Annotated in this window: 33 protein-coding genes (2 of these 33 only partly in view); 25 read left to right on the top strand and 8 right to left on the bottom strand. The window is 56.3% G+C overall.

Features of this window, described 5'->3' with window-relative positions; all coding sequences use genetic code 11:
• A protein-coding gene (locus tag H7U06_RS12275) for a patatin-like phospholipase family protein (RefSeq protein WP_175626438.1) crosses the window boundary here: on the top strand, positions 1 to 732 show its 3' portion. 1,455 nt of this gene lie to the left of the window's left edge; only the last 732 of its 2,187 coding nucleotides appear in the window; the start codon falls outside the window, past its left edge; the stop codon is at positions 730 to 732.
• 41 nt (positions 733 to 773) lie between these two features.
• Here the strand turns inward: H7U06_RS12275 and H7U06_RS12280 are convergent, their stop codons facing one another.
• The gene (locus H7U06_RS12280) at positions 774 to 3,659 is read right to left on the bottom strand and encodes an autotransporter outer membrane beta-barrel domain-containing protein (RefSeq protein ID WP_175626439.1); all 2,886 of its coding nucleotides are present in this window, start codon (positions 3,657 to 3,659) and stop codon (positions 774 to 776) included.
• Between the two features lie 671 nt (positions 3,660 to 4,330).
• Here H7U06_RS12280 and H7U06_RS12285 point away from each other — a divergent pair.
• Positions 4,331 to 5,323, top strand: a complete 993-nt coding sequence (locus H7U06_RS12285; RefSeq protein ID WP_175626440.1) for a helix-turn-helix domain-containing protein — start codon at positions 4,331 to 4,333, stop codon at positions 5,321 to 5,323.
• 123 nt (positions 5,324 to 5,446) lie between these two features.
• Here the strand turns inward: H7U06_RS12285 and H7U06_RS12290 are convergent, their stop codons facing one another.
• From H7U06_RS12290 to H7U06_RS12300, 3 genes are read right to left on the bottom strand one after another with little or no spacing between them, the layout of a single operon-like run.
• Positions 5,447 to 5,791: a ferredoxin family protein gene (locus tag H7U06_RS12290; RefSeq protein ID WP_175626441.1), complete on the bottom strand. Its 345-nt coding sequence runs from the start codon at positions 5,789 to 5,791 to the stop codon at positions 5,447 to 5,449.
• Positions 5,792 to 5,810: 19 nt separating this feature from the next.
• Positions 5,811 to 6,203, bottom strand: coding sequence for a cupin domain-containing protein (locus tag H7U06_RS12295; protein ID WP_175626442.1), 393 nt, complete (start codon positions 6,201 to 6,203; stop codon positions 5,811 to 5,813).
• Positions 6,204 to 6,245: 42 nt separating this feature from the next.
• Positions 6,246 to 7,559 (bottom strand): MFS transporter, encoded by a 1,314-nt coding sequence (locus tag H7U06_RS12300; RefSeq protein WP_175626443.1) that lies wholly within the window; start codon positions 7,557 to 7,559, stop codon positions 6,246 to 6,248.
• A 239-nt stretch (positions 7,560 to 7,798) separates the two neighbouring features.
• Between H7U06_RS12300 and H7U06_RS12305 the strand changes: the two genes are divergently transcribed.
• The 5 genes from H7U06_RS12305 (at position 7,799) to H7U06_RS12325 (ending at position 13,524) form a co-directional block, all read left to right on the top strand.
• Positions 7,799 to 8,419: a DJ-1/PfpI family protein gene (locus H7U06_RS12305; protein ID WP_175626444.1), complete on the top strand. Its 621-nt coding sequence runs from the start codon at positions 7,799 to 7,801 to the stop codon at positions 8,417 to 8,419.
• A gap of 2 nt (positions 8,420 to 8,421) precedes the next feature.
• Positions 8,422 to 9,087: a helix-turn-helix domain-containing protein gene (locus tag H7U06_RS12310; protein WP_175626445.1), complete on the top strand. Its 666-nt coding sequence runs from the start codon at positions 8,422 to 8,424 to the stop codon at positions 9,085 to 9,087.
• 247 nt (positions 9,088 to 9,334) lie between these two features.
• The gene (locus H7U06_RS12315) at positions 9,335 to 11,473 is read left to right on the top strand and encodes a TonB-dependent siderophore receptor (protein ID WP_175626446.1); all 2,139 of its coding nucleotides are present in this window, start codon (positions 9,335 to 9,337) and stop codon (positions 11,471 to 11,473) included.
• A gap of 97 nt (positions 11,474 to 11,570) precedes the next feature.
• Positions 11,571 to 12,251, top strand: coding sequence for a response regulator transcription factor (locus tag H7U06_RS12320; protein WP_175626447.1), 681 nt, complete (start codon positions 11,571 to 11,573; stop codon positions 12,249 to 12,251).
• Positions 12,244 to 13,524 (top strand): HAMP domain-containing sensor histidine kinase, encoded by a 1,281-nt coding sequence (locus H7U06_RS12325; RefSeq protein ID WP_175626448.1) that lies wholly within the window; start codon positions 12,244 to 12,246, stop codon positions 13,522 to 13,524. Before H7U06_RS12320 ends, H7U06_RS12325 begins: the two co-directional genes overlap by 8 nt.
• Here H7U06_RS12325 and H7U06_RS12330 read toward each other — a convergent pair.
• The 4 genes from H7U06_RS12330 to H7U06_RS12345 form a co-directional block, all read right to left on the bottom strand.
• Positions 13,521 to 13,925, bottom strand: a complete 405-nt coding sequence (locus tag H7U06_RS12330) for an aconitase X swivel domain-containing protein (RefSeq protein WP_124575296.1) — start codon at positions 13,923 to 13,925, stop codon at positions 13,521 to 13,523. The genes H7U06_RS12325 and H7U06_RS12330 overlap by 4 nt on opposite strands.
• Positions 13,922 to 15,157 (bottom strand): aconitase X catalytic domain-containing protein, encoded by a 1,236-nt coding sequence (locus H7U06_RS12335; RefSeq protein ID WP_175626449.1) that lies wholly within the window; start codon positions 15,155 to 15,157, stop codon positions 13,922 to 13,924. The genes H7U06_RS12330 and H7U06_RS12335 overlap by 4 nt, the downstream gene beginning before the upstream one ends.
• Positions 15,158 to 15,181: 24 nt before the next feature.
• A complete protein-coding gene (locus H7U06_RS12340; protein ID WP_175626450.1) occupies positions 15,182 to 16,201 on the bottom strand; it encodes a tripartite tricarboxylate transporter substrate binding protein in 1,020 nt (339 codons plus the stop codon).
• 607 nt (positions 16,202 to 16,808) lie between these two features.
• Positions 16,809 to 17,159 carry a hypothetical protein gene (locus tag H7U06_RS12345; RefSeq protein WP_175626451.1) on the bottom strand — a complete coding sequence of 117 codons (351 nt, stop codon included), beginning with the start codon at positions 17,157 to 17,159 and terminating at the stop codon, positions 16,809 to 16,811.
• A gap of 232 nt (positions 17,160 to 17,391) precedes the next feature.
• Here H7U06_RS12345 and H7U06_RS12350 point away from each other — a divergent pair, with 232 nt between their 5' ends.
• The 18 genes from H7U06_RS12350 to H7U06_RS12435 form a co-directional block, all read left to right on the top strand.
• Positions 17,392 to 18,096, top strand: a complete 705-nt coding sequence (locus H7U06_RS12350; protein WP_175626452.1) for a secretin and TonB N-terminal domain-containing protein — start codon at positions 17,392 to 17,394, stop codon at positions 18,094 to 18,096.
• A 2-nt stretch (positions 18,097 to 18,098) separates the two neighbouring features.
• Complete coding sequence (locus tag H7U06_RS12355; protein WP_175626453.1) at positions 18,099 to 18,656, top strand: RNA polymerase sigma factor; 558 nt, start codon at positions 18,099 to 18,101, stop codon at positions 18,654 to 18,656.
• A complete protein-coding gene (locus H7U06_RS12360; protein ID WP_254873235.1) occupies positions 18,649 to 19,644 on the top strand; it encodes a FecR domain-containing protein in 996 nt (331 codons plus the stop codon). Before H7U06_RS12355 ends, H7U06_RS12360 begins: the two co-directional genes overlap by 8 nt.
• Positions 19,645 to 19,812: 168 nt before the next feature.
• A complete protein-coding gene (locus H7U06_RS12365) occupies positions 19,813 to 32,610 on the top strand; it encodes a filamentous haemagglutinin family protein (RefSeq protein ID WP_254873236.1) in 12,798 nt (4,265 codons plus the stop codon).
• 272 nt (positions 32,611 to 32,882) lie between these two features.
• Positions 32,883 to 34,520, top strand: a complete 1,638-nt coding sequence (locus tag H7U06_RS12370) for a ShlB/FhaC/HecB family hemolysin secretion/activation protein (RefSeq protein WP_175626454.1) — start codon at positions 32,883 to 32,885, stop codon at positions 34,518 to 34,520.
• Between the two features lie 82 nt (positions 34,521 to 34,602).
• Entirely contained in the window at positions 34,603 to 36,378 is a 1,776-nt protein-coding gene (locus H7U06_RS12375; protein ID WP_175626455.1) for a DUF2341 domain-containing protein, read from the top strand.
• Positions 36,379 to 36,391: 13 nt separating this feature from the next.
• Positions 36,392 to 36,802, top strand: coding sequence for a biopolymer transporter ExbD (locus H7U06_RS12380; RefSeq protein ID WP_012080231.1), 411 nt, complete (start codon positions 36,392 to 36,394; stop codon positions 36,800 to 36,802).
• Positions 36,803 to 36,812: 10 nt separating this feature from the next.
• The gene (locus tag H7U06_RS12385) at positions 36,813 to 37,505 is read left to right on the top strand and encodes an energy transducer TonB (protein WP_175626456.1); all 693 of its coding nucleotides are present in this window, start codon (positions 36,813 to 36,815) and stop codon (positions 37,503 to 37,505) included.
• A gap of 47 nt (positions 37,506 to 37,552) precedes the next feature.
• The gene (locus tag H7U06_RS12390) at positions 37,553 to 39,340 is read left to right on the top strand and encodes a putative porin (protein WP_175626457.1); all 1,788 of its coding nucleotides are present in this window, start codon (positions 37,553 to 37,555) and stop codon (positions 39,338 to 39,340) included.
• Between the two features lie 11 nt (positions 39,341 to 39,351).
• The gene (locus tag H7U06_RS12395) at positions 39,352 to 40,029 is read left to right on the top strand and encodes a hypothetical protein (RefSeq protein ID WP_175626458.1); all 678 of its coding nucleotides are present in this window, start codon (positions 39,352 to 39,354) and stop codon (positions 40,027 to 40,029) included.
• A gap of 62 nt (positions 40,030 to 40,091) precedes the next feature.
• Positions 40,092 to 41,015: a peptidylprolyl isomerase gene (locus H7U06_RS12400; protein WP_175626459.1), complete on the top strand. Its 924-nt coding sequence runs from the start codon at positions 40,092 to 40,094 to the stop codon at positions 41,013 to 41,015.
• 73 nt (positions 41,016 to 41,088) lie between these two features.
• Positions 41,089 to 41,619, top strand: a complete 531-nt coding sequence (locus tag H7U06_RS12405) for a YbjN domain-containing protein (RefSeq protein ID WP_175626460.1) — start codon at positions 41,089 to 41,091, stop codon at positions 41,617 to 41,619.
• Positions 41,620 to 41,678: 59 nt separating this feature from the next.
• Positions 41,679 to 41,942 (top strand): hypothetical protein, encoded by a 264-nt coding sequence (locus H7U06_RS12410; RefSeq protein ID WP_175626461.1) that lies wholly within the window; start codon positions 41,679 to 41,681, stop codon positions 41,940 to 41,942.
• A gap of 141 nt (positions 41,943 to 42,083) precedes the next feature.
• Positions 42,084 to 42,770 (top strand): secretin and TonB N-terminal domain-containing protein, encoded by a 687-nt coding sequence (locus H7U06_RS12415; RefSeq protein WP_175626462.1) that lies wholly within the window; start codon positions 42,084 to 42,086, stop codon positions 42,768 to 42,770.
• Positions 42,770 to 43,300 carry an RNA polymerase sigma factor gene (locus H7U06_RS12420; RefSeq protein WP_175626463.1) on the top strand — a complete coding sequence of 177 codons (531 nt, stop codon included), beginning with the start codon at positions 42,770 to 42,772 and terminating at the stop codon, positions 43,298 to 43,300. The genes H7U06_RS12415 and H7U06_RS12420 overlap by 1 nt, the downstream gene beginning before the upstream one ends.
• A 120-nt stretch (positions 43,301 to 43,420) precedes the next feature.
• Complete coding sequence (locus tag H7U06_RS12425) at positions 43,421 to 44,419, top strand: FecR domain-containing protein (RefSeq protein ID WP_175626464.1); 999 nt, start codon at positions 43,421 to 43,423, stop codon at positions 44,417 to 44,419.
• A 220-nt stretch (positions 44,420 to 44,639) separates the two neighbouring features.
• Complete coding sequence (locus tag H7U06_RS12430; RefSeq protein WP_175626465.1) at positions 44,640 to 57,230, top strand: filamentous haemagglutinin family protein; 12,591 nt, start codon at positions 44,640 to 44,642, stop codon at positions 57,228 to 57,230.
• Positions 57,231 to 57,397: 167 nt separating this feature from the next.
• Positions 57,398 to 57,671: the beginning of a serine protease gene (locus tag H7U06_RS12435; RefSeq protein ID WP_175626466.1), read on the top strand. It continues 473 nt past the right edge of the window; only the first 274 of its 747 coding nucleotides appear in the window; the start codon lies at positions 57,398 to 57,400; the stop codon falls past the right edge of the window.

Below are 57,671 nucleotides of genomic sequence, written 5' to 3' on the forward strand. Positions count from 1 at the left end.
CAAAACACCCGACCCGTGTTCCTCGGGGAAGACCAGGTGGCGCGCTATCTGACGCAGCAGTTCCGGCTCGGTGCTGATCTCGGTATCTCTATGGGGCCGTGGGGTGATGTGCGTGTGGGGCCGGTGTACAGACGGATTAACGCTGAGGTCAACACGGGGTCACCTATCCTGCCCGACTTTAAATCCGATGGTGGTGGAGTACGTGCGCGCTTCTTCCTGGATCAGCTGGATCGTCCATTCCTTCCGCGCGAAGGTTACTCCATGGTCATGACGGCAGAGCGCTGGTTCGATAAGGAGGCGTATAACAAGCTGGAAGGACGGGCTACTTACGTCAAAAGTTTTGGCCAACACACCTTCAGCATGACCGCTTCAGGTGGCTCCAATCTTGGTACCGAGATTCCATACTTTGACTCTTACCGCCTGGGTGGTCCTTTCAGATTGTCGTCATACCGGATAGATCAGTTCGCCGGTAGCAACTACGCGCTGGGTCGCCTGATGTACTACAACCGCATCTTCAATCTGCCATCGCCGTTGGGTAACGGTGTCTACCTGGGTGGATCACTGGAAGTCGGGCGCGTTGCATCCATACTGGACAAACGCGACGGACAGGGCACGCTGAAATCGGCATCGGTATTTTTTGCGGCGGATACCTTCCTTGGACCAGGCTTCCTGGGCTTTGCCGGTGGTGGGGGCGAGACTTCCATTTATTTGATGTTTGGGGTGCCGTATTGATGAAAGAAGTATCAGGACTGCCTAAAAAAAGTGAACTGGTGTTAAAACGCCATCCTGATTCCAAACGTAGCGGTAAAGGTGTAGCTATCGCCGAAGTTCTTCAGGCTGGTATTAAGCATGCCTTGCCCGTAGACCATGTACTTGCCGTCAGCCCAGCTATACAAAGTACCCGCACCTATCCCGCCCCACAAGCGCTCATTGCGATTGGCGAAACCAACGCCTGCAACGTCGACCCGCGTGCCATCCAGGAACTCGTTGTACAGGTTGGCAATGGCGTAATGCCGCTGATGCCTGGCTTTGCCGCTGCCGTCCAGCGATGCACTTTCATGCGCTATCGATAGTCCCAGTCGTCCCAGCAGGCTCGCCCCTTTGTCGAGCGTGACTTGGGTGCCGAAGGCATCCTTGAAACTATCGAACTTGACCTTCGAGTAAATCAGCTGTGCCTGCGGTGTCAGCGTCCAGCCGGATTCCTGCTTGAGGTCCAGGCCGAGCTCGCTTGATATTGCATAGCCGCTGCCATTGTTGCCATTGACGAGAGCGGCACCGGTCAATTTTGAGTTCAGGTCGCTGTCGTAGATGTTGAACTGCAATTGGTTGTCGACATACAAGCCGTTGTTGCCAAACCAGCTCAGGGTCGCACCCACTCCGTAAGCGTTGGTATTGATTTTGCCGGCACCGAACGGTGACGACGTTGCGGTGCGGCCATTGATGTATTGTGCAAACAGGCCGCCTATCAGTTGACCGGAAACGGCATCTTCATGTAGCAGGGCGTCGGCACCTGCTTGCAGTTTGTAGATATTGCTGTCGTAGTGGGTCTGGCTATCCGAGACGGCGGGCTTGATACTGTGGCGAACGCCTTCCATACGGCCCCAGGCACCGGTACGCACTGCGTCGTTGTTTCCCGCGTTGATGCCGCTGGCATCGGTCCACACCCGGTTGCCCAGCCGTTGTTGCAATGTTGCGAGGGTATTGAGTTCCAGCAGGACTTGTGGATAGGCTTCATAGCTGGGGACCCCGGCCTGGTATAGCGCTACTTCCTTTTGTTCTATCAATTGCGAGCGTAGATACCAGTCACCATCATTCGGGCTATTGATACCGTTCTTGTGCAGAGTGTACGCATACGCACCACCGACCACGGCTTGCTGGCCCTGGATGACATAGTCGCCATTGAGGGAGAAATTGGCGTTGGAAACGCCAAGGACATCAATGATCTTGATGCCGTTGATGGTCTGTGCGCCGCTGCCACCGGCGTTTTTGATCCGGATATTCCCCGTCCCTGTAGTGTTGCCTTCGACCAGCAGCTTGTCTGTCAGCGAGTTGTCGTCGCCTAGTATGGTATTGAGCTGGATAGTGCCGTTGCTTGAGTCGAAGTTATTCTTTACCGTCAGGGTCATGGGGCTGAAATTGCCGCTATTGGTGTAGACCACAGAGGAGCCACTCAGCGATAAACTGCTCAGTGTTGAATCGCCACTCATATTCCACATCGACTTATTCTTCAACGTCATGTCGGAAGTGTTGCCGCTACCCAGTCTGGCTGCCCCGTTCAGTACCGAATTATCAGCAGTCAACTTAAGGATAGCCACATTGCCAGCGGCGCCGTCGACTTCGATGACATTGGTTTTTCCACTGACGGTCGAGTTTGTCAGCGACACTTCCAGTGTGCTTGCATCTGCCGCTGTACTGCCCACGACCCGTATGCCGGCAGCTTGCTTCGATGTGATCGTACTGTTGGTGATGGTTGCCTTGTTGGCTCCGCCAACTTGGTAGGTGCTTGCGATCAGGCCGCTTGCATTCGCGCCGTAGGTGGTGATATTGGTGCTGCCAAGTTGCAATTCGGCAGCGCTACGCATGTAAGCACCATAGGCATTGTCTCCCCTGGTCGTAATATTGATCCCGCTTGCTTCGATACGGGCGGTTACAGGTGTTGCGCCAGTCGGCCCACCTACTCCTACCACAAACAAGCCGTGAGCCTGTGAGCCTGCGGTCGTGATTGATCCGCCGTCCAGGATGACCTTGCCACCTAATTGTGCCACCGCTCCCATGCTGGAGTCGCCCAGGGTTTGTACATACACCTGGCTTGCCGTGATCCTGCCCTGGCTCAAGGCTGTCAGGCCGTAAGCATTTGCAGATTCGGTCACGATGGAGCCACCATTCATTGTTAACACTGAAGAACCGGCTGTGCCGCTGGAGGAATTGATGTCATTGATGCCGTCGACCCAAACACCATCTCCACCCGTACCCGTCGTATGAATACTGACATTTTCAAGGTGCATTTTTCCGACATTGATTTCTGCACCACGCGCATTGAGACCTGATGTTTTGATACGGGTGCCGTTTGCGGTCAGGCTAATCGAATTGGTATCTGAATTAATGACATATAAACCAGCGGAGCGTTCTCCCATGGTGGTTACCGAACCACCAGTCAGTTCAACGCTGCCTTTTGTGTTTACTTCCACGCCGTGCTTGAACCACGTACCCGTACCGGTTGCAGTGATGGCGACGTCTTTTCCTATGAATTTACCGCCAGTAAGAGCATATACACCTTTCTTTCCTGTGATGGCGCCGCCGGTCGCGCGAATCAGTCCGTTATCGACAACTCTTGCACCGATGGAGTCGGTTCCGGTCACTTCTACGTTTGCATTGTTAACAATGATCTCTGAGTCAGTCCCTGCTGCACTTAGTCCCATTGTGGTGCTTCCGGTACCACGGATAGTGGCGCCATCCGTAAGCAAAATTTTCCCGCCGGTTTCTGCATTCACAGGGTTGGCACTTGGTCCTCCGGTTTTGATGGTCACCGGACCCGTACTTTGGATCGTGCCGCCTTTCTCTGCAAACAGACCATAGCCGGACATGTAAGAAAGTATGCCGGTATCGATGGTGCCGCTGACTGATTCCGTGCTGCCATTCGCATGCACTTGCTGAGCCATCGATCGCTCCGCGTTAAGAAGTAAAAGAGTAATGGCTACACTTTTGCTTAATCCTACTGAGATGGCGATCGATTTCTTTTTCATTTTTAAACCTCTTGAGTAATGACTATCTGGCAGGCATCAGAACTAGAAGGTCATCCTGATTCCGAAGTTGGCGGTGAAGGTATGGCTATCCCCGAATTACTGCCATCGGCGCTGCAGCCAGCCGTGCTTACAGTCAGTTTGTTGAAAGTGAGGGTCGCCCTTCAGTTGATAAGCATCGAGGCGAGTGTTTGATGCACTGAAGGGAGTGCTAGGACGGATTGTCGAAGTTGTGCAGAAAAACGTATTTGACGTTCGTTCGAAATCGGCACTTTCGTCCGCCAACTTTCTAAACAATCGTTAACGGATGAGCTTTAATGAAAAACCAGGGAGTACAAGTTTTTTATAGCAATAGCTGTAAGCAAGATATGCATCTGTATGGTGAGAAATAAATGCATATTTCCATGTGGAAATTAAAAAGTGATGAAGACGATCCGCGTTACGTATCAGACGATGGCTTTGCATGCGTTGAATTGATAACGATTGTTACCTGTATTTACAGCGAGAAAATTGCTGATAAGATAGAAACGCAAGACAAGATAAAAGCGAATATTTTTGCGAAAAATCACCCTAGATAGTCGGGCGGCAGAATGGGCCAATTATTTTCAACTGAAAATACGCAACTCCCTTCTTCGTCGTCCATACCTTTGCCCGACGAATCCCCTGATATCCTTTCCTCCACCAAGAAAATAATTCGCCCGCAATTCCTGCTCAGGGAAACACCGATGGTGTTCGACGCGAGCCGCGAAATCATACGTGCCAGCGATGGATTGGGTTGGTCGAATATGGCTGCCGTGCTGGCGCGTACGGATCCCTTCGAAGAAGTTGTTCCGCCCATCTCTTCCCTGTTCATCGCAGTGCCCCAGCAAAAAATTAAAATCGTGCTGGAAAAAGACGGCAAGACTTTCCAGGGGGAGATGGCGGCCAATAGCCACAATATTATTGCGCCGGGAAATGGCTATGCCGTGCAAGGTTTCGACTTGATTAACGCTTTTTATGTCTACATCAAGAATGAGATATTGCGCGAGCTGGCAGATGAAATTTACGGTCGGCGACTGGATGAAATCGATTTGCTCGCGCCGACTGAAACCGCCGATCCGAGCCTGACTTACCTGCTGGATACTTGCAAGCATATGCTGAGTGAGCCTGCCGGTACCAACCTGAGTAGCGACTATCTGGCGCAGGCGATTGTGGCTTGTGTCTTTTCACGGCATTCGCAATTACGGGATGTGCCTCGCAGCGCGGATAGCAGGGTTCCACTCTCCCAGGCACAGATGCAGCGCGTCAATGATTATTTGCAAGCCAATCTGGATGGCAGTTTCCAGGTCGCCGACCTGGCCGCCGTCATTGGCCTGAGCAGGACCATATTTTTTGAGCGCTTTACCGTGACGACCAAGGCAACGCCCAATCAGTATTTGCAGGTACTACGGATCAATCGGGCCAAGCAACTGCTACGTGATGGGAAGTTATCGCTGGTGGACATAGCGTTTGCTTGCGGCTATGCCGATCAGTCGCACCTTGCGCGCTTTTTCAAACGCTTTGTCGGGGTGGCGCCGGGCCGCTACCGCAAGGATACGCACTGAGTTGCGGAGCTGGCCGGCGGTATTGCTGCCGACCTGAGTTCACATCTTGTCACAGAAGGAAAAATGCGTTCCGGAAGAAATCAATCTTTCGGAACGCATGCATAACATCCAATAATGACCGTCTTACTTTGCCGCCGGATCCGGCGCGTAGAGCAGGTATTCCTTCTTGTCTGCAACGCCTATCCAGTTTTCCGCATCCGCCGGAACCGTTCCTTTCTGTGTAATGGCCGGCCAGCTTAGCGCAAGGCTCGCATTCAACTCCACGAATATGAGTTCCCTCTCCGTTGCATCACCCCTGGCCTTGATGGCCTGGGTCGGACACACCATTTCACACAGTCCGCAGTTGACGCAGGTATCCGGATTGATCACGACGAAGTTTGCGCCGGCATGGAAGGCATAGGTCGGACAGACCTCTATGCAATCCATGAATTTGCAGCGTATGCAGGCTTCGGTAACGATGTAGGCCATGTGCAGACTCTAGTGGAGGTCAGAATCCGGCATCAACATCGAAGAAGACGTTAGGCTTGCGGTAGACGGCGAGGATGATGCAACCTTCATCCGAACGCGTTTCATGCAAGGAGCCGGGTTTGCGCCAGGTATATTCACCGGCCCGGGCAATGCCGTCGTGGTCATAGAAGGAGCCCTCGACTACATAGGTTTGTTCTATTTCCGGGTGACGGTGGAAGGGCAGGATGGTGCCTGGTTCCCATTTCAACAGGCAGGTCAATTCACCTTTGGACGGATCTTCGTACAAGACCTTGATCTGTATGCCTTTGTGTTTGGTCGGCTTCCATTCGAGGTCTGCCGGTTTGACATAGGTCGATCCATTGATGGTTGGTTCCAGCTTGCCCTTTAAGCGGGTTTCTGTGACTGTGCTCATTTCCTTCTCCTTTAAAAAACGCGGGCATCCCGCAAAAAATTCTTACAACGATTCGTGACGTGTTTCGCGTGCTGCAATGGCGGCAACGAGGGTGACGGCGGCCAGCAGGATCAACATGATGGAGACCCCGGTCGTGCCACCGAAGTAAGCCATCAGGCCGGTGGCGATGATCGGTGAGAGGCCGCCGCCGACCGCCGCTGCCACCTGGAAGCCGAGCGTGGCGCCGCTATAGCGCACGTTGGCGCCGAACAGTTCCGGGAAGTAGGTGGCTTCCGGTGCAAACATGAAACCGTGGCCTAGGCTGAGCGCGACGATCATCACACCGATAATGATGGCGCTGTCCTTGGTCTCGAGCAGGGTGAAGAGCGGGAAGGCCAGTGCCACCGTGAAGAGTGCACCCCAGATATACATCGGTCGTCGCCCGACCTTGTCCGATAGCAGGCCAAACAATGGAATCGTGATCACTTCCACCAATGCCGCATAAAGGATGCCGTCGAGGATGAGCGACTTGGGTAATTGCAGATTGTTGGTCGCATGTACCACGATGAACACGGTCAGGATGTAGACCCAGGAAACCTCGGAGATCTTCAGGCCGATGGCGGTCAGGAAGGCGCGTGGGTTTTTGAGGATGGCGTCGAGTACCGGTTGTTTGGATAACTCGTTCTTGGCCTTCATTTGCAAAAAGATCGGCGACTCTTCCACTTTGCTGCGTATCACATAGCCGACCACGACCAGCACGATGCTCAACAGGAAGGGGATGCGCCAGCCCCAGGACAGGAAGTCGGCTTCCGGCAGTTTCGATACGATGGCAAAGACGCCGGTAGCGAGCACCAGGCCCAATGGAAAACCAACCTGCACCAGGCTGCCATAGAAGCCGCGACGATGTTTCGGTGCGTGTTCCAGTACCATCAGCGCCGCGCCGCCCCATTCGCCGCCGAGTCCGACACCCTGGATGAAGCGCAGGATGATCAGCAGGACAGGGGCCCAGATGCCGATGTGTTCATAGGTCGGCAGGCAACCGATGAGGACGGTGCCTATCCCCATGATGAACATGGTCAGCAATAACATCGACTTGCGCCCGACGCGATCACCGAAGTGGCCGAAGATAGCGCCACCCAATGGTCGTGCGAAGAAGCCGACCGCGTAGGTGCCCAGGGCCGCCAGAGTACCGATGACCGGTGATACATTGGGAAAAAACAGTTTGTTGAATACCAGTGCTGCCGCCATGCCGTAAATCAGGAAGTCATACCATTCGATGATGGTGCCGATGGAACTCGCTGCCGCAATCGTTCCGATTTTTGATTTCTTCACTCCTTTGCTGGCGACGCTGACGTCGCCGCTTGTCGATATTTCCATTCCTTGTCTCCTTCGTGTGTTTTTGTGGAGTGGTTAGATATCGGACTTGGTTTCCCGGCGAAAGAAGCGAGGTTCTTAATATGAAACTATTTCTCTGCGCAATCTCGACTTGGGCAACAAATACGTATCAATATTCCACTTCTTTCCATATCAACTTATCCGTTGATGAAACAAAATATATGATAAGGTATACAAATAGTAAACTTAAACTTTAAAAGTTTCACCAAAAGGAGACGGAAATGAAATTCGGAATATTTGTATATCCAGATGTGGAACCTGTTGATTTGGCAACTTTTGGTGTGCTGTCGATGGCACGTCGGGCCTATCCCGATATCCAGATCCATACGATTGCGCCGACCAAGGGCGAAGTCTTGCTGGCCAACGGTTTACGGGTGATAGCAGAGTACGGCGTTGACGATGCGCCGGCGTTCGATGTGATCGTGGTGACGGGTGGAGCGGGGTGGAAGGAGCAGGTGAAGAACCCGGCGACGCTGGCATTTTTGCAGGCGAGATCGCGGGATACGGTAATGACCTCGGTTTGCACCGGTGGTATGATACTCGCAGCCGCAGGAGTTCTTAATGGGAAACAAGCGACAACAAAATGTGAAGTCATCCCACCGGAAATATCTCCGTTGTCCCTGATGAAGGAACAGTACCAGGATATTGCGACTGTCCATAGCAGCGTGGTGGATCAGCAGACGGTGGTGACCGGTGGTGGCGTGACACTTTGCATAGACGTGATGTTGCACCTGTTGAAAACACGCATCAGTCCCGAGGTCGCAAATGAAACCGCACGCATCATTGAATACAGTCGTGCGTGGCAGGCAAATAAAGCAGCATTACCCCCTATAGAATCGTAAATATGGCAGAAGCAATTACTACTGATTTACCTCCCGAACTGTCTGATATTGAACTTCGTCTTGGTCGCCGGGTTTCTGAATTACGTACTGCGCGCGGTTATACGCAGGACAGGCTGGCAAGCGAGACGGGGTTCACCAAAGGTTATCTTTCGAAGATAGAAAATTCGAAGATCATTCCGCCGATAGGCACGCTGATCAAGATCGCGCAAGCCTTGCACACTGATCTTGCCGAGCTGCTCGGAACGGAAACCGCCGAGCGCAGCGATGCCATTTGCATCGTGCGTTCATGGGAGCGTGAATCGGTAGTACATGGCGAAGAAGCCTTCGGCTATGACTATGTGGCCCTCGCCAACAAGCGTCGTCATAAGCACATGGAACCCTTCATCATGGTGTTCCCGAATGAAATGGCGCATGAAATGCGTTTCGATCACGAAGGCGAGGAATTCCTCTTTGTGACCGATGGCAAAGTAGAGTTCAGCTTCATGATCGACGGCCGTGAACAGCAGTGGATATTGTCGGCCGGCGACAGCCTGTACTTCGACTCCAACATCCCGCATCGCGGCCGCAGCATCAAAGGCGAATCGAAAGCCCTGGTCGTCATTTTCCGTCCGCCGGATCAAGCGGATGACGCGCCGAAGCGGCCGCCACATACCATCTTTGGCAGCTAAGCCTGCTATGTAGCTTTTCCGTAGTTGTATGTCCCTGTCGGCAAGTGAGTGATAGACTACGCTTGCCTTGCCGGCTGTTCGCCCGTCCGATGTAATTTCGCAACGTCTCCCCGCATTAAGCTCCGCCACTCACAAAAACCTCACAAGCCACTCCGTATTCTTGCGCTCATTCCGAAATAAGAACGATTGTTATTTCGTTTCAGCCAGCCATCCGCCAGCCAGCCATCAAAATCAGTGAGGAATTTGCATGTCACAAGTAAAAAAAGGCGGACAGGCCAGGAGCTGCCTGATCATTAACGCGAGTATATGTAGTGCACTCGTAGGCGTGGCCGTTACGGCAATGTCGACTGATGTACAGGCGCAAACACAGTTGCCCGCAGTCGAAGTCAAGGCAGATGTCGAGAGCTACAAGGCGCGTGAAACAGTAACCGCGACCAAGACAGATACCGCATTGCGCGATATTCCACAGTCCATCAGTGTCGTCACCAAGAAGCAGATTGACGACCAAGCGGCACAAAGTCTGGCTGAAGCATTGCTGTATGTGCCAGGCGTCGGCTTCGCACAGGGCGAAGGCAATCGTGAAACCCCGATTTTCCGTGGCGTGTCCACCACCGGTGACTTCTTCGTCGATGGTATCCGCGACGACGTGCAGTATTACCGTGACCTGTACAACATCGAACGTGTAGAAGTATTCAAAGGCCCGAATGCGATGATCTTTGGCCGCGGAGCGACTGGTGGCCTGATCAATCGCGTGACCAAGACCCCGAACCAATCCATCATCCGTGACGCATCCGTCACCCTAGGCTCGAACAGCAATCGCCGTGCGACGGTCGATATCAACCAGCCGATCTCGGAAAACCTCAGCTTCCGCCTGAATGGCATGTATGAAGATTCCGACAGCTATCGCAATGGTGTATCAATCAAGCGCAAAGGTATCAACCCGACCCTGTTGATGCGCATTGCACCCAAGACCAATGTGACTTTGGGCTATGAACACTTTGAAGATGACCGTATCGCTGATCGCGGCATTACATCGTTCAACGGTGCACCGGTCAGCGTCGATCCGTCGACTTTCTTCGGCAATGCTGCAGGCAGCCCGACCTGGACCAAGCTGGATGCATTCACTGCCTTGATCGAACATACCTTCGATAACGGCGTTGAATTGCGCAACCGTACACGCTGGGCTGATCAGGACAAGTTCTATCAGAACGTGTTTGCATCGGGACAGGCAAATGGCAACACCGCGGCGTCGACATTTACTGTTGGTGCATACAACAATATGACCACGCGTCGTAACTTCTTTAACCAGACTGATGCGATCTTCAAATTCAATACTGGTGAGGTCAAGCACACCTTCCTGGTAGGTACCGAGTTTGGTGAGCAAGAAACGACCAACTTCCGTCAAACCGGCACATTCGCTGGCTCGAACACCGCAACATTGGGTAATCCGACCAATACCACGCCAGTTACCTATGCCCAGTCTGCGACAGATGCAAACAGCCGCACCAAGGCTAAAATTGCTGCGTTGTACATTCAGGATCAGATCGAACTGACCAAGCAATTGCAAATTATTGCCGGTCTGCGTTACGACAAATTCCAGGTCGACTTTCGTAACAATCGCAACGGCGCAACGACCCGTTCCGATGACGGCCTGGTATCGCCACGCGTCGGCTTGGTGTTCAAACCGATCGCGCCATTGTCGCTGTACGCTAACTACAGCATCGCTTACCAGCCACGTGCAGGTGAACAATTGGGTTCGCTCGCGGCTGCGGATGCAGACCTGAAGCCAGAGAAATTCAAGAACTATGAGCTTGGTGCCAAATGGGACGTGACAGACAAGCTGGCTGCAACAGCTGCCTTGTATCGCCTGGAACGCAGCAATATGCGTGTCTTGCTCGATCCAAACAATCCAAACTCGGCAGTGCTGACCGATGGTCAGCGTACCGACGGTTTTGAATTGGGCCTGACCGGTTATGTTACGAATCAATGGAGCGTCAGCGGTGGTTATGCATACACAGACGCGACTTTCACTAAGGCTATCAGCGCAACTGTGCGAGCTGGTGCACGTGTGGCGATGGTGCCTAAGAACACTTTCTCGCTGTGGAATCGCTATGATTTCTCGGAACGTGTGGGTGCAGGCGTAGGTGCGATCCATCGTACCAAGTCGTTTGCAGCGAATGAGCAAACAGGTGCAGCTAACGTAACATTGCCTGCTTACACACGTTTCGATGCAGCGATGTTCGTTAAAATCGATAAAAACTGGCGTGCACAGCTGAACGTTGAAAACCTGTTCGATAAAGAATATTTCATCAACGCCCACAGCAACACCAACATCACTCCAGGCTCGCCACGTGCGTTCCGCGTGACCCTGAACGGCTCCTTCTAATAGCAGGAACCCCGGATAAACCTCCCATGCGATACACGCATGGGAGGTTTTATTGCATTATTCGTCTTGATATCTCGCTTTATCAGAAAGTAGTCCCGTGCACATCCTCATCATCGAAGATAACAAAACCATCGCCGCCAATCTCTGCGATTACCTGGAAGCGCGGTCGCATGTGACTGATGTCGCGCATGACGGTTTGATGGGATGGGAACTGGCGCGCAGCCATCCGTATGACGCCATCCTGCTGGATCTGGGCTTGCCGAAGATGGAAGGCATCAAACTTTGCCAGCGCCTGCGCGAAGAGATGTTGCTGGATACGCCCATCCTGATCCTGACCGCACGCGATACGCTGGAAGACAAGTTGCTGGGTTTTCAGACCGGAGCCGATGATTATCTGGTCAAACCGTTTGCGCTGGAAGAAGTTGCGGCGCGCCTCGATGCGCTGCATAAGCGGCATCATCGCAAGGTCGCCAGTAAACAGCTGCAATTTGGTGAGTTGTTGTACGAGCCACGTGCCAAGCGCCTGAGCTATCAGGGGAACCCGGTCAGCCTGCCACCAAAATGCTTGCAATTGATAGAACTCCTGTTGCATGACCCGGAACGGGTTTATCTGCGCAGCGAGATAGAGCGCGAGTTGTGGGGCGAGGAGCAGGATTCCAGTGACCGCTTGCGTTATCACATCCGTTTGCTGCGCTCGGCGTTGATCGCTGCAGGCTTGCCCGATCCTATCCAGACCATACACGGTGTGGGTTATAGCCTGGTGTCGCGTCATGATTAAAACCGATCTCAGGTTCCGGATCGCCGCTGCGATTACGCTGACTTGCATCGTGATGGTGACGATCACCGGCGCACTCCTGTATGCTGCTTCGGAAGAACTGGAAGAGTCGCTGGTAGAGCAGCTGGTATCCGAGGAGCTTAATTTTCTGGTTCAGCATCACCGGGAGTATCCGACTCATACGCGTGAAGTCAGTCCCAGCGTTACTCACTATGTCGTGACCGATGCGGCGCAGGAGGCTGCGTTGCCGCCATTCGTACGAGGCCTCAAGCCAGGTTTGTATGACATCGATGTAGGCGAAGGCAAGGGTGAGCGTCATGTCGCACTGCGCGATGTCGGTACTACGCGTTACATCGTGGTGTATGACCTTGGTCCCTATGAGGAGCGTGAGGAAGAGTTCAAGCTGTTGGTCGCCGGTCTGCTGTTGTTGATTATCCTGATTACGCCATTCATAGGCATATTCCTGTCTAACTTCCTGGTGCGTCAATTGACGCAACTGACACAAAAGGTAGCTGTCCTGTCGCCGGACGGGAACGACCAGCTTTTGTATCAAAAGAATTTAGGCAAGGAAGTAGGGATACTGGCGCAGACGCTGGATGCCTATCAGCAGCGTATCAAGGAGATGCTGCAACGCGAACAGGAATTCACCGCAAATGTGAGCCACGAGTTACGCACGCCGCTGACCGAGATCCGTACCAGTTGCGAATTGCTGGCAGGTGAAACCGAGTGGACCGATAAATCGCGTGCCCGTGTACGTTATATCGCCAAGGCCGAGCAGGATATGCGTGCGCATATGGAAGCGCTGTTATTCCTGGCGCGGGACCAGGCTGACGCGAGCCAGGAGACCGTCGCTCTGCGTGAGTGCATAGAGGACATAGTCGCGCCGTTGCAGGCGGACATTGCCGCCAAAGATTTGTCCATGGACATCGCGATCGATGCGCATACCAAGTTGCAGTTGAACCGTAAAGCCCTGCACCTGGTGCTGTTAAATATACTGAAGAATGCGGTCAATTTCACCGAAATAGGTGGCATTACGCTGGCGTTTGGTGGTACTTCCTTAACCGTCAGTGATACCGGTGTTGGTATCGCTGCAGATGCATTGCCCAAGATATTCGACCGGCATTATCGCGGCAGCGATGGCGGCGATGGCTTCGGGATAGGTCTCGATATCGTTAAACGGATATGTGAGCGTGAACAGTGGCTGCTGCAACTGCACAGCGATCCTGCGATAGGGACCACTGTGCAGATAGATTTCCAGCAGACCGGAGTGGCTTAAGCCAATACCTTCAGCGATTTGCGCAGAGGGTCTATTTCTACCGTCGCCCCGTTTGGTATGGTCGCAGTCACATCGACATCAAAACCAGCCAGCATGGTCAGGCCGCCAAAGGCCGCACCTTGTACCAGGATGGGATTGACGGTGTTGAAGACGATGGCCAGCGGCATTTTATTGCGTGACGCCATCTCGTGCAGCATCCAGGCGCTGGCAACGCCGCCTTTGGCGGTGTCCAGCACCAGGATCTTGCCGACATAGGACAGGCCAGCCAGCTTGTGTGCCGGACGTGAGAAGGTACCGTTGATGCGGTCCAGGTCATAGCGTGCCGAGAAGCCATCATTGGCGACCAGCGTCGCACCGCTTACTTTTTCACCGATCGCGTGACGCGCGATGAGTTCTATCATTTCAATTTCCCGGTTACTGCTGCGTCTATGCAGCGTTGCATCGAGGCGAGCATAGGCACATAGCCATAGCCGCCGAGGATGTTGACCAGCTTGGCGCTATTCGTCGCGAGACGTTTCCAGCCGTTAGCATCCGCCATTTCACGCGCGTACGACTGGTAGAAACACATGCCGGACAGGACTTGTCCACCCGCTGCTTCGATGCGTGCGGTGAAGCCCATGCGATCCGCATCCGGTTTCACTTGCGGGCTGGTGACGGCCAGCATCGGCTTGATGAATTGCTTGCCGTCGCACAGCTTGGCGATCTCACGCAATTCGTACAGGCTGAGCTGCGGTGCGGAGAATACGACAACGTCGATTTCATCTGTCACTGCATAAGCAGTTTGCAGCGCTTTAACTTCAGTTTCACCGACGCGATGCGCGACCGGCAGCTTGTCGCCGCCCACATCTTCGATGCGGTAGGCTTCCGGCGTGATGCCTACCAGATGGTAGAGCGCACTGGAGCCGAAGCTGGCCATGGCCGCGCCAAAGTGTTTGAGCTGATCCGAAGTCGGCGCACCTTCCAGTCCTTCGACGACAGGTACCGTCCAATAATTGGCCGACAAACGTCCGATCACACCGCCGAGCGCGCCCCAGTCGTTCAGGGTTTGCGGTGTCCAGTCCACGCGTATGCGCAGTGTTGCCTGGCGTTGACTATCCAGATGGAAGCCATAGCGTGGCGTGCGACCGGTCAGGCCAGCGGCGAGGGCAGACGGGCCGCCTTCGAAGTTGGAGCGTGCACCGCATACCGAGTTGGAATAAATGACCACGCCGGTATCGCCAAAGGCGACGTGTTCACCGCGTGTCGGTGCGGCGATGGTCTGGTAGTTGATGCAGGTATCCGTCATCGAGACGCCGAGTCTGACGAACGCATCGATCGCGCGTTGTTCCAGGTCCAGCATCCAGCCATCCTGTTTGAGCACCGACGACTTGGCGAAGTCGGTACCGCGTGGATCGGTGATGGTCGGTATCCGTACCTGGCGTTGACCTTCGGTGATCTCACCCAGCTGCTCCAGCCAGATCACACCGGCCTGACCGAGACTTTCGGTATCGGCCATGATGTGCGCCTGGCTGACCGGAGCGAAGTCTTCTGCGCCAAAGAAATCGCCGACAGCGATCTGGTGCTGCAAGGCTAGTTGCGGGACTCGTCCTTGCTCACCGGCGAGGATGGATTTTTCTTCTTCATTCAGCTTCATTAAATACTTTCTTTACTAAATAAATCAGTCGATCTGCGCGCCAGACTCGTGTACTGCTTTGCCCCATTTTTCCAGTTCATTGCGACCGAACTTGGCATATGGGCCAGGCGGGATGGAGACAGGTGTTACACCGAGACTGGTCAGGCGATCACGGAAGGACGCAGACGCGACGATCTCGGCGATGTTTTTACTGAGCTGGCTGGCAATCGCTGCTGGCAGATTGGCTGGTGCATAAATCGCCCACCAAGCTTCCGCTTCAAATTGCTTGTAGCCGGATTCAGCCACGGTAGGCACTTGTGGCAACACAGGTGAACGTTGTGCGCCGCTGATCGCGAGTACGCGCAGCTTGCCGGACTGGATATGCGGCAATACCGATTGCACCGGATCGAACATGACTTCGATTTGCTGACCCAGCAAGTCGGTGACGGCTGGTGCGCTACCGCGATAAGGAATGTGCGCGAATTTGATACCCGCTGCGGTCGAGAACATTTCACCGGTCAGATGGCCGGGTGTGCCGTTACCAGCCGAGCCGAAGCTGATGCTGGCTGGTTTCTTCTTCGCTGCGGCGACCAGGTCAGCCAGTGTTTGGTATGGCGATTTTGCATTGACGACGATCGCGACCGGCGCTGCCGCGACTACACCTAGTGGTGTGAAATCGACTGCAGGATCGTAAGGCAGTTTTTTATACAGAGCGGCATTGATGGCTTGCGTGCCGACAGTACCGACCAGCAGGGTGTAACCATCTGCCGGAGACTTCGCTACCGAGTCCGCTGCGATCGCACCACCGGCACCGCCCTTGTTTTCGATGACGACGGTTTGCTTCAGCTGTGCCGACAAGTCATGCGCCAGAGGACGTGCAACGATATCGGTAGGGCCGCCAGCCGGGAACGGCACGACCAGTTTGATCAGGCGATCCGGATAGGCATCGGCAGGTGCGGCCAGTGCGGTGGAGGCAACGACCAGTGCGCTGATGCCAGCGATGAGGTGCAAGAAAAAACGCTGCTGTTTAATAAGCGGTGTGGAGAATCTGGAGCTAAGAGTCATGAGCATATCCTGTGATTGATAGTTAACAGGCAGCTATTTGCCGACATGCAGATTGTGTCCGACATGTCGTCCACACAAGACGGAGGATTTTCCATCGGCGACCTGGTGCAAGGTGCCGGATAAAAACTGATCAGAACCCGACTACGGAGAGTGAGGCAGATAGCGTTAGCATGGAGCAAGCAATGTGTCTTTTGGTGGAGCTGCCATACCTTGATTCATCGTTTGCTTGTAAGCTAATGAGCGATGAACAGATAAGGAAACGCAATGATCACACTAGCTCTGCATATGCAAAACGAATCTTTTTGCATGTCGATATTTGAAAAATAAATACCAGTAAAAAAATTGCAGAGCCGCATAGCGCAAGCGATGGCAGCCATTACTGGATGCATAAGCTTATTGGAAAGAGTTCGTTGTAAAGCGAGGTGTGCGCCTGTAATCTGGCGACATTGTTTAACGGGATTGCGTCAGTGATGTCGTGAACATGTGCATGACCATACCGGAGCCGGCGGTTCGAAAATATACCGGTACCAAACACTAAAAGGTGACCATGACTGTCACCTTTCTACACTGAACCAGCTTCAGTATCAGGCAGTACTCTCTATATATCTTATGGTTTTTCAGGCGGGCGCTGCGGATAAACCGAGGTGCCGAAGGTATTGCCCATGCGATTGCTGGTCGCAGCGCGGGTGAATACACCCAGCTGATTCGGCGGACGCTGGATGATGGCTTCAGAGCCCATTTGCGGCGCGCTCGGATTACTCGGGGTCGCCTTCGGTTGCAGCTTCTGGCTCAAGCAGTTGTATGAGGGTGCACGCACGCCGTCGACTTCCACTTCGACACAGGCTGGATCGTCCTTGCCCGCTTTGCTGGCGGGAACGGCGACCGGTTCTGCTGCATGCAGCCAGCCTGCCGTCAGTAATCCGATAGCTGCCAGCGATAGTAATGGGTATGTGCGCATGGTCTTTTCTTTCTATCCTGTGCTGCGTGGATGTATGGGTGTTTGCGCATGCTAGCAAGTGCATATGTCGTGCCGGTGACATCGTCATGTATCAACTGGCAAAAAATATGATGCAGGCCACTTGTCACAGCACAGTCATATTTTGACGCTATCGTCTCGACTGTAAATTTCGGCCCGCGCTGTGTAGCGTGCGGCGATCGAAGCAGTCCTCCGCCGTTGATCCCCCATTTAAATGATACGAACGACACGAATATCCGAATCGGGCAGCGACTTCGTACTCTCCATGTGTCTGATAGTGACCCTGATGGCGATGACGCATCAGGCTATTGCCCACGCACTTATACGGTTTGATCTGCCTGCACAGCCGCTGGATACGGCGCTGGTGACGTTTGGCGGCCTGACCGGTTACTCGGTGCTGGTGGCGAGTAATCTGGCGGCCGGACGCCAGGCCGCTGCGGTGGTCGGCGACTTTGAGCCGCGTGAGGCTTTGCAAAAATTATTGGTGGATACCGGACTGGTAGCACGTTACTCAGGCAGCAATGCATTTACGCTGGCGCTGGCGAATGGCGCGTCTGACGCATCCGAGCCTGATGCAGATGCGGCTTCCGGCAAGCGCATCGCACTCGCTAAAAGCAGTTATGCGCTGGTGCTGCAAGCGTCGTTGACGCGTATTCTGTGCCGCGCGCAGCCGGATGCTTTCGGACGTTATCGGGCGGTATTCCAGCTATGGATTAATGACGATGGCGCGATACGCGATGTGCGTCTGCTGGAATCGACCGGTTTGAAAGAGCGCGATGCAGTGGTGCAAAGAGCCCTGCGCCAGGGTGCGCTGGACGCAGCACCGCCAGCCAGGCTGGCACAGCCGATCAGCATTCTGCTGACGCCACGGCCTGATCCGGCAGCGGATTGCCAGCCTTACTTAAGCAGGATGGATTAGCGATGCCGGAAGCATTGAAAGCATCGTTACGCGCACTGTTCCTGAATCGCTATGCGCAGTTCAGGCGGCATTTGCATATGCGCCTGGGGTCGGAAGACCTGGCCAATGACGCTTTGCATGAAACGTATTTGCGCGTGGAAAACATGACTCCGCCTAGCGCCATCAAATATCCATCTGCCTATCTGTACCGCATCGCGCTCAATATTGCAGAAGACCAGCGCAAGAGCAACGCGCGCATGTTGAGTGTGCCGGAGATAGAAGGTTTGTATGAATTGGCGGACGAACTGGCCGATCCAGGACGCACGCTGGAAGCAAAGAATGAAATCGAGGCACTGGAGCGCGCACTGGCAGAGTTACCCAAGCGACGCCGTCTGATCGTGATTGCCGCGCGCGTGGATGAGATGCCACATCGAGAGATCGCCGTGCGCTTTGGTGTCTCGGTGCGGACGGTGGAGAAAGAATTACGTGCCGGTCTGGAACATTGTTGTGAGCGTCTGGGGCGAGATTTCATCCAGCGCTTCGGTCCCGGCGCAGGAAAACAGTCTAAGCAATATGAATAAGAAAACCATGACAGCAGACGACATGGCCATCCAGCGCGAAGCACAGGCGTGGGTGGTGCGGTTGGATTCGCGTGCGGTGAGCGAAGACGACGCCCAGGCCTTCCGCCTGTGGTGTACGCAGAACCGTGCGCATGCGACCGCCTTCAGCGAAGCGCGCAATGTATGGTCAGCCATGCGCCCGGCCGCGATGCAGGTCAAGTATGCGGAAGCACGTCGGCAGGACGCAGTTGCTGGTGCACACAAGGGACGGCGGGCTTTCCTCGGTGGCGCGGTGGCTGCATCGGTGGCTTACCTGGCTTTCCGTCCGCCTATGGATTTGTGGCCATCGCTGGGTGAGGTGGCTGCAGGTTTTGCGGCTGATTATCAGACCGCGACCGGCGAGCAGCGCACGCTGGCGATGAATGACAGTGTATTCGTGCAGATGAATACGCAGACCCGTCTCAATGTACAGGTGAATACAAATAGTGAAACCGGGATGGAATTATTGTCCGGTGAAGCGGAAATACAAACCGATTTCAACATGCCGGGCAAGGTGACGGTGCTGGCGGGCGGTGGCGTGGTATCTGCCCTGCAGGCCAGATTCAATATCCGCTACACCGGCAACAAGGTCTGCGTGACCTGCCTGCAGGGTCGGGTGCAGGTTGGCCAGGCGATACATCGGGCCACGCTGGACGCTGGTCAGCAGCTGACATACCGCGACGGTGACTTTGGTGTGCCACAGGCTGCGAATACCAGTAGCGTGACGGCATGGCGCAAACGCATGCTGGTATTTAACCAGGTCGCCTTGTCGGAAGTCGTCACTGAGGTGAATCGCTATCGTCCGGGCAAATTGATTTTGCGTAGCGAAGAGCTGGGTCGCAGCAAAGTACAGGCCAGTTTTTCGATAGACCGGCTGGATGATGTGATTGCGCTGATACGTGATGCCTATGGTGCTGACGTCACGCAGTTGCCAGGCGGGATCGTGCTATTGCGCAAAGCGACGGCTTGATAACTCGTTTGCTTACAGATGCAAAAAACCGTTTGTGACATTTTGATGACTTGCTGCAGTCGTGCGCTTCCTTTGCGGTCATAGCCTCCGTAAGCCGCGAAATGTTCTTGTATCACCAGGGATAAATCGTGGCACCGGACAGGCAACGATATACAAAGGAATCCCTCCATGCAGCGCAATACGACGGCCACGCTCAATAAACCAATCTCCGCTATTCCCGCGTCATCCCATATGATTCCTGCGCAATCGCGGCAGGCACGTCTCAAGCCCCTGGCCCACGCCATTGCGCTGATGGTGGCAACGGGTAGCATCCTGGGCGATGCGCATGCGCAGCAGGCGTTCAGTGCCGCATGGTATGCGCAGAAGGGTGCAGTACAAGCGGCTGCGGTTGTCACCGGCAAACTGCCGAACGGCATGCCCGCCATGCCAGCCAGTTCCCCGGTACTGCAGCAACAGCAAGCCAATGCGCAGTTGCAGCGTTCACTCGCGAACCTGAATTCGGCTGCACGTGCAATCGCACTACAACAAGCACAGCAATCCGCTGCACGCCTGATCGCCAACGGCACGGTGCCGGATGGCCTGGGTGTCGGCGGTCTGGACGCAGGCAGCCTGGTCAACAGCTGGATCAATGCGAATGGCCCGACGCAAAGCACGTCGAATGGCAAGACTATCGTCGACATCAAGCAAACCGCTGACAAGGCCATCCTGAATTGGGAAACCTTCAACATCGGTAAAAACACCATCCTGCAATTCGATCAGCAAGCCGACTGGTCAGTCCTCAACCGCATCAACAATACAACCGCACCGAGCGTCATCCAGGGCCAGATCAAAGCCCCGGGTACGGTCATGATCGTCAATGCCAACGGTATCGTTTTCACCGGCAGCAGCCAGGTCAACACACGTAACCTGGTCGCAGCTGCGGTCGGTATGACGAATGACCAATTCAACAAAGGCATATACAGCGAGAAGCTGGGCAACAACGACATCCCGACCTTCGGCAATGCTGTCAATGCCGCTACTGGCGTAGCCGGTGTGGCGAATGCTTTTGGTGTCGTGGTCGAACAGGGCGCGTTAATCGAAACGCATCAGACCACCAGCGCCACCCAGGGTGGTGGTTACGTCCTCATGGTCGGTGGGCAGGTCAGCAATGCCGGTACCATCAACACCGCCAATGGCCAGACCACACTGGCCGCCGGTGACACCTTCGTCATCAAAAAAGGTGTAGGTACCGCAGGCAACCAGACATCAACTACCCGCGGCAACGAAGTCACGACAGGACTGAATGCAGGCAGCAGCAACGGCAAGGTTGTTAATACCGGCACCGTCACCGCGTCGACCGGCGACATTACCATGACCGGTCATCAGATCGAACAACGTGGCGTCCTCGTCAGCAGCACTTCGGTTGATACGCGCGGCACCATCCATCTACAAGGTAATCCGAACGACGCCACCGCCAGCATTACGTTCGGTAAAGATAGCGTCACCGCCATCGTGCTGGATGCGAGCGCCTTGACCGCACTTGATAGTCAAAAGAATGGCCTGGCCGCACCGGTCACCGACATCAGTGGCAACATCGTTCCTGCCAATGACAGGCGTGATTTGTCACGCATAGAAATCAGTGGCGGCACGGTCGACTTTGAAGGTGATTCGCTGACCCTGGCCACCGGTGGCCAGGTCATGGTTGATGCCAAATCCCGCGCCCTGATGCGCGATGGCGCACAAATCGATGTCTCTGGTGCCGTCGGTGTCCAGCTGGGCATGGATAGCAACAACCTCAAAATCAACGTACAAGGTAATGAGCAGCGTGATGCCTCGGTCAACCGCGATGGTAAAGGCCTCAACAATAGCGACATCTGGATAGACAAGCGCGATCTCATCCTGGTCAAGGCCGACTACGACGCCGTTAAAAATCCGAATGGCTACAAAACCGATCGCTGGTACACCGCAGGCGGCTTGCTCGAAGTGGCCGGTTACCTCGCCACCAGCGGTCACACCGTCGGTGAATGGATGGCGCAGGGCGGCATCGTCAACTTCACTGGCAACAGCGTGGTCACGCAATCCGGTTCCAACATCAACCTCTCCGGCGGCACGCTGGATGTACAGACCGGCCTCATCAAGCAAACCTTCTTAAAAGGCGCGGACGGCAAACTCTACAATGCGTCGACCGCTCCTGGTGACATGCTCTACACCGGCGTCTTCAAAGGCTACGAAGACACCAGTGAGCGCTGGGGCGACAAGGCGACCAAGTACTATTACAACCCACTCATCGCGCCACGCACGCGCCTGGAAAACGGGTACACAGTAGGACGCGATGCCGGTACGCTGGTCATAGGCACGGCCAACGCAGTACTGGAAGGCAAAATCAGCAGTGATGTATTCCAGGGTGAGCGTCAGACCAGAGCACCGCAAGCGAATCTGGATGGCTACTACCAGTCGCAGAATGCAGCAGCGCAACATGCGCAACTCATCGTCGGCAGCGTCAGCAACTTCTATGACAAAACCACCGGCCTGCTGTCACGCCGCGTCGATGCGGGCGGCATTAAAAATGTAGTCTTCAGCGATACCGAGAATGCCATCGCAGACGGTCTCGACCTCAGCACCGTACTGCCAGCCGATCGCGTCAACACACTCGTCTTCAATACCGAACAACTCAACAGCTTTGCACTGGGCAGCATCAAAATCGCTGCTACCGACAAGATCGACGTCAACGGCGACCTCAAGGTCAATTCGGCTGGCAACATCACGCTCTACAGCAACAACGTCAACGTCTATGCCAACCTCACCGCACATAGCGGCACGATACAGCTCGGTAATGTACTGGATCAAATCACGACCAATGGCGTGGTCGGTGGCGTCGTCAGCCCGGGTAACCTGAACGGTCAGGTTACGGTGGCGCAAGGCGTCAAGCTGGATGCCAGCGGCCTCTGGAATAACCAGCAGCTGGACCCGAACAATACCGCCAGCCTGCCTTACGTCAACGGTGGTTCGGTCAGCATACGCAGCAGTCAGAATGCGACGCTCAACACCGGCAGCAGCATCGATGTCTCCTCTGGTGCAGCCTTGTTCAGTAAAGGTAAAACACAGGACGGTAAGGGCGGCAACGTCACGCTGGAAGCGAATGCATTTGGCGGCAGCAATGGCGTGCTCGCATTGAACGGCACATTGGAAGGCTATGGCGTCGCAGGTGGCGGCACGCTCACGCTGCAAACCAATCAAATCCTCATCACAGACGGCAGTAACACTGCTGCACCCGATACATTGGTTCTTGATGGCGGTTTCTTCAACAAAGGCTTCAGCAACTACAACCTGATCGGCAACAAGGGCGTCACCGTTGCTGAAGGTACGCAGGTGGATGTGGCCATGCCGGTGTATCGCTATGCGCAGAATGCGATCGGTAGTGTCACCGGCAGCAGCATCAAGGATGCGCTGGAACTGTGGACGCCACCGGTGTATCAGGACGATATCGCCAAAGGCACGCTCACCCAGCGCAAGGGCGCGAGCATCAAACTGCAGGCGGGCTCAACATTATCGAGTGCAGCCGACATGGCGATCGCACAAGCCGTCATCGGTAAAGGCGCAGTCGTCAATGTTGATCCGGGTCAGTCGATCACGGTAGCCAGCGTTGGCCAACTGACGGTCGATGGGCGTCTGAATGCATGGGGCGGCAAGATTACGCTGGCAGGTATCAATCCCGGGCTGGCAGCAGAAGCAGTGGAGGCGGCAGGCCATACCCGTTCGATCTGGGTCGGTGAGCAGGCGATACTCGACGTCGCTGCACGTGCGGTGACAGGTGTAGACGCACGCGGCAATCGTTATGGGCAAGTGCGTAATGGCGGCAGCATCGTGATCGGTGGTGAGATCAATCACACGATTGGTAATGCGACGGCACCGAATCTGTTTGTCGTGGTGCGCGATGGTGCAGTACTCGATGCATCCGGCACACAGGCGACACTGGATATTGCAGGACTCGGTGCGACCAATGTCGCCAGCGGCGGTGGCAGTATCTCGCTGACTTCGAATATGGGCTTGTACCTCGACGGCATGATGAAGGCCGAGGCGGGTGGTGCGGGTGCCGCAGGCGGTACGCTGAGCGTGGCACTGGAAGCACCGTATTACCTGAAAACTGCAGCCAGCAATGTCCTGAATCCGCGCGAGCTGGTGATCTCGCAGCACAAGGGTGCGAGCGCATTGCAGGGCGTGCAGGATGCAGTACAGGCTGGCAGCATATTGACCTACGGTTATGGCGGCCTGGCAGTGGATCAGGTGGAAGCGGGCGGCTTCGATAATCTGTCGGTGCTGGTGTCAGGTGCGTTGACCTGGGCCGGTGACGTTACGCTGAAGACCGATCAGAGTCTGCGCTTGTATGGTGGCTATGCATTGGCCGATGGTGCGCCGACTACTTCCAAAGTCAGACTGGAATCTTCGTATATCCACCTGGCCAGCAACAAAGTGGCTTTCCGCGATCAGTATGTCAATCCACGTAGCGCGAATGCAGCGGCGCGTGGCATAGGCGCAGAGTTCAGCGCAGCAGCGGACTTGATCGACATACGTGGTGCGGTCGCGCTGAACGCTGAGCGGGTCGAGTTGACCAGTCGCGGCGATTTGCGTTTCCTGACCATCAGCGATGGCTGGGATGGTAATAATCCGACGACCAGCCTGACCAGTCCCGGCGATATCGTGCTGAAGGCGGCGCAGCTCTATCCGGAAACCGGTGGCGGTGCGTCAGTCAAAGCCGGTTACCGTGCGATAGTCGGTAATGTGCTTGGTTATGATCCGCGCTATAGCCTGACCATAGGCCGCACTACCGATTACCTGCCCGCCATGCCTTACTCCGCGTTTGGCACTTTGCAATTGCTGGCGGCGCATGTCGAGCAGGGCGGTATCGTGCGTGCACCTCTCGGTTATATCGCGCTTGGTGTCGCAGGCTACGACAACGACATCACATTAAACGTCAATTTGCTCGCTAACAGTCTGACCTCGGTCAGCGGTGCCGGCATGATCATGCCTTACGGCGGCACGGTAGACGGACAGAGCTGGACTTACGATGGCAAGGCCGTGACTTTCACCGGTGTCGGTGGTGCCAATAGTGGTGGCACGCTAAAGGTTGGTGTAAAACTGGCAGGCACACAGGTGGCGGTGCATGAAGGCGCGACTCTGGATCTGTCCGGTGGCGGTGATCTGACCGGTGCCGGTTTCATCTCGGGTCGTGGTGGTTCCACCGATGCGCGTTACAACCCACTGGTTCAAATCGGCGTCAACGGCGGCTTCAGCTTGCCGGGTCTGGCGACGAATCCTATCTATGCGATTGTGCCGGGTGCGCAAGGCTATGCGCCGACGAATGCACAAGGTGCAGTTGATCCCGTCATCGGTCGTCAGGTGACGATAGGCGCTGGCGTGCCAGGTTTGCCAGCTGGGACCTACACATTGATGCCATCCACTTACGCCTTGTTGCCAGGTGCGTTCCGCGTCGAGATCAATGGTGCAGCCGGGATGGGCGGCTTCAATGCGACGCAGGCAATGCGCAATGGTTCATGGGCAGTGTCCGGCGCCTTGTCGATTGCCGGTACCGATATACGTGACAATCTCGCCAGCCAGTTAATCATCACACCGGGCAGCGTATTGCGCAGCTATTCGCAGTACAACGAAACCAGCTATACCGCATTTGCACTGGCCGATGCAGCGCGGCGCGGTATTCCGCGTCCTATCCTGCCGCTGGATGCGAAAACCCTGCAGCTGGATTTCAGGGCGGGCGCCGGTGCTGACGCCTTCAGTTTTAAAGGTGACGGACGTTTCAACGCGGCTGAAGGTGGTTATGGCGGCACCGTATCCGTGATTATGGGCAGCGGTTCGGATGAACTCAAGAAGATAGAAATTGTGGCTGCTGGTGCGCAAGCCACGACCGGATTCGACGGCATCACTTTGCGCGACGATAGCCTCAACAACATAGGCGCAAGCCGCATGGTGATAGGTGGCATTACGTCGGTGGAGTATGGCCAAAGCGGTAACTACGTGGATTTCAGGAATATGGCGCGGGAAGTGCATCTGCGTTCCGGTGCCCAGCTGGCGGCACCCGAAGTATTCCTGACGGCGACTGATCCAAGCAATGCAGCCCTCGGCAATGGCCTCATCAATGTGGAGCAGGGCGCGAGCATCAATACGCTGGGACGTGGCAAGGTTGCGTATGACTCGAACGATGGCTTCGTCTACAAGATGAGTGGCCATATGCTGGCTGCGTCGAATGGTTTGTTGAATGTGACGCAAGGCGCGAGCACAGCCACACGCGGCGCCATCACCATCGGCGCTTGTGACACCGGTACATGCACAGGGTCGACCACGCTGTATTCGGAAGGTACGGTACTGGCGTCCACCCAAGGCAGCTTTTTCCTCGATGACGCAGTGCGTTACGGTACCCGCAACCTGACGCTGGCGGTCGGTGCCATCAATATCGGCAGCGAGCAGGTATTGGCCGATGCACAAGCCAACGGCATACGTTCTTCCGGTCTGGCCCTGAACCAGAGCGTGCTGGATAGACTATTGCGTGGTGATACCAGCACTGGCGCACCTGCGCTGGAGACCTTGGTGCTGAATGCAGCGAATAGTGTCAACTTCTACGGCGACGTGACGCTGGATACTTATGACAGCACCGGCAAATCGACGCTGGACCGACTGGTATTGACGACGCCTGCCATCTACGGTCAAGGCGATGACAATGCGGTGGCGACGATACGTACAGCCAACCTGATCTGGGGTGGCGCGGAAACTGCAGCGGGCAACGTGATTGCAAATGGCGCAGGTACCGGCAGCGGCACATTGAACCTGATCACCGAGCGTATGGAATTCGGTTTCGCGCCGTTCACACAACCGGGCACCATCAAATCCTATGATCGTCTGGCGCTGGGATTTGCCAACGTCAACCTGAGCGCGAGCGAGCGCGTCACTGCCAATCATAAAGGCAGCTTGTCGGTGTACCAGGCACAAGGTGCATACGAAAGCGGCAAGGGCTTCCAGTACAGCGGTGGCAATCTGAATATCTCGACACCGCTGTTAACAGGTGCTGCCGGTTCGGTCAACAACATCACCGCTGGCGCTAACATCAATGTAGTCGCGCCGACGACCACGACAGCAGTAGACAGCAAAGTCGCCAACGACGCACTCGGTGCCGAATTGAGCCTGCACGGCAACAATGTCAGCGTGGCGAGCAAGGTTGTGCTGCCTAGCGGCAAACTGAAACTGATCGCCGACGAAGATCTGATCCTGACCGATGCCGCGCATATTGATCTGGCTGGACGCAAGATTGTTTTCCATGATCTCGATAAATACAGCTGGGGTGGCGACGTCATCCTCGAGAGTCGCAATGGCGATATCGTGCAGGCCGCCGGTTCGACCATCGATCTGTCGGCGGCTTATAACAAGGCAGGCAGCCTGACCGCAGTAGCATTGGCCGATGCCGCCGGTATGGTCAATCTGCAAGGTCGCGTCCTGGGCAGCAGCAGTGGTTACTACGACGCGGGCGGCACCCTGGTGCCATACGTGGCGGGCAGCATAGAAGTACGTGCGCAAACACTGGGCAGCAGCGGTACGCTGGACAGTCAGTTCGCCGCTCTCAATACGCGCCTGACTGCAGGCGGTGTATTCGGCAGCCGCAACTTCCAGCTGAAACAGGGCGACCTGACGATAGGCAATGAACTGAAAGCTGGCGTCATCAATGTCTCGGTCGACAATGGCAGCCTGACTGTAGTCGGCACTATTGATGCCAGCGGCGAACGCGTCGGCAATATACGTCTGGCGGGCAAGAACGGTTTGACGATAGGCAGCAACGCGGTACTGGATGCACACAGCACTGTGCTGCGCGTCGATAGCTACGGCAAGATCATAGACAGTCCGAACCGTGCCAACGTCGAACTCAGTTCCGGCAACGGCACGCTGACGTTGGCCAGCGGTGCGCAAATCGATTTACGTCACGGCACCAATGCACCAGTCGGCAATGGCAAAGGCCAGCATGACGGCACAACACGCGGCACGCTGACCTTGAATGCACCGCGTATCGGTAGCAACGGCGCGCATGATGACGCGGATGCGGCAGTACACGGTGACATTGCCATCGATGCCAGCGGCAGCCTGAATATACGCGGCGCCAAATCGATAGCCGTCAACGGCATGCAGCGTTATGACAATGCGCAACTGGCGACAGTAAAAGATGCGAACGGTAATGAAGTACTGGGCCAGGATGGCAAGCCGGTACTCGACCTGGCGGCAAATGGTCGTACGTATCAGGTCATCAACCAGGACTATCTGGATGACTTGCATGACGACAGCACGACCTTTATGGAAAAGGCTCTGCTCAACACCAATCTGACCAATACCAAACTGGCCGGACTGAACAACGCAACGTATGCGGATGCCTTGCATCTGCGCCCGGGCGTCGAGATCGTCAGCAATGCCGTCACCAATCCGGGTGGCGACATGATCGTGCAGGGTGACCTTGATCTGTCCAAATACCGTTACGAAAGCCTGAACCACAAGCCGCAAGTTGGTGTGTATGGTTCCGGTGAAGTCGGCACGCTGACCATACGTGCCGAAGGCAACCTCGATATCTTCGGCAGCATTAACGATGGCTTCGCACCACCGCCGGAAACGCAGGACGACAAAGGCTGGGTCTTGTTGCCAGGCCGTGATTTCACTGGTGGTGATCTGGTCGTGCCTAGCCTTGGCGTGACGCTGGCCGACGGCACTGCTTTCCCGGGTGGCACCACGCTCAACTACGATTTGCCGATCAAGGGCTTTACCTACACAGGTCGCCTGCCGGTCGACGCGACCTTGAGCCAAAGCCTGACCTTGCCAGCTGGTACGGTGCTGGCAGCGGCGGTACGTGATGCTGCGGGCAATGTCTTGTTTGCAGCGGGCACCATGTTGAGCCAGGCGCTTACGCTGCAGGCGGGTTACAAAATGGACGCTGGCAGTGTATTGGCCAGCGACACGAAATTCGCTGCGGTGGTGTGGCCGAAGGGACTTGCTTTGCCTGGTGTGCTGGGTGAACGCGCCACCTTGATACTGAATGGCGATAAGGCATTGGCGGTCGGCTCTCTGATTCCTTCCGGTACCGATGTGAAGTTGTTGGCAGGTGTCACTTCGATTCAACTGCGTCCGGAGATTGCAGGCAAATCGAACAAGCTGTGGGCGGTTGCGCAGATGCTGCCTGAAGGTTCGCAATCATGGTCATTGCGCCTGGTTGCGGGTGCAGATACAGAAGCGGCGGATAGCCGTGTCGTCAGCAGCCGTCTTGCAAATGGCAGTTTGCGTCTGGCCGATAGTCATTACGGTATGTTCGGCAAGGCTTTGCCGTCCAAAGATGTCTTCGTCTGGACCCAGGCGGCGATAGACATACTGATCGGTGCAGATTTGGGGCCCTTGCCGGTTGTTGGTGAAGAGATGACAGATGAATCTGTCACGATCGCTACCGGCGGCGTATATACCAGTTTCGCGCAGATGTGCTCGGACGACCCTAGCATGTGCCTGAAAAAAGAATCGTACAAGTGGTCACAAGAGGCTGCAGATGAGTTGGGCACACCTGCGCTGGCCGGGCAGCTGATGACGATCGAGTTTGTACAAAATGAGGTCGGGTACAACACCATCGCGGAAATGTGTGCGGATCTTCCTTACTGGTGTATTTCCACGTCCAAAGCCGAATACGAAAATATCGCTGGCAGCACGCGCTTCAGCGTCATACGCACCGGTACCGGTGACCTGGAACTGCTGAGTGCGGGCAATATCCGTATGGATTCCCTGTTTGGTGTCTACACCGCAGGTACTTCATCGGCGGCGACGTATGCCAACGATCCTTATAACCAGCCGCGTGGCCGCGCCGCTATCGGTACGGTCCTAAATGACCCGGACGGCGCGCGCGAACATCTGGTCGACGGCGGGAGCAGCAGTATTTACCGTGCCTGGTATCCGGACCAGGGCGGCAATCTGTTTATCAAGGCAGGTGGTGACCTGACCGGTTCACAGCTGACGGCGGCGGCTGCGACTGTTACGCGCCCGAATCCCAAGGATGGTGGCTATAACACGGCTGATACCGGCAATTGGTTATGGCGTCAGGGTAGCGGCAATGTCGCTACCGGCACCCAGGCACAGCCAACTGCATGGTGGATCAACTTCGGCACTTATACCAGTACGGCTGGTAGTGCCGATCAGATGGTGGGCTTTACCGGTTTCGGTGCCCTGGGTGGCGGCAATGTCGATGTACAGGTGGCGGGCAGCGCCGGTGCGTTGACCAAATACTCGGCACCGGCGTTTGACTCGACTATTAATCCGCGTAGCCAGGGCATCGTGCTGGCAGTCGGCAGCACCGGACGTGTGGCTGCAGATGGCAGCATGCAATTGACTGGTGGTGGCGACCTGAATGTGAAGGTCGGTGGCCAGCTGAATCCTGCCAGCGAGGTATTGAGCGGGACCCTGAATGGCGCGCTGGTCAACTTGCGTGGACATATCGACTTGACCAGTGCGCAAGTGGGTACGCTGGGACTGATCTACGGTTTCAATGCGACCGAGCACGTACCCAAGGAAAGCCGCGCTTTCGACTCCTTCCATGCGACACGTGCCGAAGCGCTCGGTGGCCTGGCACTGGTGCCAGGTGATGCGACTATCAGTATTAATACCCGGGGCGATCAGGTGATACAGGAAGTGATCGATCCGGGCCGTATCACGATACGTAACTTCTCGCCGTTCAAGAATAGCGCAGGTGTGGACGGTCGCGGCCTGAGCTGGTTCACCTTGTGGACTGATCGCACTTCGCTCGATATGTTCTCTGCCGGTGGCAATCTGACGCCTTACACACAGGGTGCTACTGCTGGCGGCACTATCAGCGATGACGCGATCATTTACCCGGCTATCACGCGGGCAGTCGCAGCCAGCGGCAATCTGTTCTATGGCAAGGGTTCGAAGACGCGATTCTCCGATCTGGGTTACTACGAACCGATTTTGCTGGCACCGTCACTTAACGGGCAATTGCAATTCCTGGCGGCAGAATCCATCTACGCGGGCGGCTTTGCCATCAGTCAATCCGGTGCTGCAGCATCCGCACTGGCGACACCGCAAAACCCGGCTTACGCTGGCTGGATCGCCGGTACCTGGCCCGACCTGCCGGTCGCGACCAATACCTCGGTGATGGCGAATCCGGTGGTTGGCGGTTACTTCCCCTTGTTTGCATTTGGTGCCAACAGCGCTGCGACTCGCCTCGAAGGTACAAGTGAACCGGCGCGCTTCTATGCGATGACGGGCGATCTGATCGGTGTCGATAGTGGTCGCCTGCTGACATACACCGACCGCGATCATCGCGCTTTGCCAGCTTGGCGTTATGGCCAGACCTGGTATGAAGGCGCGCAGCCGGTATGGATGTTCGCCGGACGTGACATCGTCAGCAGCGGCAGCTATCAGGGACCACCACAAGCGGGGAACCGGACTTACACCACCTATGGCAATTTGTTCGTGCATCACAATGCCAGCGATGTGTCGGTGGTCTCGGCTGGTCGCGACATTCTATATAGCAGCTTCAATGTGGCAGGCCCGGGTACGCTGGAAATTACCGCCGGTCGCAACATCCTGATGGAAGACAAGGGCGCGGTCACCAGCATAGGTGCGATAGTGCCGGGTGATACACGTCCTGGCGCGAATGTGGTGTTGCAGGCTGGAGTGGGCAAAGGCCTGGATTACCTCGGATTCATCCAGCCTTATCTGGACGCGGCCAACCTGGCGCAAAGCGGCATCCCGCTGGCAGGCCAGGGCGGCAAGGTCGCCAAGGTCTATGACGCGGAATTGATCCAGTGGTTGTCGGAGCTGTATGGCTTCACTGGTGATGCAGCAGCGGCACGCGCTTATTACCTGGCCTTGCCAGAACCGCAGCAACGCGTGTTCGCACGTAATGTGTACTTCGCGGAATTGCGTGAAGGCGGTCGTGAATACAACGACGTCAACAGTTCGCGCTACGGCAGCTTCCTGCGCAGCCGCAATGCGATAGCAGGCCTGATCCCGACGCTGGATGCAGATGGCAAGGCGATTGTGTATGACGGCGACATCATCATGTATCGCGGTACTTACTCATTTACCGATCCAGGCAATGGCACCACGGTAAGCTCGCCACGCAGCGGCTTTGTGCATACCAACTTCGGCGGCAACATCCAGATGCTGACGCCGGGTGGGCAGCAAGTGTTCGGTATTGAAGGCGAAGCCCCGCCATCGACTTCCGGCGTGATCACACAAGGCAGCGGCGATATTCAGCTGTATGCACGCGACAGCATCTTGCTGGGCCAGAGTCGCATCATGACGACCTTCGGTGGCGACATCCTGGCCTGGTCGGATCGTGGCGACATCAATGCGGGTCGTGGCTCGAAGACGACGCTGGTGTATACCCCGCCTAAACGTGAATACGACCAGTGGGGTAACGTCAAGCTGGCGTCGAATGTGCCGAGCACCGGCGCAGGTATTGCGACGCTGGCACCGATCCCGGAAGTACCGGCCGGTGACATGGACTTGCTGGCACCGCTGGGCACTATCGATGCCGGTGAAGCCGGTATCCGGGTCTCGGGCAACGTCAACATCTTTGCCTTGCAGGTGGTGAATGCGGCCAATATCAAAGTCGCAGGTGACGCCAAAGGCATCCCGATGATCGCAGCTGTCAACGTCGGCGCACTGACCAATGCCAGCGCGGCGGCCAGTTCAGCGGCGGCAGCGGCGCAGGATGTGGTGCAGCGTGATCGTAACGCAGCGCGTCAGAACCTGCCGTCGATCTTCACGGTGCGCGTACTTGGCTTCGGCAATGAAGACAGTCATGACGAAGGCAGCAAAGCAAAAGCGCAGGGCGCTGCATACAACCCGCAAGGCGTGGTGCAGGTGCTGGGCGCAGGTGAGCTGAGCGAGGCAGAGATGCAGCCGTTGACACAGAACGAGCGTCGCGGTCTGAAGAAATAGTAACAAGCACGTCAGCTCAAGGGCTTCCGCAAGGAAGCCCTTTTTATTTGGGCTTCTTATATGACAGCACGATGACTGCAGATGAGGGAGGAGCGGCATGCATTTGCTTTGTCACGAAAAAGAATTATGAACATTTGATGACAAACGACAGTTGTTGCAAGCGTCAACCGTCTAGGCATCAGTACACAGACATGACGACCCTGCACAGCATGCGATGGCTAGCTACGCAGGGAAGTAAAGACAAGTTTGATTTTAGGGATTGAGTTCAACACATGTGTGACGTGAAGAAAAACCGGAATGAACAGCCGCTCCGACTGAAGGCGATTTGCCTGGCTGTGCTGGCGCTGGGTTTGCATGGCGCAGTCATGGCGCAGTCGGAGAATGCGACAGATGCAGCGGTAACTGAAGCTGATAACACACCCAGGGTAGATATCAACGAATACATCGTCCGTGGTAACAGCGTGCTGGATGCACGCACGATCGAGCTGGCAGTGACGCCTTACCTCGGCCCGAAGCGCACGATGAAGGATGTCGAAAACGCGCGTGATGCCTTGCTGTCCGCCTATAACGCCCGCGGCTACCAGTCGGTCTATGTCGATTTGCCGGAGCAACAGGTGACGGGTGGTGTGGTCTACCTGCAAGTCAATGAAACCAAGGTCGGTCGTGTGCGTGTCGTCGGTGCGCAATACAACTCGCCGCTGGAAGTACGTGAACAGGTGCCTGCGCTGCAGGAAGGCAAAGTGCCTGACTTCAATCTGGCACAAGCCCAGCTGACCACATTGAACCGCAGCGCCAAGCGTCAGGTCATGCCTTTGGTCAAGCAGGGCGCCTTGCCCGGCACCATGGACGTCGACCTAAAAGTGGATGACAGCAGCCCATGGCGCGCCAGCGCTGGCCTGAACAATGATTACAGCGCTGATACCAAAGAGTTGCGTGCGACTGCGTCTATCGGTCACGACAACCTGTGGCAGCTCGGACATAGCGCCTCGCTGAGCTTCTTCGGTACGCCGGAAGATTTGAACCAGACCAAAGTCTGGTCGGGTTCCTATACCGCACCGCTGCGTGATAGCAACTGGACGCTGGATGCCTCCGGCTATAAATCAGACAGCACGGTCTCCACCGTCGGCGGCACCACCGTGCTCGGCAAAGGTTATGCAGTCGGCTTCAAGGCGACTTACACCGTGCCGAATACCGGCAACTGGTGGCACACCATGAGCGTCGGCGTGGACTTCAAAAACAATGAAGAAGCGCTGCAACTAGGCGGTACCGGCGACAAAGTGCCATTGAAATATGCACCTATCACGCTCGGCTATATGGGCTTTGTGCAAAACGAGCGCAGCCAGTACAGCCTCGGCCTGACCATGGTAGCGGGTACCCGCAGCCTGTTCGGTTACGGCAGCGATGAAACCGCCTTCCGCTACAAACGTTACGAAGCCAAGCCCAACTTCATGGTGCTCAAGGCTGACCTGAATGGTTCGTACAGCTTTGAGAACGAAGTGCAAATCGGCTTCCGCTTCGCTGGTCAGCTGACTGATTCACCTCTGGTATCCGGTGAGCAGATCGCTGCAGGCGGCATGAATTCGGTACGCGGCTATCTGTCAGCAGAAACCACCGGTGACTATGGTGTGGTCGGCTCGCTGGAGCTGCGCAGCAAACCTTTGACTTACCTCAATCCCTGGGTCGAAAACTGGCGCGTCTATGCATTTGGCGATGCGTCCAGATTGAAGCTGCGCGATCCGCTGATCGAACAGCAAGACCTTTTCACGCTGGCATCGGTGGGTATCGGTACCAGCTTCCGCCTCGGCGAACAAGTCAGCGGACGAGTCGATGTTGGCTATCCGTTGAAAACAGGACCGCGCACCGAGAAGCACGACACGCGCGTGAACTTTAGTCTCAATGCCAGTTATTGATCGGAATTTATTCACAGCTCTTTCTTAAACAAGTAGCGCACATCCTTTTTATTTTTAGACGAGTTTTCGGAGATCCACTGTTATGCGACGCATTCTTTTACTTACGCTCACCATGCTGAGCACGCTCTTGCCCAACCTGGCACACGCCTGGTGGCAACCTGACTGGGCTTACCGCAAGCCGATCACTATCGACGCGGGTCCGCAAGGCGGCGCTTTGGGTGGTGACGCTGGTCGCACTCCAGTACTGGTGCGCCTGCATACCGGTAATTTCAGCTTTGAAGGTGTCAGCGACACCGGCGCCGATCTGCGCTTCGTGGCAGGTGATGACAAGACTGTGCTGAACCATCAGATCGAACAATTCGATCCTTTACTCGGCATCGCACTGGTGTGGGTAGATATGCCTGCATTGCCAGCGGGTGCGCCACAGCAAGTCTGGATGTACTACGGCAATCCTAAGGCTCCGGCATCCGGCAATGGTCAACGTACTTTCGATCCTGATTACACACTGGTGTATCACTTCGCAGAAGCAGCAACCCCGCCACGTGATACCACTGCCTTCGGCAACAACGCACAAACCGCAGTCGTCAGCATCGACGGTACTGTCATCGGCAAGGGCGCGAAACTGAGCGGCACCCCATTGATGCTGCCAGCTGCACCATCGCTGACGCAGGAAGCCGGTGGCGCGTTCACGTTCTCGGTATGGGTACGTCCGGAGCAATTGGGCGCACAACAACTGATCTATGCACGTCGCGACAGCGGTCGTGAATTCCTGGTCGGTATCGACCAGGGTGTCCCTTTCGTACAAGTCAATGGTCAACGCAGCAAACCTGGCCAGCCTATCCAGGCCGGACAGTGGTCGCACCTGGCCGTCACAGCGGATGGCAAGAACGTCACGCTGCACGTCGGTGGCCGTGCTACTGCTTCGCTGGAAGCCAGCATGCCTGCATTGAATACCGTGGCAGCGATCGGTGGTGACACTGCAGCGCAGTCTGCAGCGATGACTCCATTCATCGGCGCGATCGATGAAGTACGTATGTCCAAAGTAGCGCGCAGCGACACCTTGTTGCTGGCTGATGCCGTGTCGCAAGGTGCGGAATCGCGCCTCGCAGTATTCGGCAGCGATGAGCAACAGGCAGGCAAGAGTCACTTCGGCTTCATCCTGGCAGCGATGCCACTGGATGCCTGGCTGGTCGTGATTATCCTGGGCGTGATGATGGTGTTGTCGTGGGCCATCATGATCAGCAAAGGTCGCAACTACGCTGCGATCTCGCGTGCCAACGCTGTGTTCATGGATCACTTCCGTGAAACCGCAGGTGCACCGCTGGACCAATTGGCTAACAGCAGCAAACTGCCACAAGACGTGAAAGCGGATTCCTCGCTGTGGCGTCTGTACAAGGTAGCGGTGGATGAAATGCGTCGCCGCCATGACCGTGGCTACGACCTGAATGCAGTATCGAACGCAACCATCAGCGCGATCCGTGCTGCGATGGATGGCGTGATGGTGCGTGAAAACGAACGTATGTCGCATCGCATGAATTGGTTGTCGACTGCGATTGAAGGTGCACCTTACGTCGGTCTGTTCGGTACCGTGATCGGCATCATGCTGGTGTTCGTGGTGGCAGCAATGGCTGGCGCAGTGGACATCAACTCGGTGGCACCAGGTATGGCGGCTGCGCTGTTGTGTACCGCTGCTGGCCTGGGCGTCGCGATTCCTGCGCTGTTTGGCTACAACTGGCTGGCTTCGCGTTCCGATGCGATCGGCGCCGACATGGCCGTATTCGTAGACGAATTTGCTACCCGCCTGGCTGAAGAGCAGGGCGAAGGCCGTCAAGCTCGCGCCACTTTGCGCCAGGCTTGAGGAGCAGATAACTATGGCAAACGCAGCCAAATTCGGCACAAAAAAACGTGCCGGCGGCATCAACATCACGCCTTTTGTTGACGTGCTGCTGGTGGTGTTGGTGATCTTTATCCTGACCAGCAATGCCAGCATTCCGGGCATCAAGGTCGACTTGCCGAAGGCAAGTTCTTCGGTCGCGCTGGAGAAGCCGAAGACCAAGGCCATCACCATCGATAACGCGGGCCAGGTATTCCTCGATGCATTTCCGGTGACGCTGCCGGAACTCGAAGAACGCCTGCGTACCGAGAAAGCACTGACACCGGACTTCCCGGTGATCGTGCGCGGTGATGCATCGGTGCAGTACGCGAAGGTAGTGGAAGTACTCGACCTGCTACGTCGCATCGAGCTCAACCAGATCGGCCTCGTGACCGGTAAAGCGGCTTGAGGGGGCTAATGTGAATCGCCTTCATTTAAGTTCTCAGCCAAGCTCGCGGCCTGCCGATCTGTGGCGGCGCTGGGGCGGCTATGCGATAGGCGGATTCATTCTGGTCGTGCTGGTAGCGGTCGTCTGGTATCTGGTGTCGGGGACGGCGAGCACCAAGCGCGAGGTGGCTGCCACCCCGATGCTGATGTTGCCGCCACCGCCGCCACCTCCACCGGAGCCGGAAAAGCTGCCGGAACCGGAGCCGGAAAAAGTACAGCCGGAAGCACCGCCTGAACCAACTACCAACCCGCAGGAAGCACCGGCTGATTCGCCGACGCCTGCACCGGATGCCGGTGACCCGGTCACGATCGATGGTGCTGCACAAGCGGGTACCGACTCCTTCGGCATCGCTGCCGGACGTGGCGGTGGCTCGACTGGTGGTGGCGGCGGTACCGGTTCGTATTCAGGTTATGTCGCGAATGCATTGCAGCAGGCATTTGCACGTGATCCGCGCACCCGCACGCTGGCCTTCCAGGAAATACGCATCAACCTGTGGCTGGATGCCGAGGGCAAAGCGACACGTGTAGAGCTGGCACAGACCACGGGTAACGAGCAGATCGATGAAGCGGTGCTGGCTATGGCGCGTGATTTCCGCAGTGATGTGCGGCCGCCTGCGACACAACGTTTCCCGGCTCGCCTGACGATCAAGGGGCGTCGTCCATGACGAAGCCTGACAACCATTCCATTTCATTTCAATTGGTGAAAGCAAGCATGAATTATTTATCTAATCCACGGGGCCGTAGCCTCCCGGCACGTAAATCCGTGCAGAACCTGGCGATTGCTTCGGCGGTTGCCTTGCTGATGGCGACTGGCGCGGCGCAAGCACAAACCGCAGCACCGGCCGAAAGCGCGATGGTCAAATTGATCCGTGGCCTGATCCAGAGCGGCACCCTAAACAAGGACGTCGGCGAAGCACTGTTGGCACAAGCGCAAACCGAAGCGATGGCAGCACAACAGGCGCAACGTCAGGTCGCTGCAGTTGCTGCCGTCGCACCAGTGGCAGGTACTGCTGCAATGCGTCCGGAAGCGGGTGATGTACGCGTACCGTATATCTCGCAAACCGTACGTGACCAGATCCGTGATGAAGTCAAAGGCCAGGTCATGGCACAGGCCCGCACCGAAGGTTGGGCAGCACCGAATGAAACACCGGAATGGACCAAACGTATCCGCATCGAAGGTGATATGCGTTTGCGTAACGAATCACGTTATTACAGTGGCCATAACGATAATTTAAATCTGGCAGACTACGCGGCGATCAATGCGGGTAGTGGTTACGACTGGAATACGAATACCAATGGCTATTTGCCACCTATGCTGAATACGCGCCAGGATCGCAAGAATCTCTGGCGTGCTCGCGCCCGCTTTGGTGTCGTTGCAGATATCTCGGATAGCACCAGCGCCGGTATCAGGCTGGCGACGGGTAGCGATGATAATCCGGTGTCGACTACCCAGACTTTGGGCGGCGGCTTGAACAAGAAAAACATCTGGCTGGATCAGGCCTGGGTTTCGAATCGTCCGACTGACTGGCTGAAGATCACCGGCGGTCGCTTCGGCAATCCGTTTGTATCGAGCGACATGTTGTTCTCGAATGATCTGAACTTTGATGGTGTTGCCGCACAATTCGACAAGAAATTCAGTAACGACACCTTGTCGATGTTTGGTACCTTGGGTGTGATCCCGCTGGAATACTCGTCTGATAGCTTCCCTAAAGACCGGGGCGATAAAATGCGCAGCGAAACCAAGTGGTTGTTGGGTGCGCAGATCGGCGCCAACTGGAAGCTTGATTCGACCAATCGTCTGCGTGGCGCGATTGCTTACTACAGCTTCCAGAACGTGAGTGGCCAGCTGTCCGAGCCGTGCCGTCTGTACGCTGGTGAATCAACTGCATGTAGCACCGACTGGTCGCGTCCTGCCTTCATGCAAAAGGGTAATACCCTGATGCTGTTGCGTGATATTGCACTGAACCCGGCTGACCCGGCACGTACCCCATTGCCGCAGTATCTGGGTCTGGCGTCCAAGTTCCAGTTGCTGGACCTGAATGCGCGTTGGGAAACCAAAGTGCTGGGTGACTATGGCTTGCGTCTGGATGCGAACTACATCCGCAACCTTGCCTACGACGAAGACGAAATGTTCGCGCGTTCGCGTGGTGGCATTATCAATAACTACGACTCGACCGGTAACAACGGACGTGCCAACTTCCAGAGTGGCGGTAATGCCTACATGGTGCAGGCAACCCTGGGCAACCCGAATCCTAATTTACGCGGTCAATGGAATGTATCCGCCGGTTATAAATACATAGAACCGGATGCGATGCCGGACGGTTACAACGATTCGTCCTTCCATCTGGGTGGTACCAATGCACGTGGTTACACACTCGGCGGTACCTATGCTTTCGACAAAAACACGTCTCTGAGTGGTCGCTGGTTGTCGACTAAAGCCATCTATGGCTCGCCATTTGCTATCGATGTGATGCAGCTTGAGCTGAACACACGCTTCTAATCGAGGACCTTATGTCACTACACATCCTCCCTGGCCACGCACGTTTGTCCACCTTGCGACCCCTGGCTGCGGCCATCGTCGTGATGCTGGCCAGCGGTGCGGCACAGGCGCAAAACCAAAGCATGGAAGAACGCCTGCGTGCGCAACTGCGGATTACCACCACGCAGTTGCAGCAGGCACAGAACGAGCTGGCTGCATTCAAGGGTGGCGCAGCAGCGCCATCGACTCCGGCTGATATTGAAAAGGTCAAAAAAGACCTGAGCAATAGCCAGGCCGCAGAGCGCAAGGCACGTGAACAACTGAGCGGCGTCAAACAGCAGAACCAGGCAGCGTTGGATAAGGTGAATGCGCAAATCGCGCAGTATCGCAGTGCTTATGACGAGTTGCTGAAGCTGGCACGTGCATCTGAAGGCGAGCGTCAACGCCTGGCACTGGAAACCAGCACCCAGGCCAAATCCGTGTCGCAATGCGAAGCGAAGAATGCACAGCTGTACGCAGTAGGACAGGAAATCCTGCATGCATATGAAACGCAGGATATGGGTACCTTAATGAGTGCACGTCAGCCATTTGCAGCGCAAAGCCGGGTCAAACTGGATCAGATTGCACAGCAGTATGGCGACAAATTGTATGAAGGTCGTTTTGATGTACGCGGCAGTAACGCACAGGCTGAGCAGCCACGCAGTCAGTAATGTCCGTGTCATTTCGCACAGGCACACTATGTCGGTGCGAACTCACAGTAAAGGAAATGAGAATGAAATCGAATATGAATAAGGTATTGCCAGTTACACGTACTGCTATCGGTGTCTTGCTGGCGTCTGTCATGGGCATGTCGGTTGCGCAATCGGCGGCTAACGATAAAGTCGTAGCCAGCTCAGGCAGCGTCACCATCGGCCAGAATGAAATCACCCGTTTGTTGCAAGGCATGCCGGAAGCAGAACGCGCCGCCATCAAGAGCAACCGCACCGGTGTCGAGAACTGGTTGCGTCAGCGCGTGACCAGCGAAGCCTTGTTGCGTGAAGCGCAAACCAAGGGCTGGGGCGAGCGTCCTGAAGTCAAGGCCAAGGTGGATGCAGCAGTGCGTGAAGTGACAGCGCGTATCGTCAGCACCGCTTATCTGGAATCTGTCGCACAAGTACCTGCAACCTATCCATCCGATGCCGAAGTAAAAGCAGCCTATGAACAAGGTAAGGCCAACTTCAATTTGCCAGCGACTTATCGCGTTGCGCAAATCTACCTGGCCAGCAATGGCGGTGATGTAGCCGCTATCACCAAACTGCGTGATGAAGCGAAGAAGCTGGCAAGCCAGGCGCGTGGTGGTGATTTCGCCGCACTGGCGCGCAGCCGTTCGCAAGATCCGCGTAGCGCCGAACGCGGCGGTGAAGTCGGCATACTGCCACTGGAGCAGATGCTGCCGGAAGTACGTGATGCAGTAGCCAAACTGAAAACTGGCCAGGTCAGCGAGCCAGTGCAATCGGCCAGCGGCTTCCACATCGTCAAATTGCTGGAAACCCAGCCTGCACGTACCGCCACACTGGAAGAAATCAAGCCACGCCTGCAAACAGCGTTGCGCGATCAACGTCAGCAGCAATTGGTACAGGCACACATGGCCGGACTGGTTCCTGCGGGCAGTCTGAAGATAGACAGCGCCGCACTGGACGCAGCCTTGCAGAAATAAATGCGGCAAGGGGAGCTTGCATGATGCAGAGCTCCCTTGCGAACACACACACTTTTAAAGATCAGGAAATAACATGAGCAAATCCACTACCGCAGCAGCAGCGACGCCAGCAACACCAGCAACACCAGCAACTGAGTTGTTGAACACCGTCAATGCAGAACAAGTCTCCGATGCCATCAAGGCAGCCGGTTGCGCAGTCACCACTACCGAACAGGACGGTACCACCTGGTTGCATAGCGCCAGCCACGGTATCGGCTTTCAGGTTCTGTGGGGCAATGCGGTCACACCTGGCCAATATGCTGACTTCACCCTGAGCTGCCCATTGCGCGTGCAAGGTGGCGTGTTGCCGGAAGGCGTGCTGACTGAATGGCACCGTACCAAGCGTTTCGCACGCGTAGCGCTGCATGGCGATTTCGTCGTGCTGGAAATGGACGTGATGGTTGCCGGTGGTGTGGCGCCTGCACACCTGGCTGTTTCGCTGCAATTGTGGACACAGATGATGGGTCAGTTCTTCCTGCACCTGCGTAATTACAAACCGGAATCGGTTGCCGGTACGGAAGCAGAAGCCGACGCCGCAAAGGCGGATGTATCGGTCGCCGCCTGAGTTTGATCCAGGCACACCACTGGCCCCTTGCTTGGGGCCGGTATGAATAAGGAATCGCTATGCCGACACATGAAGAGTCGCATGACGTCCACCTGCAGCAATTGACGGCCGCTGACCGTCAGGTCAGGCGGACACGCCGTGCTGAAGCAGTACGCCAACGCCAGCGCGTGGCTTTGTTGAATTTGATGGCAGCGTCGATGGCGGAATTCGGTATATCCCATGCAGAACTGGTGGCGGCGCGTCGCGCCATCGGTGAACGCGGTGGGAATAAAGCGCCGGAATCCGAAGTGCAGGATCTGCACGAGGGTGAGCCGGACGACTGACGGTACAAGGTTAACAAGAGTCAATCTTCTGTCACGGCAAGGTCATATTGCTTGGGTACGATGCGCAGGCTGCTTGAGGTGCTAAAGCAGCCCTTGGTCTGGATCGCACATCTCATCCATGAAAATATTACTCACATCCCTATGGCAAGAAGAATCGTGTCCATCGCCATGTACACCGTGGTGGTGGGCATGTCTTTGCTGATGCGCGATCTCGCTGCGCAGCCGGATGTGCGTCATCTGCCCACACACACGCAAGCTGTGTCGATGGCAGGCAGCATGCAATTTGATATCCCTGCACAGTCTTTGCAGACAGCACTGGATGCCTATAGTGAACAGACCGGATACTCGGGTCTGTACAGTGCATCGTCTATCCAGGGTTTGCTCTCCGCACCAGTGTCCGGACACTACACTCCGGATGTCGCCTTGCGTCTCATGCTTGAGGGCAGTGGACTGGCCGCAACCTTTACTGCAGCCGATGCCTTCGTGCTGGAACCGCAAGCCAAAACGACAAATAGCAAGCAGGACAATACTGCGTATTCCGCCTTGTTGCAGTCCGGCGTACGGGATGCCTTTTGTCGTGATCCGATTATCGCTGCACTCGACTACCGCATCGCCCTGCGTTTCTACGTCGATGTTAAGGGCCGCATCACGCAGCCGCTGCTGCTCGATAGCAGTGGCAACAAAACGCGTGACCACGCCATCCTGCAAGCCCTCAAAAAAGTGGAGCTCGGACGCGGGCCGAGCGATACCACGCTTCCTTTCTTCATGTTGATCCTGCCACAGCAACTGGCTGCGGGTGGTGATTGTCGTGCGCTGGCGAGGCACTGATGAGTGATACCGGTATCACAGGCTTGCGTGACTTCCTGGTACGGCGCTATGACGACCTCAAGCGGCGTCTGACCCTGCATCTGGGCAGCGCCGACCTGGCTGGTGAAGCCTTGCAGGAAACCTGGTTACGGCTGGAAAACAGCAAGGGTGACGGCAAGGATGGCATTGAACCGGTGCAATATCCATTGAGTTACCTGATGCGGATGGCGACCAATGCAGCACTGGATCGCATGCGTTCAGAGAAGCGTTTCCTCAGCGGTACCGAAGTCGAGCAAGTGCTGGCCGATCTGTCCGATCCGGCCGCTGGCCCGGCGCGTACCTTTGAAGCTCGTTCCGAAGCCGAGCGGCTGGCGGCGATTATTCAGCAAATGCCATCACGCCGCCGTAATATCCTGATTCTGATACGTGTAGACGAGATGCCGCGGCAGGAAGTCGCGGACCGCCTGGGCGTATCGCTAAGCCTGGTTGATCGCGAACTCAAGCGTGCGCATGAGCATGTGATCCAGCACATGAGCGAGCCCACACCATGAAGAATAAAAACAAAGTGCAGTTTCGGCGACTGAAAAACGTCTTGGGTATATATCGTCTTTTTTCTGGAATATCCATGACCTTGTTGCCATCCGTTGGAGCCTGTCATCGTGTCTGAGCACATGCAGCCATCCCTTCGTACGCCAGATGAACTGGAGCTGCAGGCGCACGCCTGGCTGCGACGCCTGCGTTCCGGTACTGCACGTGCAGCAGATGCCCATGCCTTGCGGCACTGGTGCGCGACCAGCCCGGCGCATGCACAGGCTTTCGAAAAAGCCCAGCGCATGTGGCAGGACATGCTGCCAGCCGCAGTATTGGCGAGTGCCGGTGATGCCGAACTGGCTGCGCTGCGCAATCGCCCATCACGCAAGGCGACCCAGCAAGGCATCTCGCGTCGTGCTTTCCTTGGTGGCGCGCTGGCGACATCCTGCGCAGCAATCGCAGGTGTGGCTTTGATACATCCACCACTGGATATGTGGCCATCGGTAGCCGACGCATGGCGCGCTGATTACCGTACTGCAGCGGGTGAGCAGCGCGATATCCAATTGGCGTCCGGCGTATCGGTAGAGATGAATACACGTAGTGCGATCGCAGTGCAAACCTTGCGCGGCGAAACCGTCGGTATCCAGCTGCTGGATGGTGAGGTGGCGGTAGATGCGACGCACAGGGATCAGCCGTTTGTGGTCAGTGCGGCAGGCGGCCGTGCGTCCAGCATCGATGCGCGCTTTGAATTGCGTCACCTCGGCAATGCGGTGTGTGTGACTTGCCTGGATGGCATGGTCAAGGTCGCGTCGGGCAACGATGAAGTCGTACTGCGTGCAGCCCAACAGGTTACCTACGATAGTCAGGCGATACAGGCGATACGCAGCATCAATCCGGTGGATGCATCCGGCTGGCGCAGCGGCATTCTGAGTTTTCGCCAGACGGCATTGGCGCAAGTGGTTGAAGAGATTAATCGTTACCGTCCGGGGCGTGTCGTCTTGATGTCAAAAGCGATGGCAGACAAGCCGGTCAGTGGTCGTTTTCACATTCGCGATCTGGATAAAGCGATTGCGCAAATCCAGCGTTTGTTCAAGCTTGATGTGACCTCGTTGCCGGGCGGTCTGGTCCTGCTCAAATAGGGTAAACGGGCGGTCAGATCATGTCATCTGATTGTCATAAAAAATATCTTGTTTTCAGCAAGCCATACCAGTGCTATCGCTGCGCGTGGCTGCTCATATTTTTCAGTAAATTTTTGTATAGCTTTTGGTGTTGGCTTTCGTCTAGGGAGGCAAAGGCGGTCAGGAAATTTTCCGCCGTATTTATTCCTTCCAACATGAATCACCACTGAAAGAGTCAGCCATGCCGTCCATCCGTCCTGCCAAGATGAACCCAGCATTTTTCAACCGTACGCAAACTGCAGATGCAGGCTTGCGCCGGATGAAGCCATTAGCCCATGCCATCGCCCTGATGCTGGCAACCGGCAGCGTGATGGGGGATGCGACTGCGCAGCAGGCATTCAGTGCTGCATGGTATGCGCAAAAGGGTGCAGTGCAGGCGGCCGCAGTCACCACCGGCAAGCTGCCTAACGGTATGCCTGCGATGCCAGCCAGTTCCCCGGCGCTGCAGCAACAACAAGCCAATACACAACTGCAACGTTCGCTCGCGAACCTGAATTCCGCCGCGCGTGCAATCGCATTACAACAAGCGCGACTAGGTGCAGACCGACTGGCTGCCAGCGCAGGTGCCGGGAGTGTGCCGGATGGTCTGGGTGCCGGTGGCCTGGATGCAGGCAGTCTGGTCAACAGCTGGATCAATGCGCATGGCCCGACGCAAAGTACGTCGAATGGCAAGACCATTGTTGACATCAAACAAACCGCTGACAAGGCTATCCTGAACTGGGAAACCTTTAACATCGGCAAGAACACCATCCTGAACTTCGACCAGCAAGCGGACTGGTCAGTCCTCAACCGCATCAATAATTCAACCGCTCCTAGTGTGATCCAGGGCCAGATCAAGGCGCCGGGCACCGTGATGATCGTCAATGCCAATGGCATCATCTTCACCGGCAGCAGCCAGGTCAACACACGTAACCTGGTCGTCGCGGCAGCACACATCCTCGACTCGCAGTTCAATACCGGTATCTACAGCCCTAACCTGAACACTGCCAGCTTCACTGGTGCGAATGGCAATGTGCTGATCGAATCCGGTGCGCAGATCGCCACGCATGAACCGACATCGGTCACCTCTGGCGGCGGCTATGTGCTGGTCATGGGCAAGGAAGTACACAACGCGGGTGAAATCACGACCCGCAAGGGCCAGACCACACTGGCAGCAGGTGACAGCTTCTTCATCCGTAAAGGCGTAGGCACAGAAGGCAATACCTATAGCACCACACGCGGTAATGAAGTTGCTGCCAAGATTGATGCAGGCAGCAATGCAGGTAAGGTCACCAACACCGGTCTCATCATCGCGCGCGAAGGCGATGTCACTTTGACTGGTCGTGATGTGCAGCAAAACGGTGTAGCCGTTGCGACGACGACAGTTAACACCCGTGGCACTATCCACTTGCTCAACTCAGCCAGTGACACACAAGGTAGCGTCACATTGGGTGAGGGCAGCACCACCGCCATCCTGATTGAAGACGATGGCAAGAGCACGGCACTGGATAGCCAGCGCGATGCTCTCATCAAGGAATCGGCGGCACAGGATTTGCTGAGCGTGACCACTGCTACTTATGACAATCTGTCGACACTCAACGACCGCCGCGATCAATCACGCATAGAAATCGTCTCCGGCGGCGATGTGCATTTCGCCGCTGATTCACTGACGCTGGCTACCGGCGGCCAGATCGCGGTCAGCGCCAAGAACCGTACTTTTGTTGCAGACAAGGCGCGCCTGGATGTCTCCGGTGCAGTCGGCGTCAACGTCGCGATGGAAAGCAACAACGTCAAGGTCAACATCCAGGGTAATGAGTTGCGCGACTCGCCGGACAACCGTGACAGCGGCAGCCTGTTCAATAGCGATATCTGGCTGGACCGTCGTGACCTCATCCTGGTACCGGCCGGTACCGGTGGTTATGCCAGCGATCGCTGGTATGCCGCAGGTGGTTTGCTCGAAGTCAGCGGCTACCTCAGCAACCAGGGTCACAGCATAGGCGAATGGGCAGCACAAGGTGGCACGGTCACGCTCGGTGGCAGTGAAGTCATTACGCAACAAGGCTCGGCCATCAACCTCTCCGGTGGCAGCTACAACGTACAAACCGGCATGGTCAATCAGACCTGGCTCAAGGGCAGTGACGGCAAGTTGTATCGCATAGGCGAAGCGCCAGCCGGTGTCACCTACACCGGTGTCTATAAAGGCTATGAAGATACCAGCGAGCGCTGGGGTGCCAAAGCCACCAAGTATTACTACAACCCGCTGATCGCAGCCCGCCAGCGTATCGAGAATGGCTACACCGTAGGTCGTGATGCCGGTAACCTCGTCATCAATGCACCGACCGCAGTGCTGGAAGGTGAAATTGTCGCCAAGGTTTATCAGGGTGAGCAGCAGACACGCGGCCGTGATGCGATCAGCGATGGTTATAAACAAGCGCAAACAGCGGTTGCCAAAGGTGCGACCATCTCACTGGGGCAGTACACCGCTCCTGGTCGTACCGGCCTGTACGACAGTGACGTCAAGCTGGGTGACGTCAACGAAGTCACCATCGGCATGGCCGCACGTGATGCACTGGATCCGACACGTATCAACACGGTCTGGCTGGATAGCCAGACCATCAATGATCAGCATCTGGCTGGCCTGGACCTCGGCACGCGCGGCAACATCGTGATCGACAAAGGCATCACCCTGAACGATGGCGGCAAGCTGAACCTGATAGGCGCAAATATAGATATCGCTGCGAATGTGACAGTGCGCGGCGGCACTATCAATGCCTCGAATATGTTTCTGTCGTCGCTGCCAGGTTCGCAAGCGGGCGGATTGTCCAATAACGGTTCGGCCATCACGCTGCATACCGGCGCAACGCTGGATGTCAGTGGCCGCTGGGTGAATACGCTGCTGGCTCCGACCGAGCGTAGTGGTCTGGCTTACCTGAATGGTGGCTCGGTCAAACTGGAAAGTACGCGTGACGTCAAGATTGAACAGGGTAGTCTGATCGATGCATCGTCCGGTGCCGCGATACAGGACAAAGGCAAACTAAGCGGCGGCAAGGGTGGCAGCGTCAGCCTGCTGGCGGATGTAAGTGGCACGCAGAGCAATGACAATGGCGTCCTGACGCTGGATGGCGAAGTACGCGGCTATGGTGTTGCTGGTGGCGGCACGCTCAAACTGGAAACCGGTAATGCAGTCGTGATCGGTGCTGCCAGCCCGACCGCAGGTGCATTGAACCTGGATGCGTCACGCTTGCAAACAGGCTTTGGCAAATACGATATCAATGGTCATGCCGGTTTGCAGGTGGCGGATGGCGCGAAGCTGGATGTATTGATGCCGGTGTATCGCGTGACAGCGAATGGTGCAGGCAGCATCGATGGTCGCGATGCATTTGAAGTCTGGACGCCTGAGCAGTATCGGGATGATCCGGCCAAGCGCCAAATGGTACAGCGTGCTGGCGCAGACCTGGTCTTGCGTTCACAGCGCATGTTGCAAGAAGGTGGCGACGTCGTCATCGGTCATGGCGCAGTGGTCTCGGTTGATCCGGGACGTTCCATCAGTTTGCAGGGTGGCGGCAAGAGCAGCATCGTAGTCGACGGCACGCTGAATGCGTGGGGTGGCAATATCGCCATCGGTATCGATGCACCACTGACCTCGTCACCACAGAACACTTCGCAGCAAGCGCACAATCGCTCGATCTGGATAGGTGAAACCGGTGTGCTCGACGTCGCGGCACGTGCTGCCACAGGTGTCACCAACGATGGCCGTCGCTATGGCTCGGTCATGAACGGCGGCAGCATCACGCTGGGTGGCAGCATGGATTGGGAAAGCAAGGGTGTGACCACTGCACCTGATGTCGCCATCATTATTCGTCCGGGTGCCTTGCTCGATGCATCGGGTAGCAGTGCCAAGCTCGATATCGCTGGTACCAACGGCAGAACAACTGAAGTCAATGTCGCCAGCAATGGCGGCGATATCGTCCTTAAATCTGCGCACAGTATTTATATAGACGGCACTTTGCGTGCGCATGCCGGTGGTGCCAACGCAGCTGGCGGTACGCTGGCGGTCGCGCTGGATGCGCCTATATTTGCCAACAACTATCAACCGGTAGATGCAGTGCGCGCACAACGCGAACTGATCCTGTCGCAGCTGTATCAGGACAGTGGTTTGTCGGCAGGTTTGCAGGCCGGGCAGGCAGATCCTGCGCTGGGCTATGGCAAGGCACGCTTGAGTGTCGAGCAAGTGAACAACGGCGGCTTCGGTAACCTGTCGCTGTTCGTTGAAGGCTTGCTCAGCTTCGACGGCAGTGTAAACCTGAACATGGCGCAAAGCATGCGCTTGTACGCCGGTAGTTTCGGTCTGGCGGATACGTCAGCGAACGATGCCAGTATCAAACTGGCTTCGGCTTATGTGCGACTGGCAGGTACCACCAAGACACCGGGTGATTTCAATGTCATCTACGGCGTGACACGTCGTAACAGCGCTGGCACGACGGGTAGCGATGCCAGCTTCGCGGTAGAGGCGGATCTGGTCGAGATACGTGATCGTGTCGGCTTCGGCGCGCATGGCACCATCGCGCAACAGAACGGTACACAGGTTACGGTAGATCGTCGTGCCTTCGATGAAGTCGACATCCTCAGCCGTGGTGATTTGCGTTTGCTGGGCGGTACCACAGGTCGCGGGCTGAACGGCGACGTATCAACGGAACTGGCGTCGATGGGAAATATCACCCTGACCGCCGCGCAGATTTATCCTGCGACTGGCGTCAGCGCGCAAATCGTTGCAGGTTTCGATGACAGGCCGTGGCCGAACGGAAAGTACTACGCAGGCAGCACGTTGGAAATCAAACGTTATGGCGATGCCCTGGTCGCAGCACCACTGTCGGTATTTGGTACGCTGGCACTGGGTGCCGACATCGTGCGCCAGGGTGGTGTAGTGCGTGCGCCTATGGGTAATCTGATCCTCGGTCAGGACAGTCGCGCCACCAATACCGCACACGCCAGCGTGGTCGAATTGCTGGCGGGCAGTCTGACTTCGGTCAGCGGTGCGGGGGTTGTCATGCCGTATGGCGGCACCATAGATGGCATTGCGTACGACTATGCAGGCAAACCGATTACGCCGCGTGCATTGGGTAGCAGCGGTATCAAGCTGACCGGCAACAGCGTGATCGGAGAAAGCGGCAGTGTGCTGGATCTGTCGGGTGGCGGTGAACTGACCGGCGCCGGTTTCGTCACGGGGCGCGGTGGTTCGGTCGACATCATACGTACACCACTGGTGAATGCGAACCCGGCGTTTAACTTCAGCAAGGCAGGCAATGGCGTGTACGCCATCGTGCCGAGTTTTGCCGGTGCTTATGCACCAGTCGCACCAGACGCCGGATATGGCGATCCTATGGTGGGGCGTCAGGTCACATTTGAACATGACGTCGCGGGCTTGAAAGCGGGTACCTATACCCTGATGCCTTCTACCTATGCCTTGTTGCCAGGTGCTTTCCGCATCGAGCTGGGTGCAGCATCGCTGCCTACCAGTGTGGCCGCAGCCGGTAATGGTTCGTATGTCAGCGCCGCCTATCTCGGCGTCGCAAATACCAGCATCATGGCCAGCTTGCCGAACCAGGTCATCGTGACGCCGGGGAGCGCAGTACGCAAACATTCTTCTTTTAACGAAACCAGTTATGACGCATTTGTGCTGCTTGATGCGGCCAAGCGCGGCAGCATGCGCGGTGCGATTGCAGCGGATGCAGCTACCCTGACGCTGGACTATAAATACTCGACGCCAAATGCCGGTATGCCGATGTTGCAGTTCGAAGGTACTGCGCTCTTTAATCCGGTTGCTGCTTCGAATGGTTTTGGCGGGACGCTGGCGGTGAGCGCTTTTGGCATCGAGGTCCTGGCGGATAATAGCGGGCCTACGGCTGGTTTCAGTGGCGCGTCATTGTTGGCAAGCGACCTCAATGCATTTGGTGCTGCACGCATGATAGTGGGTGGCACGCTGGGCATGAGCTATGGCGATAACTTCGCCACCTTCGCAGGCGAAGCTAGCAATCTGATCGTGCGCAGTGGTGCGCAGTTGAGGGCCGCTGAGGTCTTTCTGGTGCAAAATTCGCCATCGACCGGGATAACAGTGGAGCAGGGCGCATCGATAAATACGATAGGACAGGGCAAGGCTGCCTACGATTCGTCGGACGGTGTCGTGTTCTCTACCAACGGCAATTCCGTGCTGGGCGTCTCCAACGGCTGGATCAACCTGCTGTCTGCCCAGGGCGGTGCTGGCAATGGCGGCACCATCAGTATCGGTAAATGCAATGCAGCGCCATGCAGTGGCGAAACTACTCTGTATGGTGAAGGCACACTGGCGATTGCCACCGATAAATCGTTCACGCTGGAAGACAACGCGCGCTATGGTGCGAAGAATCTTTTGCTCGCCTTGTCTGCATTGAACCTCGGTAGCGATGATGCATTGGCACAAGCTGAGCAGAACGGCACCTTGCCGGCTGGCCTGTCGATGAATCAGGGTGTGCTGGATCGCCTGCTGGCAGGGAACGCCGGTGTCGGTGTGCCAGCAGTTGAATCGGTAATTTTCAACGCCCGTGAATCGATCAACATCTATGGCTCGGTTGCGCTCGATACTTTTAATCCGACTACCGGTAAATCCTCGATAGAACGACTGGTATTTGGTACGCCTGCCATCTACGGTTATGGTACGGCGGGTGACAAGGCCAGCATTACGACCGGTGAATTCATCTGGACCGGTGCTGCTATCACGCCGACCAAAACTACCGGCGAGTACCTGCCGAACACACCGGGTGCGGCAATCGGTAGCTTGCTGGGTGACAGCACGCTGGATATCAATGCGCAGCGCATCCTGTTTGGTTACGGTCCGAACACGCAGCCGAATGCAGGCTTGTCAGCAGACCGCCTGGCGCTGGGCTTCGGTGCCATTAACCTGAATGCGAGCGAACGTGTGACCTCGAACGGCAAAGGCACGCTGGGTGTCTACCATCGCCAGGGTGACTACATTGCAGGCAAAGGCTATCAATACACCGGCGGCGATCTGAACATCAATGCGCCATTGTTGACTGGCGCTGCGGCTTCGGTGAACAGCATTACCGTCGGCGGCGCATTGAAGGTGCTGGCACCGAGCGGCAGTACTGCAGGCAGCAGCGATGCTTTGGGCGCTGAATTGAAATTGTCCGGTAACACCGTACATGTCGATACCGCAGTAGTCCTGCCATCCGGCAAGCTGACCTTGTCGGCGACCGAAGACCTGACGTTGGGCGAGCACGCACAGATCGATCTGTCCGGCCGTGCAGTGAAATTCTTTGAACAGACGCGCTATAGCTGGGGCGGTGATTTGTCGCTGCTCAGCAGCGTCGGTGATATCACACAAAGCGCAGGCTCCATTATTAATCTGTCCGCTCAGCGCAATCGCGGTGGTACATTGAAAGCAGTTGCTCTCGGTGATAGCGCAGGTCATATTGACCTGGCTGGCACCATACTTGGCAGCAGCAGCGGCTGGTACGACGCAGGCGGCACACTGGTGCCGTACGATGCAGCTGAGATCACCCTGCGTGCACAAAGCTTGTCCGACTTCGCGGCGCTCAATGCGCGCCTGAACGATGGTGGCGTATTCGGTGCGCGTCGCTTCCAGATCAAGCAGGGTGATCTGACCATTAATGATGAGGTCAAGGCACGCCAAGTCGAAGTCGTGGTGGATGGCGGCAATCTGACGGTCGATGGTCGTATCGATGCCAGCGGTTTCCAGGTCGGCTCGATTTACCTGGCCGCCAAAGGCAACCTGACTGTCAATGGCACACTGGATGCACACGGTACCGGTCTGCGCGTGGATAGCAAGGGCCAGATCATCGATAGCCCGAACCGTGCGATCGTCGACCTGACAACCAAGGAAGGCATGCTGACCCTGGGCAGCAATGCACATATCGATTTGCGTGCCGGTACCAATGTGACACAAGGCAATGATGGTGTCGCACGTGGCACCGTCAACCTGAGCGCGCCACGTCTCGGTGGTGTCGACGGTACAGGGAATGGTGCGAATGACGTGGCCGTTACTGTCAACGGCACACCTGTGATCGCCGGTGCCAAAACGGTAGCCGTCTATGGCTTCCGCTCCTACGACGATGCGCCTGAGATTGCGGTGCCGGATGTGAACGGCAACAAGCCACAGGAAATCACGCAGGAATATTTTGACGGTATCAAGGATGGCAATGGCGTCATCGTGCGTGGCGGTATCGATCCACACAATACTCAATTCATCGATGCGGCGTTGGCCAACACGGCACTGGGTAATCGCCTGGCTGGCCTGGGCAACTACCATCTGCGTCCGGGGGTGGAAATCGTCGGCAAGGTTAGTACCGACAATCCGAATGGTGATGTGATTATCTCGCGTGACCTGGACCTGTCCGGCTATCGCTATGGCCCGAATGCTAATCGTGCTGATCCTGCGTTACGCGGTTTTGGTGAACCGGGCATGCTGGTGATACGCGCTGCTGGCGACATTAATATTTACGGCAGCATCAACGATGGTTTTGCACCACCACCGACTACACCGGATGACAAGGGCTGGTACCTGACCGAGGCGCGTTGGGCCGGTAACGGTGTCACACCTTTCGGTAGCGACATCGTGATTCCTATCGATGGTGTGGTGCTGGAAGCGGGCACACAGTTCCCGCAAGGCGCGACCCTGAATTACGACCTGCATGCAGCAGGCCTGAATTTGCCTGGCGGGACTGTACTGCCGGTTGATGTGGAGCTGACTTCCAGCCACACGCTGCGTGCAGGCACCGTGCTGGCAGCAAATGTATACAACGCCAACGGCAGCATCGCGTGGGCGGCGGGCACCGTGATGGCGAGCGACGTGACCCTGAGCAGCGGCATGAAGCTGGGCGCCGGTACTGCCTTGCGCAGCAGCGCAGACGTGGCCGCTTTGGTATGGCCTAAGGGTTACAAGCTGCCGGTCGCGATGTCGGCCAGCATCGCCATCAAGCTGGCGCGTGGTGCATTGATACCGGCGATGACCAGGGTCGAACTGCTGGATGACAAACCGATCAACCTGCGGCCGGAAGTGAACGGCGTACAAGGCGCTAACTGGGCGCTGGCACCGATGTTGGGCAAGGGTGCAAGCAGCTGGAGTTTGCAGTTGACAGCAGGTGCGGATATGGCATCGGCTGACCGACGTGCAGTTGATCCGGCTGCCAAGGGTTCCATTATTTTGGCTGATACCCATGCGATGACGCGGGTCGAAGTGAAGCCGGGTGGTACTGGCTTTGTCTGGACTGATCAGGATCCATGGGGCATGGGTTATGTGCCTGGCACACCTGTTGGCGTTGACGATACGTGGATCTGCGATGTATTGCCGGAGATGTGCGGCATAGACCCGGCGCGCAAGTCATACACCTGGGGGCCTGATGCGGTTCCGTCCGGCTTTGAAGAAGGTACACCAGTAGATCCTTTTTATGTCGAACTGGGTATCTGTGATAGTCCGGGTATGTGTGTAGTGACCATTAATCCGGTGCGTGACATCACGGCTTACAGCTTGCTTTCACCTATGTTTAGCGTGCTGCGTACCGGTACCGGTGACATCGGAATGGCGGCAGCCGGTGATTTTCGCATGCAATCGGCATATGGCGTCTACACCGCCGGTACACCTTCGGCCACCATCCTCGACAGCAATGGAGTGGATATATTCAACCAGCCGCGCGGCCTGCATACCAACAATACTTTGCTGGGTGCACAAAGCAATGATTACAGCGCAGCGCTGGCAGCGTACCAGGCGTGGTATCCGGAGCAGGGCGGTAACCTGAGCATTTCCGCCGGCAGGAATATTACCGGCGATGTATGGGGTGCCTTCGTCTGGCCTGAACGGGTCAATATCCCGAGTGCCGGCGTCGGCAACTGGTTGTGGCGTCAGGGTACTGGCAGCGCTGCTGCTGGCAGTGATGCGGTACCGACTGCCTGGTGGATCAATTTTGGTGCTTATGCAGTACCGATGGCAAATGTATGGAACACCGAATATCACGAACCTTACCTGGTTGGTTTCACCGGACTGGGTACCCTGGGTGGCGGTAACCTGAATATTGAAGCGGGTGGTGATGCCGGTGTAACAGCGCGTCGCGGCACTGTTAACTCCATGCAGAATTATCCGCGCAGCCAGGCCCTGGTTGCGGCGGTAGGTAGCACTGGTCGCGTTGATGCTGATGGCAAGCTGATTTTGACTGGTGGCGGTGACCTCAATATACGATTGGGCGGTGTCCTCAATCCGGACTTTGATACGACACAGGTGGGCAGCGGCGGTGCCAATGCGCAGAACCATGACCTCAACGGTGCGTTGATCAACTTGCGTGGTAAGACTTCGGTAGCTGCTACTGCCATCGGCGACATCAAGCCACGTTACCGTCAGTTGCAAACGCAGTTTCGCGGTTTCGATGGCGATGCAACTGACGTCCGCACCATAGATCCGTTCACAGCTACGGTTGCCAGCAGCAGCGGCGGCATCACACTGGTGCCGGGTGACACGGCAATTTATCTGGATACGCTGGGTGACCTGGTACTGGCAACGGTCGCTGATCCGGGCCGTACGTATATAGCCAATAGCTCGCCATATACAGCGAATGGCACCAACTACCTGGGTGGTGGCCAAAGCTGGTTCTCGTTGTGGGACAAGCATACGGCGATCAATCTGTTTGCTGCCGGTGGCAACCTTACGCCGGGCACCGACATAGTGAATCGCGGCTCCAGCATGGGTAATACCAGCATAGGCGATCTCGTGATTACCTATCCGTCCATCCTGCGTGCGACTGCGGCCAACGGCAACCTGTATTACGGTTTCTCTGCGGCACCAGGTTCTTCCGGTACCGACACCAATAAGTACTTGGTGCTTGCGCCTTCGGCCAGCGGTGCGCTGGAATTCCTCGCCGGTAATTCCATCTATGGCGGTGGCTATCCGATCGCCATGTCGGGCTCCGATACAGCTTTGCCGACACCGTTCAATCCGGCATTCGTTGGTTTCAACCAGCAAGGACGCATCGTGATTTCCAACCTGAGTATGGATGGCACGATGACCAGTAATGATCAGTTCAGCGGTGCAGCCATAGATGGCAAGCAGCATTACTTCCCCTTGTTCGCATTCGGTCCGGACACACTGGGAGCGAGCGCGCTGCATGCCGGTGATACTTCTGCTGCATTGTTCTATGGCGTGAATGGTGACGTGATCGGCGTCAACAGTGGCGTGAGACAGCCGATGACAGGGCTGGGTCGCACCATCCCGACCTGGTATCGCGGCGCGACTGCCGCCCGTATCTTGGCCGGACGTGATGTGATTAGTACAAACAGTCTGTTCGTGCATAACAACGACAACGATATTTCACTGGTACAGGCCGGACGCGATATCTTGTACGCAAACGTCCAGGTAGCCGGTCCTGGTACGTTGGAAATCAGCGCCGGACGCAACCTGACGCAGGATGCAAGGGCCAGTGTCGTCAGCCTCGGCGGTCTGGTGCAAGGTGATACACGTCCGGGTGCGGATATCGCGATGATGGCCGGTGGCGGTATCAACGGGCCGGATTTCAGCGCAATCAGCAAGCTCTATCTGGATCCGGCCAACCTGGCCGATCCGGGTGTATCGCTGGCCAGCCAGCCTGGCAAGGTAGTGAAGACTTACGAGGGTGAGCTGGCGACCTGGCTGAAGGAGCGTTTCGGCTTTAGCGGTACCACAGCAGATGCGCTGGCTTACTTCAATGCGCTGGCACCTGAACAGCAACGCGTTTTCCTGCGTAATGTGTACTACGCAGAATTGCGTGAAGGTGGCCGTGAGTACAACAATCCGGACAGCCGTCGCTATAACTCCTTCCTGCGTAGCCGCGACATGATTGCGACGCTGTTCCCGGATCGCGACGCGCACGGCGACACCATAGTGCGTGCTGGTGACATCACCATGTTTGGCAATGCAGGTGTCCATACCAACTTCGGCGGCAACATCCAGATGATGGCACCGGGCGGCCAGATCGTGATTGGCGTGCAAGGTGAAGTACCGGCATCCACCGCGGGTGTGGTGACGCAAGGCAGGGGGGACATCCAGTTGTTCAGCGAACAAAGCCTGTTGCTTGGTTTGTCACGCGTCATGACGACCTTCGGTGGCGATATCTTCGCCTGGTCGGAACAAGGCGATATCAATGCCGGGCGTGGCTCCAAGACAACCGTCCTGTACACACCGCCGAAACGTGTTTATGACCAGTGGGGCAATGTGACCTTGTCGCCGCAGGTACCTAGCTCGGGTGCCGGTATCGCTACCCTGAGTCCGGTACCGGAGGCCTCAGCCGGTAACGTCGACCTGATCGCCCCGCTGGGGACCATCGATGCAGGTGAGGCGGGGATCCGTGTTTCGGGCAATGTGAACATCTTTGCATTGCAAGTGGTGAATGCGGCCAACATCAAGGTCGCCGGTGAAGCCAAAGGCATCCCGATGATCGCAGCTGTCAACGTCGGTGCACTGAGCAATGCCAGCGCGGCGGCCAGTTCGGCAGCAGCGGCGGCGCAGGATGTGATGCAGCGTGATCGCAATGAAGCACGCAAGAACCTGCCATCCATCTTTACGGTACGGGTACTGGGCTTTGGCAACGATGGCGCACCAGATGATGGCGGCGCAGGCCAGCATGCTCCGGCTTCAGGTGTACAACGCGGTGCCGCTTACGACCAGGGTAGTGCGTTCCAGGTACTGGGTCAGGGCAATCTCGATCCGGCACAACTGGCACGTTTGACGGAGGCGGAACAGCGTCGCTTGAAAAAATAAGGCAACTTTTTTATGACATTTTCGTGACAAATGTCATTTGTAGTGCGCGATTTCCGTCTTGCTTATGGTGAGCCCTGTTTGATGCCCTGTGCATAGGGCAGGGCATCAGGGAAAGAAGGATATGAGTAAGTGTTGAAGCGCAAGTTTGCTGCAGGCCGGGGCCACCCATGATGCGTCGCATCCGGGTGGCGTTGGCGTTTGTGCCATTGATATATGTACCGGTGCTGGCGCAGGCGGCACCGGATATGTCGTCCGGCAAGAGTCTGGATACCCACGCCAGCGGTGTATTCCTGAATGCGGCTGGCGACGTGTTGACGGCGCGTCATGCCGTGGCGACCTGCAGCACCATCTACGCAGTCAAGGATGGACGCGTGGTGGAAGCGAAGCTGGCGCTGGCGAACCAGGAACTGGATCTGGCGGTATTGCGCACAACGCTGAAGC

Origin of the sequence: Herminiimonas sp. Marseille-P9896 (assembly GCF_903993245.1) — a bacterium.
Classification (GTDB): domain Bacteria; phylum Pseudomonadota; class Gammaproteobacteria; order Burkholderiales; family Burkholderiaceae_D; genus Oxalicibacterium; species Oxalicibacterium contaminans.

Coding starts and splice junctions, on each gene's coding strand:
- H7U06_RS12325 (WP_175626448.1), top strand. CDS start 12,244: ATGATTAAAACCGATCTCAGGTTCCGGATCGCCGCTGCGATTACGCTG.
- H7U06_RS12350 (WP_175626452.1), top strand. CDS start 17,392: ATGATACGAACGACACGAATATCCGAATCGGGCAGCGACTTCGTACTC.
- H7U06_RS12305 (WP_175626444.1), top strand. CDS start 7,799: ATGAAATTCGGAATATTTGTATATCCAGATGTGGAACCTGTTGATTTG.
- H7U06_RS12365 (WP_254873236.1), top strand. CDS start 19,813: ATGCAGCGCAATACGACGGCCACGCTCAATAAACCAATCTCCGCTATT.
- H7U06_RS12315 (WP_175626446.1), top strand. CDS start 9,335: ATGTCACAAGTAAAAAAAGGCGGACAGGCCAGGAGCTGCCTGATCATT.
- H7U06_RS12280 (WP_175626439.1), bottom strand. CDS start 3,659: ATGGCTCAGCAAGTGCATGCGAATGGCAGCACGGAATCAGTCAGCGGC.
- H7U06_RS12395 (WP_175626458.1), top strand. CDS start 39,352: ATGTCACTACACATCCTCCCTGGCCACGCACGTTTGTCCACCTTGCGA.
- H7U06_RS12390 (WP_175626457.1), top strand. CDS start 37,553: ATGAATTATTTATCTAATCCACGGGGCCGTAGCCTCCCGGCACGTAAA.
- H7U06_RS12360 (WP_254873235.1), top strand. CDS start 18,649: ATGAATAAGAAAACCATGACAGCAGACGACATGGCCATCCAGCGCGAA.
- H7U06_RS12410 (WP_175626461.1), top strand. CDS start 41,679: ATGCCGACACATGAAGAGTCGCATGACGTCCACCTGCAGCAATTGACG.
- H7U06_RS12335 (WP_175626449.1), bottom strand. CDS start 15,157: ATGAAGCTGAATGAAGAAGAAAAATCCATCCTCGCCGGTGAGCAAGGA.
- H7U06_RS12340 (WP_175626450.1), bottom strand. CDS start 16,201: ATGACTCTTAGCTCCAGATTCTCCACACCGCTTATTAAACAGCAGCGT.
- H7U06_RS12425 (WP_175626464.1), top strand. CDS start 43,421: ATGCAGCCATCCCTTCGTACGCCAGATGAACTGGAGCTGCAGGCGCAC.
- H7U06_RS12370 (WP_175626454.1), top strand. CDS start 32,883: ATGTGTGACGTGAAGAAAAACCGGAATGAACAGCCGCTCCGACTGAAG.
- H7U06_RS12330 (WP_124575296.1), bottom strand. CDS start 13,925: ATGATAGAACTCATCGCGCGTCACGCGATCGGTGAAAAAGTAAGCGGT.
- H7U06_RS12380 (WP_012080231.1), top strand. CDS start 36,392: ATGGCAAACGCAGCCAAATTCGGCACAAAAAAACGTGCCGGCGGCATC.
- H7U06_RS12300 (WP_175626443.1), bottom strand. CDS start 7,559: ATGGAAATATCGACAAGCGGCGACGTCAGCGTCGCCAGCAAAGGAGTG.
- H7U06_RS12430 (WP_175626465.1), top strand. CDS start 44,640: ATGCCGTCCATCCGTCCTGCCAAGATGAACCCAGCATTTTTCAACCGT.
- H7U06_RS12375 (WP_175626455.1), top strand. CDS start 34,603: ATGCGACGCATTCTTTTACTTACGCTCACCATGCTGAGCACGCTCTTG.
- H7U06_RS12400 (WP_175626459.1), top strand. CDS start 40,092: ATGAAATCGAATATGAATAAGGTATTGCCAGTTACACGTACTGCTATC.
- H7U06_RS12285 (WP_175626440.1), top strand. CDS start 4,331: ATGGGCCAATTATTTTCAACTGAAAATACGCAACTCCCTTCTTCGTCG.
- H7U06_RS12405 (WP_175626460.1), top strand. CDS start 41,089: ATGAGCAAATCCACTACCGCAGCAGCAGCGACGCCAGCAACACCAGCA.
- H7U06_RS12295 (WP_175626442.1), bottom strand. CDS start 6,203: ATGAGCACAGTCACAGAAACCCGCTTAAAGGGCAAGCTGGAACCAACC.
- H7U06_RS12415 (WP_175626462.1), top strand. CDS start 42,084: ATGGCAAGAAGAATCGTGTCCATCGCCATGTACACCGTGGTGGTGGGC.
- H7U06_RS12310 (WP_175626445.1), top strand. CDS start 8,422: ATGGCAGAAGCAATTACTACTGATTTACCTCCCGAACTGTCTGATATT.
- H7U06_RS12290 (WP_175626441.1), bottom strand. CDS start 5,791: ATGGCCTACATCGTTACCGAAGCCTGCATACGCTGCAAATTCATGGAT.
- H7U06_RS12420 (WP_175626463.1), top strand. CDS start 42,770: ATGAGTGATACCGGTATCACAGGCTTGCGTGACTTCCTGGTACGGCGC.
- H7U06_RS12345 (WP_175626451.1), bottom strand. CDS start 17,159: ATGCGCACATACCCATTACTATCGCTGGCAGCTATCGGATTACTGACG.
- H7U06_RS12355 (WP_175626453.1), top strand. CDS start 18,099: ATGCCGGAAGCATTGAAAGCATCGTTACGCGCACTGTTCCTGAATCGC.